This is a genomic window from Streptomyces sp. NPDC041784, from assembly GCF_055591025.1.
This window is the reverse complement of record NZ_JBVJAB010000008.1, coordinates 184532-239951: the sequence shown is the minus strand read 5'-3', so window position 1 is coordinate 239951 and position 55420 is coordinate 184532. Positions and strand designations below refer to the sequence as shown.

52 protein-coding genes, 6 tRNA genes and 5 pseudogenes (1 of these 63 only partly in view) are annotated in these 55420 nt (G+C 71.7%); 42 read left to right on the top strand and 21 right to left on the bottom strand.

Annotated features, from left to right (window positions below):
* Window positions 1–25, bottom strand: partial view of a helix-turn-helix domain-containing protein gene (locus ACZ6D7_RS19725; RefSeq protein ID WP_469491959.1) — the 5' end (the start) only. Its footprint begins 875 nt before the window's first position; the window shows 25 of its 900 coding nt (coding positions 1–25); its start codon is at window positions 23–25; its stop codon lies off the left edge, out of view.
* A 304-nt stretch (window positions 26–329) separates the two neighbouring features.
* Between ACZ6D7_RS19725 and ACZ6D7_RS19720 the strand changes: the two genes are divergently transcribed.
* The 6 genes from ACZ6D7_RS19720 to ACZ6D7_RS19695 all read left to right on the top strand — a co-directional run bounded on the left by ACZ6D7_RS19720 (window position 330) and on the right by ACZ6D7_RS19695 (window position 7596).
* Complete coding sequence (locus ACZ6D7_RS19720) at window positions 330–1454, top strand: saccharopine dehydrogenase family protein (RefSeq protein ID WP_469491957.1); 1125 nt, start codon at window positions 330–332, stop codon at window positions 1452–1454.
* Window positions 1451–2677, top strand: coding sequence for a thiolase family protein (locus tag ACZ6D7_RS19715; protein ID WP_469491955.1), 1227 nt, complete (start codon window positions 1451–1453; stop codon window positions 2675–2677). The genes ACZ6D7_RS19720 and ACZ6D7_RS19715 overlap by 4 nt, the downstream gene beginning before the upstream one ends.
* A 31-nt stretch (window positions 2678–2708) precedes the next feature.
* Window positions 2709–3539, top strand: a complete 831-nt coding sequence (locus ACZ6D7_RS19710) for an enoyl-CoA hydratase/isomerase family protein (protein ID WP_469491953.1) — start codon at window positions 2709–2711, stop codon at window positions 3537–3539.
* A gap of 40 nt (window positions 3540–3579) precedes the next feature.
* The gene (locus ACZ6D7_RS19705; RefSeq protein WP_469491951.1) at window positions 3580–4878 is read left to right on the top strand and encodes an acyl-CoA dehydrogenase family protein; all 1299 of its coding nucleotides are present in this window, start codon (window positions 3580–3582) and stop codon (window positions 4876–4878) included.
* A gap of 225 nt (window positions 4879–5103) precedes the next feature.
* Window positions 5104–6675, top strand: coding sequence for an AMP-binding protein (locus ACZ6D7_RS19700; RefSeq protein WP_469491949.1), 1572 nt, complete (start codon window positions 5104–5106; stop codon window positions 6673–6675).
* Between the two features lie 36 nt (window positions 6676–6711).
* Window positions 6712–7596, top strand: a complete 885-nt coding sequence (locus ACZ6D7_RS19695; protein ID WP_180293070.1) for an SDR family NAD(P)-dependent oxidoreductase — start codon at window positions 6712–6714, stop codon at window positions 7594–7596.
* 12 nt (window positions 7597–7608) lie between these two features.
* On the opposite strand, the pseudogene ACZ6D7_RS19690 reads toward ACZ6D7_RS19695, so the two are convergent.
* Window positions 7609–7857: pseudogene (locus ACZ6D7_RS19690) on the bottom strand (ATP-binding protein); the annotation flags it as partial.
* A 388-nt stretch (window positions 7858–8245) separates the two neighbouring features.
* On the opposite strand from ACZ6D7_RS19690, the pseudogene ACZ6D7_RS19685 reads away from it, so the two are divergent.
* The 4 genes and pseudogenes from ACZ6D7_RS19685 to ACZ6D7_RS19670 form a co-directional block, all read left to right on the top strand.
* A pseudogene (locus tag ACZ6D7_RS19685) lies at window positions 8246–8455 on the top strand (hypothetical protein); the annotation flags it as partial.
* Between the two features lie 25 nt (window positions 8456–8480).
* Window positions 8481–9494, top strand: a complete 1014-nt coding sequence (locus ACZ6D7_RS19680; RefSeq protein WP_469491947.1) for a zinc-binding dehydrogenase — start codon at window positions 8481–8483, stop codon at window positions 9492–9494.
* 409 nt (window positions 9495–9903) lie between these two features.
* Window positions 9904–10035 (top strand): hypothetical protein, encoded by a 132-nt coding sequence (locus tag ACZ6D7_RS19675; RefSeq protein ID WP_469491946.1) that lies wholly within the window; start codon window positions 9904–9906, stop codon window positions 10033–10035.
* Between the two features lie 42 nt (window positions 10036–10077).
* Window positions 10078–10359, top strand: a pseudogene (locus tag ACZ6D7_RS19670) (thiolase family protein); the annotation flags it as partial.
* Between the two features lie 246 nt (window positions 10360–10605).
* Here the strand turns inward: ACZ6D7_RS19670 and ACZ6D7_RS19665 are convergent.
* A pseudogene (locus ACZ6D7_RS19665) lies at window positions 10606–10662 on the bottom strand (hypothetical protein); the annotation flags it as partial.
* 131 nt (window positions 10663–10793) lie between these two features.
* A pseudogene (locus ACZ6D7_RS19660) lies at window positions 10794–10916 on the bottom strand (thiolase family protein); the annotation flags it as partial.
* Between the two features lie 282 nt (window positions 10917–11198).
* Here ACZ6D7_RS19660 and argC point away from each other — a divergent pair.
* The 5 genes from argC to ACZ6D7_RS19635 are packed head-to-tail and all read left to right on the top strand — an operon-like array spanning window position 11199 to window position 16056.
* The gene (gene argC / locus ACZ6D7_RS19655) at window positions 11199–12227 is read left to right on the top strand and encodes an N-acetyl-gamma-glutamyl-phosphate reductase (RefSeq protein ID WP_469491944.1); all 1029 of its coding nucleotides are present in this window, start codon (window positions 11199–11201) and stop codon (window positions 12225–12227) included.
* Window positions 12224–13375, top strand: a complete 1152-nt coding sequence (gene argJ / locus ACZ6D7_RS19650; RefSeq protein ID WP_469491940.1) for a bifunctional glutamate N-acetyltransferase/amino-acid acetyltransferase ArgJ — start codon at window positions 12224–12226, stop codon at window positions 13373–13375. Before argC ends, argJ begins: the two co-directional genes overlap by 4 nt.
* Window positions 13372–14310 carry an acetylglutamate kinase gene (gene argB, locus ACZ6D7_RS19645; protein WP_469491938.1) on the top strand — a complete coding sequence of 313 codons (939 nt, stop codon included), beginning with the start codon at window positions 13372–13374 and terminating at the stop codon, window positions 14308–14310. The genes argJ and argB overlap by 4 nt, the downstream gene beginning before the upstream one ends.
* Window positions 14307–15503, top strand: coding sequence for an acetylornithine transaminase (locus tag ACZ6D7_RS19640; protein WP_469491936.1), 1197 nt, complete (start codon window positions 14307–14309; stop codon window positions 15501–15503). The genes argB and ACZ6D7_RS19640 overlap by 4 nt, the downstream gene beginning before the upstream one ends.
* Window positions 15504–15510: 7 nt before the next feature.
* Complete coding sequence (locus tag ACZ6D7_RS19635; protein WP_469491934.1) at window positions 15511–16056, top strand: arginine repressor; 546 nt, start codon at window positions 15511–15513, stop codon at window positions 16054–16056.
* Window positions 16057–16252: 196 nt separating this feature from the next.
* Here the strand turns inward: ACZ6D7_RS19635 and ACZ6D7_RS19630 are convergent, their stop codons facing one another.
* The 5 genes from ACZ6D7_RS19630 to ACZ6D7_RS19610 all read right to left on the bottom strand — a co-directional run bounded on the left by ACZ6D7_RS19630 (window position 16253) and on the right by ACZ6D7_RS19610 (window position 21349).
* Complete coding sequence (locus ACZ6D7_RS19630) at window positions 16253–16993, bottom strand: FAD:protein FMN transferase (protein WP_469492212.1); 741 nt, start codon at window positions 16991–16993, stop codon at window positions 16253–16255.
* A gap of 55 nt (window positions 16994–17048) precedes the next feature.
* Window positions 17049–18185, bottom strand: a complete 1137-nt coding sequence (locus ACZ6D7_RS19625) for an FMN-binding protein (RefSeq protein WP_469491932.1) — start codon at window positions 18183–18185, stop codon at window positions 17049–17051.
* A gap of 60 nt (window positions 18186–18245) precedes the next feature.
* Complete coding sequence (locus ACZ6D7_RS19620) at window positions 18246–19628, bottom strand: ferredoxin reductase family protein (protein ID WP_469491930.1); 1383 nt, start codon at window positions 19626–19628, stop codon at window positions 18246–18248.
* Window positions 19629–19750: 122 nt separating this feature from the next.
* Entirely contained in the window at window positions 19751–20338 is a 588-nt protein-coding gene (locus tag ACZ6D7_RS19615; protein ID WP_469491928.1) for a pyridoxamine 5'-phosphate oxidase family protein, read from the bottom strand.
* Between the two features lie 108 nt (window positions 20339–20446).
* On the bottom strand, window positions 20447–21349 hold the full coding sequence (locus tag ACZ6D7_RS19610; RefSeq protein ID WP_469491926.1) for a hypothetical protein: 903 nt from the start codon (window positions 21347–21349) through the stop codon (window positions 20447–20449).
* 233 nt (window positions 21350–21582) lie between these two features.
* Here ACZ6D7_RS19610 and argH point away from each other — a divergent pair, with 233 nt between their 5' ends.
* From argH to ACZ6D7_RS19585, 5 genes are all read left to right on the top strand, one after another.
* Entirely contained in the window at window positions 21583–23013 is a 1431-nt protein-coding gene (argH, locus tag ACZ6D7_RS19605) for an argininosuccinate lyase (RefSeq protein WP_469491924.1), read from the top strand.
* A gap of 56 nt (window positions 23014–23069) precedes the next feature.
* Window positions 23070–23909, top strand: coding sequence for a hypothetical protein (locus ACZ6D7_RS19600; protein WP_469491923.1), 840 nt, complete (start codon window positions 23070–23072; stop codon window positions 23907–23909).
* A gap of 91 nt (window positions 23910–24000) precedes the next feature.
* Entirely contained in the window at window positions 24001–24972 is a 972-nt protein-coding gene (locus ACZ6D7_RS19595) for an aldo/keto reductase (RefSeq protein WP_469491920.1), read from the top strand.
* Between the two features lie 100 nt (window positions 24973–25072).
* Window positions 25073–25651: a TetR/AcrR family transcriptional regulator gene (locus ACZ6D7_RS19590; RefSeq protein WP_469491918.1), complete on the top strand. Its 579-nt coding sequence runs from the start codon at window positions 25073–25075 to the stop codon at window positions 25649–25651.
* Complete coding sequence (locus tag ACZ6D7_RS19585) at window positions 25648–27168, top strand: MFS transporter (RefSeq protein ID WP_469491917.1); 1521 nt, start codon at window positions 25648–25650, stop codon at window positions 27166–27168. The genes ACZ6D7_RS19590 and ACZ6D7_RS19585 overlap by 4 nt, the downstream gene beginning before the upstream one ends.
* Before the next feature lie 130 nt (window positions 27169–27298).
* Here the strand turns inward: ACZ6D7_RS19585 and ACZ6D7_RS19580 are convergent, their stop codons facing one another.
* On the bottom strand, window positions 27299–27970 hold the full coding sequence (locus tag ACZ6D7_RS19580; protein ID WP_469491915.1) for a lysophospholipid acyltransferase family protein: 672 nt from the start codon (window positions 27968–27970) through the stop codon (window positions 27299–27301).
* A gap of 373 nt (window positions 27971–28343) precedes the next feature.
* Here ACZ6D7_RS19580 and ACZ6D7_RS19575 point away from each other — a divergent pair, with 373 nt between their 5' ends.
* The 3 genes from ACZ6D7_RS19575 to ACZ6D7_RS19565 all read left to right on the top strand — a co-directional run bounded on the left by ACZ6D7_RS19575 (window position 28344) and on the right by ACZ6D7_RS19565 (window position 30645).
* The gene (locus ACZ6D7_RS19575) at window positions 28344–29528 is read left to right on the top strand and encodes a glycerophosphodiester phosphodiesterase (protein ID WP_469491913.1); all 1185 of its coding nucleotides are present in this window, start codon (window positions 28344–28346) and stop codon (window positions 29526–29528) included.
* 67 nt (window positions 29529–29595) lie between these two features.
* Window positions 29596–30102: an RNA polymerase sigma factor gene (locus ACZ6D7_RS19570; RefSeq protein ID WP_469491911.1), complete on the top strand. Its 507-nt coding sequence runs from the start codon at window positions 29596–29598 to the stop codon at window positions 30100–30102.
* A gap of 45 nt (window positions 30103–30147) precedes the next feature.
* Window positions 30148–30645 carry a GNAT family N-acetyltransferase gene (locus ACZ6D7_RS19565; protein ID WP_469492210.1) on the top strand — a complete coding sequence of 166 codons (498 nt, stop codon included), beginning with the start codon at window positions 30148–30150 and terminating at the stop codon, window positions 30643–30645.
* On the opposite strand, the gene ACZ6D7_RS19560 is transcribed toward ACZ6D7_RS19565, so the two are convergent.
* Both ACZ6D7_RS19560 and ACZ6D7_RS19555 read right to left on the bottom strand, forming a co-directional pair.
* Window positions 30635–31051, bottom strand: a complete 417-nt coding sequence (locus ACZ6D7_RS19560; protein ID WP_469491907.1) for a hypothetical protein — start codon at window positions 31049–31051, stop codon at window positions 30635–30637. The two genes, ACZ6D7_RS19565 and ACZ6D7_RS19560, sit on opposite strands and share 11 nt — an antisense overlap.
* A 1-nt stretch (window position 31052) precedes the next feature.
* Window positions 31053–31412 carry a hypothetical protein gene (locus ACZ6D7_RS19555; RefSeq protein WP_469491904.1) on the bottom strand — a complete coding sequence of 120 codons (360 nt, stop codon included), beginning with the start codon at window positions 31410–31412 and terminating at the stop codon, window positions 31053–31055.
* A 570-nt stretch (window positions 31413–31982) separates the two neighbouring features.
* Here ACZ6D7_RS19555 and ACZ6D7_RS19550 point away from each other — a divergent pair.
* The 8 genes from ACZ6D7_RS19550 to ACZ6D7_RS19515 all read left to right on the top strand — a co-directional run bounded on the left by ACZ6D7_RS19550 (window position 31983) and on the right by ACZ6D7_RS19515 (window position 43661).
* On the top strand, window positions 31983–33023 hold the full coding sequence (locus tag ACZ6D7_RS19550) for a methionine ABC transporter ATP-binding protein (RefSeq protein ID WP_469491899.1): 1041 nt from the start codon (window positions 31983–31985) through the stop codon (window positions 33021–33023).
* Complete coding sequence (locus ACZ6D7_RS19545) at window positions 33020–33745, top strand: methionine ABC transporter permease (protein ID WP_469491898.1); 726 nt, start codon at window positions 33020–33022, stop codon at window positions 33743–33745. The genes ACZ6D7_RS19550 and ACZ6D7_RS19545 overlap by 4 nt, the downstream gene beginning before the upstream one ends.
* Window positions 33746–33811: 66 nt before the next feature.
* Complete coding sequence (locus ACZ6D7_RS19540; RefSeq protein WP_469491895.1) at window positions 33812–34648, top strand: MetQ/NlpA family ABC transporter substrate-binding protein; 837 nt, start codon at window positions 33812–33814, stop codon at window positions 34646–34648.
* A 161-nt stretch (window positions 34649–34809) separates the two neighbouring features.
* On the top strand, window positions 34810–35448 hold the full coding sequence (locus ACZ6D7_RS19535) for a GNAT family N-acetyltransferase (protein WP_469491893.1): 639 nt from the start codon (window positions 34810–34812) through the stop codon (window positions 35446–35448).
* 96 nt (window positions 35449–35544) lie between these two features.
* Window positions 35545–36756 carry a precorrin-6y C5,15-methyltransferase (decarboxylating) subunit CbiE gene (gene cbiE, locus ACZ6D7_RS19530; protein ID WP_469491891.1) on the top strand — a complete coding sequence of 404 codons (1212 nt, stop codon included), beginning with the start codon at window positions 35545–35547 and terminating at the stop codon, window positions 36754–36756.
* Window positions 36757–37122: 366 nt separating this feature from the next.
* Window positions 37123–41406: a nicotinate-nucleotide--dimethylbenzimidazole phosphoribosyltransferase gene (cobT, locus tag ACZ6D7_RS19525; RefSeq protein ID WP_469491890.1), complete on the top strand. Its 4284-nt coding sequence runs from the start codon at window positions 37123–37125 to the stop codon at window positions 41404–41406.
* Between the two features lie 139 nt (window positions 41407–41545).
* Entirely contained in the window at window positions 41546–42778 is a 1233-nt protein-coding gene (cobA, locus tag ACZ6D7_RS19520; RefSeq protein ID WP_469491887.1) for a uroporphyrinogen-III C-methyltransferase, read from the top strand.
* A gap of 64 nt (window positions 42779–42842) precedes the next feature.
* On the top strand, window positions 42843–43661 hold the full coding sequence (locus ACZ6D7_RS19515) for a TrmH family RNA methyltransferase (RefSeq protein ID WP_469491885.1): 819 nt from the start codon (window positions 42843–42845) through the stop codon (window positions 43659–43661).
* A 129-nt stretch (window positions 43662–43790) separates the two neighbouring features.
* Here ACZ6D7_RS19515 and ACZ6D7_RS19510 read toward each other — a convergent pair whose 3' ends face one another.
* A complete protein-coding gene (locus ACZ6D7_RS19510; RefSeq protein WP_469492208.1) occupies window positions 43791–45218 on the bottom strand; it encodes a serine/threonine-protein kinase in 1428 nt (475 codons plus the stop codon).
* Window positions 45219–45414: 196 nt separating this feature from the next.
* Here ACZ6D7_RS19510 and ACZ6D7_RS19505 point away from each other — a divergent pair, with 196 nt between their 5' ends.
* The 4 genes from ACZ6D7_RS19505 (at window position 45415) to ACZ6D7_RS19490 (ending at window position 47629) form a co-directional block, all read left to right on the top strand.
* Window positions 45415–45621: a hypothetical protein gene (locus ACZ6D7_RS19505; RefSeq protein ID WP_469491883.1), complete on the top strand. Its 207-nt coding sequence runs from the start codon at window positions 45415–45417 to the stop codon at window positions 45619–45621.
* Between the two features lie 196 nt (window positions 45622–45817).
* Window positions 45818–46015: a hypothetical protein gene (locus tag ACZ6D7_RS19500; protein WP_469491879.1), complete on the top strand. Its 198-nt coding sequence runs from the start codon at window positions 45818–45820 to the stop codon at window positions 46013–46015.
* A gap of 288 nt (window positions 46016–46303) precedes the next feature.
* Window positions 46304–47245, top strand: a complete 942-nt coding sequence (locus tag ACZ6D7_RS19495) for a phosphotransferase family protein (RefSeq protein WP_469491877.1) — start codon at window positions 46304–46306, stop codon at window positions 47243–47245.
* Window positions 47246–47326: 81 nt separating this feature from the next.
* Window positions 47327–47629 carry a TFIIB-type zinc ribbon-containing protein gene (locus ACZ6D7_RS19490; RefSeq protein WP_469491875.1) on the top strand — a complete coding sequence of 101 codons (303 nt, stop codon included), beginning with the start codon at window positions 47327–47329 and terminating at the stop codon, window positions 47627–47629.
* A gap of 53 nt (window positions 47630–47682) precedes the next feature.
* Here the strand turns inward: ACZ6D7_RS19490 and ACZ6D7_RS19485 are convergent.
* From ACZ6D7_RS19485 to ACZ6D7_RS19465, 5 genes are all read right to left on the bottom strand, one after another.
* A tRNA-Val gene (locus tag ACZ6D7_RS19485) sits at window positions 47683–47754 on the bottom strand.
* 34 nt (window positions 47755–47788) lie between these two features.
* A tRNA-Val gene (locus tag ACZ6D7_RS19480) sits at window positions 47789–47860 on the bottom strand.
* Between the two features lie 24 nt (window positions 47861–47884).
* A tRNA-Val gene (locus ACZ6D7_RS19475) sits at window positions 47885–47956 on the bottom strand.
* A gap of 1 nt (window position 47957) precedes the next feature.
* Window positions 47958–48031 (bottom strand) — tRNA-Cys (locus tag ACZ6D7_RS19470).
* Window positions 48032–48069: 38 nt separating this feature from the next.
* Window positions 48070–48142 (bottom strand) — tRNA-Gly (locus tag ACZ6D7_RS19465).
* A gap of 200 nt (window positions 48143–48342) precedes the next feature.
* Between ACZ6D7_RS19465 and ACZ6D7_RS19460 the strand changes: the two genes are divergently transcribed.
* The 3 genes from ACZ6D7_RS19460 to ACZ6D7_RS19450 all read left to right on the top strand — a co-directional run bounded on the left by ACZ6D7_RS19460 (window position 48343) and on the right by ACZ6D7_RS19450 (window position 51260).
* A complete protein-coding gene (locus ACZ6D7_RS19460; protein WP_469491873.1) occupies window positions 48343–49485 on the top strand; it encodes a chorismate-binding protein in 1143 nt (380 codons plus the stop codon).
* An 11-nt stretch (window positions 49486–49496) separates the two neighbouring features.
* Window positions 49497–50318, top strand: coding sequence for an aminotransferase class IV (locus ACZ6D7_RS19455; protein WP_469491870.1), 822 nt, complete (start codon window positions 49497–49499; stop codon window positions 50316–50318).
* Window positions 50319–50435: 117 nt separating this feature from the next.
* Window positions 50436–51260 (top strand): GNAT family N-acetyltransferase, encoded by an 825-nt coding sequence (locus ACZ6D7_RS19450; protein WP_469491867.1) that lies wholly within the window; start codon window positions 50436–50438, stop codon window positions 51258–51260.
* Between the two features lie 7 nt (window positions 51261–51267).
* Here the strand turns inward: ACZ6D7_RS19450 and ACZ6D7_RS19445 are convergent, their stop codons facing one another.
* A complete protein-coding gene (locus ACZ6D7_RS19445; protein WP_469491864.1) occupies window positions 51268–51849 on the bottom strand; it encodes a DsbA family protein in 582 nt (193 codons plus the stop codon).
* Window positions 51850–52085: 236 nt separating this feature from the next.
* Here ACZ6D7_RS19445 and ACZ6D7_RS19440 point away from each other — a divergent pair, with 236 nt between their 5' ends.
* Both ACZ6D7_RS19440 and ACZ6D7_RS19435 read left to right on the top strand, forming a co-directional pair.
* Window positions 52086–52532, top strand: coding sequence for a hypothetical protein (locus ACZ6D7_RS19440; RefSeq protein ID WP_469492206.1), 447 nt, complete (start codon window positions 52086–52088; stop codon window positions 52530–52532).
* A 154-nt stretch (window positions 52533–52686) separates the two neighbouring features.
* Window positions 52687–52839, top strand: a complete 153-nt coding sequence (locus ACZ6D7_RS19435) for a hypothetical protein (RefSeq protein ID WP_020138043.1) — start codon at window positions 52687–52689, stop codon at window positions 52837–52839.
* A gap of 85 nt (window positions 52840–52924) precedes the next feature.
* Here the strand turns inward: ACZ6D7_RS19435 and ACZ6D7_RS19430 are convergent, their stop codons facing one another.
* Entirely contained in the window at window positions 52925–53485 is a 561-nt protein-coding gene (locus ACZ6D7_RS19430; protein WP_469491861.1) for a CGNR zinc finger domain-containing protein, read from the bottom strand.
* Between the two features lie 368 nt (window positions 53486–53853).
* Window positions 53854–54267, bottom strand: coding sequence for an SsgA family sporulation/cell division regulator (locus ACZ6D7_RS19425; protein ID WP_004002642.1), 414 nt, complete (start codon window positions 54265–54267; stop codon window positions 53854–53856).
* A 191-nt stretch (window positions 54268–54458) separates the two neighbouring features.
* Here ACZ6D7_RS19425 and ACZ6D7_RS19420 point away from each other — a divergent pair, with 191 nt between their 5' ends.
* Together ACZ6D7_RS19420 and ACZ6D7_RS19415 are read left to right on the top strand one after the other, a co-directional pair.
* Complete coding sequence (locus tag ACZ6D7_RS19420) at window positions 54459–54917, top strand: TIGR02611 family protein (RefSeq protein WP_469491859.1); 459 nt, start codon at window positions 54459–54461, stop codon at window positions 54915–54917.
* 78 nt (window positions 54918–54995) lie between these two features.
* Window positions 54996–55067: transfer RNA gene (locus ACZ6D7_RS19415), tRNA-Val, on the top strand.
* The last annotated feature ends 353 nt before the right edge of the window (window positions 55068–55420 follow it).

Below are 55420 nucleotides of genomic sequence, written 5' to 3'. Positions count from 1 at the left end.
CCCAGCCCAGGTGCAGCTGGGACATCTTGCTGCTCCAGGCGTCCGGGACGTGATCTTGTGGGGACCCGTGGGTTGACCAGGTCAGGGCTGCTGTCATGCGCCATCACCTTCGTCGGCGTATGCATCGAGTGAAACCCGTTCCGCCGGGTCGTGACAAGCGCCCGTGCCGTCTGACGGACCAGCCGTCGGGCGCGGGATGCACGAATGCGGAACCCGGAGTGCGCTCTCACGGAAGCACGGTGGCCGGATGTTGCCCAGAGTTTGCCGCAACGTAAAAAGCGTAGAGCCGCGGCGCCAGCGCCTCGACTCATCACGGAAGGGAAGCAGCCGTGAGCGATCGCCGACCGGTTGTCATCTATGGAGCCAGTGGCTACACCGGCCGCCTGGTGGCCGAATACCTGCGCGAGTACAGCATTCCGTTCGTGGCAGCCGGCCGGAACAAGGCCAGGCTGCAGGAGATCATGAACGCCGTCCCGGGCATCGAGACGGCCGACTACGAGATCGCCGAGGTCGACGGCTCCGTCGAGTCCCTGGCCGCGCTCTTCGAAGGCAGGAAGGTCGTCTGCAACACGGTCGGCCCCTTCCTGCGGCACGCGCCCGCAGTACTCGAGGCCGCGCTGCGCGCGGGCTGTCACTATCTCGACACCGCCGGTGAGCAGTCCCACCAGCTCGCGGTCCTGGACGAGTGGGGCCCGAAGTACGCAGCAGCCGGACTTGCCGTGTCCACCGCCGTCTCCATGCAGTACGCGGTTCCCGACATCGTCGCCCGCATCGTCCTGGAGACCCCCGGCATCGACACGCTTGAGATCGGCCAGTACACCCGGAACATCCCGACGGTCGGATCGACGCAGTCGATGTTCGACGTGATCCGCAAGGACGCCTACTACCTGGAAGACAACGTCCTCAAGAAGTACGACGGCATCGTCCAGCAGGACATGGTCGTGCCCGGCACCACCCTGGTGGTCCCCGGCCTGAACTGGGGCGGCACCGCCATGCCGGTGTTCTTCCGGGACGACCGCCGCGTACGCACCTGCCGCATGTTCGTGGCGATGCAGAACGAGAAGGGTGACATCCCCCAGCGGGTACGCGAAGCGGAGCGCATGTTCAAGGTCCTCTTCCAGTGGCTGCCCGAGGAGGAGCTCTACCCGGCGCTCGACAAGGTGGCTGCCACCATGACGCCGGATACACCGGCCCGTGAGAACCGGCAGGTGAATCGTTCGGTCGACTGGTGCACGGGCCGCGGCAACAACGTCACGGCACGGGCGGTCATCCACGGCACGTCCGGATACCAGATCACCGGCCTGGTCCAGGCCTACGCCGCGATGCGGCTGCTGGGCAACACCTTCAACGGGGTCGGGTTCCGCTCGCCCGCGCAGCTGGTGGGACACCGTGAGCTCATGGGGGCTCTGGAGGCGTACGGGCTGGCGCGTGTGACCGAGGAGAGCGCGGCGTGACCAGCAGCTCACAGGTGTGGGTCGCCGGGGTCGGCATGACCCGGTTCGGGGTCCGGCCGGAGGCCTCGGTCAAGGACCTGACCCGGGAAGCGGTGACCGAGGCGCTGGCCGACGCCGGTGCCGAGCTCGGCGCCGTGCAGGCCGCGTACTTCGGCAACACCTGCCAGGACGTGCTCGAGGGGCAGGTCGTGGTCGCCGGCCAGATGGCGCTGCGCTCGATGGGCTTCGAGCGCATCCCGGTGGTCAATGTCGAGAACGCGTGCGCCACCGGCGCCACCGCGCTGCACCAGGCGATCATGCATGTGCGCTCCGGCGCGGCCGATGTCGTGCTCGCGGTCGGCGCCGAGAAGCTGAGCATCGGCGACAAGCGCAAGGCACTCGGAGTGTTCGACGGCGGCATGGACGTCTCGGACCCCGAGGGCGTGCGCGCCCTACTGACCGAACTCGGCGGCGAGCTTCCCGACGACGGCAAGCCGCGCAGCGTGTTCATGGACTACTACGCGGCACTCGCCCAGGCGCACATGGACGCCTTCGGCACGACCCAGAAGCAGCTCGCGGTCATCTCCGAGAAGAACCACGCGCACGCGGTGCACAACCCGCTCGCGCACTTCCGCGAGGAGATGTCGGCGGCGGACATCCTCGCGGCCCGGCCCGTCGTGGGGCCGCTCACGGTTCCGATGTGTGCGCCGCTCACCGACGGCGCGGCGGCGGCCATCGTCTGCAACGCCGCAGGCCTGCGACGGCTGGGCGCTCAGCACCCGATCCGGGTACTGGCCGCGGTGCTGGGCACCGGAACGGTGCGCCCGCTGTCGGCCTGGGACCGCTCGGCCACCCGGCTCGCCGCCCTGCAGGCCTACGAGGAGGCAGGCGTGGGGCCGGAGGACGTGTCGGTGGCAGAGGTCCACGATGCGTCGGCGTTCGGTGAACTCCTGCAGACCGAGCTGGTGGGGTTCTGCGAGATCGGTTCGGGCGGTGAGTTCGCGGAGTCCGGCGCCAGCCGGCTCGGCGGCCGCCTTCCCGTCAACCCGTCCGGAGGGCTGGAGTCCAAGGGCCACCCCATGGGCGCCTCCGGCCTCGCGCAGATCTACGAGCTCGTCCACCAGCTCCGCGGTACCTGCGGAGCCCGCCAGGTCCCCGACGCCCGCATCGCCCTCGCGGAGAACGGCGGCGGCCTGTACGCCGGCGAGGAAGCCGCCGCCGCGATCACCATCCTCAGCCCCTGACCGTCCGCCTGCACCAACCGAGGAGTCAGCGATGACCTATCAGACACTCAACGTCCGGCGTGACGGCCGGATCCTCTACGTCGACTTCAACCATCCGCCGGTCAACCTGATGACCTTCCAGATGGCCGGGGAACTTTTCGACCTCGGCGGGTCACTCGTCACCGACCGGGAGACGGCGGTGGTGGTCTTCGGCAGCGCCAACCCGGAGTTCTTCATCGCCCACTTCGACCTGGGCGACATCCTCCGGATGGACAGCGACCCGTCGGTTCCGCAGAGCCGCTACGACGACATCAACGCCCTGCAGGCCCTGACGACCATGTGGCAGAACCTGCCCCAGGTGACCATCAGCGTGGTCGACGGGATCTGCCGCGGCGCCGGACTGGAGTTCCTGCTCGCGACGGACCTGCGGTTCGCCACGCCGGAGAGCCGGTTCGCCCTGCCCGAGACGAGCGGCGGCATCCTGCCCGCCGGCGGCGGTACGACACGACTGGCGATGCAGATCGGCCCGGCCCGCGCCCGCGAGGTGATCCTTTCGGCCCGTGACTTCACCGGTGAGGAGGCCGCGGCCTACGGCATCGTCAGCCGCGCGCTCCCGCGCGAGGAGTTGAACGCCTACACCGACACCCTGGCGCGCGACATCGCCAAGCGCCCGGCGAGCACGGTCGCCGCGGTGAACGAGGTGTTCAAGGACGTCTACGGCGCCCTGGTCGACGCCCAGTTCGCCGGCTTCGCCGCGGAGAACACCGCGCTGCGGAACCTGCTCGAGGTTCCCGGCACCAAGGAGGCCCTGCAGCTGATGACCGGCCTGCAGGACCTGGAGCACGAACGGGACCTGCCCGCGGCGATCGCCGCCGCGCAGTAGCGCCAGCCGCCCACAGGAACGCGAAGAGGACGACACAGTCATGACACAGCAAGGCAAGGGCGCGGCATCGGTACGGCCCGGGCTGCCGTTCGTGGAACAGAGCGGTTTCGAGATCCTCGGCGAGGAGGAGCGCGCCGTCCAGCAGGCGATGCACAAGTTCGCGCGCGAGGTGATGCGCCCGGCGGGTATCGCCATCGACAAGCTGAGCGCCGATGAAGTGATCGCACAGGGCTCTCCGTACTGGGAGTTCATGGCGACGGCCGCGGCGTCGGGAATCGAGTTCGACGCGGCCTCGGACGACGTGCCGCCGCAGGAGCTGGCCAAGCTCCAGGCGATCGTCGTCGAGGAGTTCGGCTGGGGTGACGCGGGCCTCGCGGTCTCGCTGGCGGCCGCCGCCTTCCCGAACATGATGGCCAAGCGAGCCGGCAACCAGGAACTGGTCGAGCTGACGGCGGGCAAGATCGGCGCCTGGGTCGCCAGCCAGCCGGACCGCGGTTCGGACGGCACGATGCTCTACCCCGCCGAGCGCCACGCCCTCGCCCCGCAGGGCAACAAGGGCAACCTGACCGCGAAGATCAGCGGCGGCGACATCGTGATCAACGGGCAGAGCTCCGCCTGGGTCTCCAACGGCCCGGTCGCCCAGGTCGCGATCCTGTCCATCGTCGCCGACTACGGCGATGGGTACTTCGACAGCGAGGGCCACCCGCACGGCGTCGAGGTCGTCGTTCCCCTCGACCTGCCCGGGGTGACCCACGGCAAGCCGTTGGAGAAGCTGGGCAAGCGGGCCCTGCCCCAGGGTGAGCTGTTCTTCGACGACGTCAAGGTCCCCGTGCGGTACGCCGTTTCACTCGGCGACGACTACTGGCACGGCCACGCCTCCACCTGGTCCACGGCGGGTGTGGCGATGGGCGAGCTCATGACGGGGCTGGCCCGGGCGGCCCTCGAGTACGCGCTGGAGTACGTCCACGAGCGCCGCCAGGGCGGCGCGCTGCTGGCCGAGCACCAGATGGTGCAGAGCCGTCTCGGCGCCATGGCCCGCAAGGTGGAGACGATGCGCGCACTGGCCCGGCGGGCCGCCGAGTACACCGCGCTGTCGCCGGCCAAGCACCCCTACTACACCGGCGGAACCAAGGTCACCTGCACCGACCTCGCGTTCGAGGTGGCCGATGAGGCCCTGCAGCTGTTCGGCGGCAACGGACTGACCCGCGAGTACCCGATGGAGAAGCTCTTCCGCGACGCCCGGGCGGCCCGTATCGAGGACGGCGAGAACCATCTGCTCAACATGAAGTTCGGCTACCTGAACACGCAGCTGTACAAGGGCGGACGGATCGGGTCCTGACCGCACCAGGCGGGTACCGCCGGCTTCGTCGGTTCCCGCCATCCGGGCCCGGACGGTCCTCGCCATGCCAGGACCGTCCGTTCCCGTGCGCCCCGGCGGGCACTTGGCCGCGGCGCGTCACGGCACGCCGCACCCTACGGCGCGGGGCGCGACAGTCCCACAGACCAGTACGACCGACCGATCCCCGCATCTCGGGGTCGACTCCACAGATAAGGAACCACCAGCATGGCTGTGACCGACTTCTTCGACCGCGGCTGGCGCGCCTACCCGGACCGGGTGGCCTTCATCTCGGGGGAGCAGACGTTCACCTACACCGAGATCGGTGAGCTTTCGTGCCGCGTGGGGAACGCCTTGCTCGCACGTGGCATCGAGCCCGAGACCAAGGGCGCGGTTCTCGCCGCCAACGATCCCCTCGCGTGGGCCTGTGTTCTTGGCATGTGGAGGGCGGGGATGGCCTGGGTCCCGGTCAACCCCGCATACCCCAAGGAGGAGATCCAGCGGATGCTGGACACCTTCGACTGCGAGGTGCTGTTCTGCCACGAGCAGTTCCTGCCGGTCGTGGAGCAGCTCCGCCCAGAACTGAAGCAACTGAAGACCGTGATCGCGCTGAGCGGGGACGCGCAAGCCCTGTCGGCGGCGGACGCGGTTCTGCTCGAGTCGTTCACCGAGGGAGCGTCCAGCGAGCTTCCCGACTACATCCCGGATGCGGACGTGGTGGCCGGGATCATGCCGACCGGCGGGACCACCGGGGCGCCGAAGGGTGCGATGAACACGCACCGGAGCCTTACCGTCAGCGCACTGCACCACATGTTCGCCGCGCCGTACTCCTCGGACGAGCCGATCGTGAACCTGGTCGCCGCGCCGATGACCCACGCCGCGGGCACCCTCACGCTGCCGGTCACGGCCCGCGGCGGCACGATCGTGGTGATGCACCGCCCCGACCCGCTCGAACTGCTCGACCTCCTGGAGAAGCACCGCGTCACGGAGCTGTACCTGCCGCCCACCGTCATCTACCGGATACTGGAGATACCGGGCATCGAGCAGCGGGACTTCTCCTCGCTGAAGTACTTCACCTACGGTGCGGCCCCCATGTCCACCGAGAAGCTGCGTCGCGCGATCGACGTCTTCGGCCCGGTGATGTTCCAGGGGTACGGTCAGGCGGAGGCCCCCACGGCGATCGCCTTCCTGCGCCCCGAGGAGCACTTCCGCAACGGTGAGATCGCCGACGACGCCAGGCTGTCGGCGACGGGGCGGCCCGCACCGCTGGTGCGCGTCGAGATCCTCGACGAGAACGGCACCATCCTGCCCACCGGGGAGACCGGCGAAATCTGCGTGCGCGGCGACTTGTTGATGAAGGGGTACTACAACGCCCCGGAGAAGACCGCGGAGACCATCGTCGACGGGTGGCTGCACACCGGCGACGTCGGCTACCTCGACCACGAGGGCTTCCTGCACATCACCGACCGCAAGAAGGACATGATCATCTCGGGTGGCTTCAATGTCTACCCGAGCGAGGTGGAGCAGGTCATCTGGACGCATCCGGCAGTGCAGGACTGCGCCGTGATCGGCACCCCGCACGCAGACTGGGGCGAGGCGGTCACCGCCGTGGTCGAACTGAACGACGCTGCGCAGCTGACGGAGGAGGAGCTGGTGGCCTTCTGCCGGCCGAAGCTCGGCGGCATCAAGACACCGAAGAAGATCGTGTTCGTCGACGCCCTACCCCGCAGCGCCAACGGGAAGGTGCTCAAGAAGGACATCCGCGAGCCCTTCTGGCGCGGGCACGAGCGGAAGATCTGACCGGCCATGGCGGACCCGACAGGCAAGGATCAACGGATGGCCCAACCTGTGGCGGTGATCACGGGCGCGGCCAGTGGAATCGGCCTCGCTGTGACGCGGCGGTTGGCGCGCACGCACCGGGTCGCGCTGCTGGACATCGACGGTGACGCGGTTCGGCAGGCCGCAAGGGATCTGGGAGGTACGGCTCTCGCGCTTCGGTGCGACATCACCGACCCGGAGTCGGTCGAGGCCGCCGTGCGAGCCGTGGTCGAGGAGTTCGGGGCCATCGATGTCGCCGTGTCCAATGCGGGTATCGGTCCGGTGGGCACGGCACGGCACCTCGATCCGTCGGTGCTCGCCACGGTGCTCGACGTCAACGTGACCGGCAACTGGCGGTTCATCCGGGAATGCCTGCCCCACCTCATCGCCAGCCGAGGGTACGTACTCGGCGTGGCCTCGGCCGCATCGATCTTCGCCCCGCCCGGCGAGGGCATGTACGCGGCGAGCAAGGCGGGACTGGAGGCTCTGCTGGACGTGTTCCGGGTCGAGGTGGCTCACCTCGGCGTCGGCGTAGGCGTCGCCTACCCGATGTTCATCGACACGCCGATGGTGCGCGACGCCGACCACGAGCACGCGGACTTCGCCCGGACGCGGGCGCGGCTGCCCGGGGCTGCCGGCAAGACCTTCCCGGTGTCGCTGGCCGCCGACCGCATCGTGCGGGGCATCCAGCGAAGGCAGCGCCGGGTGTTCATCCCGGGTTCACTGCGTCTGCAATACCTGCTGCGCGGCTTCCTTTCCGCTTTGCTGGACCGGAAACTGCAGCCGATCGCCGTCGAGGTGGATCAGCTCACCGAACAGAAGGTTGCCGGTAGAGGTGCTGCCGCGGGCGGCTGGAGCGAGGCCGTGCTGAGATCACAGAAATCTCAGCCGGGAGGAGACTGAACGGACCTGAACTCAGGGAATGGACTGTTCGGCCCAGATGGTCTTGCCTGTGAGGGTGTTGCGGGTGCCCCATCGTCGCGTGAGCTCGGCGACAAGGAAAGGGCCGCGACCGCCCTCGTCGAAGACGCGTGCGCGGCGCAGGTGGGGGCTGGTGTTGCTGGCGTCGGAGACCTCGCAGATCAGGGTCTGTTCCTTGATGAGGCGAAGCCTGATCGGCTCCGTGGCATACCGGATCGCGTTGGTGACCAATTCGCTCCGCACTGATCCGCCGGCACGAGGCGGGCCGAGCGCGGCTGCCCGGTCATGACGTCGCCGCGGACTCTCGTCGCGGCGACGTTGCGTTGTCCTGCGCCTGCTGGCTGTGGTCGTCGTCACGCGGCTCACCGCTGCCACCCGGTCGGTACCGCCCCTGTGCCGTGGTCCGAGGCGCGGGTGGGACACGGAGGCCGGAACGTGTGCTGCACAGCGGCACACGCGCTATGGCCGGACGCCCCCTCGGGGCGAACGTGGCCCCGTGCTTGCCGCAACCGCCATCTCCCAGAGCGCCATCGACCCTCTGTCAGGGCTGGTGCTGCGCGACGTACCGGAGCCTCGCCCGAAGCCCGGGTGGTCCCGGGTCCGTGTCGTGGCCTCCTCACTGAACATGCACGACCTGGTGCGCCCGCTCCGGGACCGCCCGGTGCAGGTCGACCGCGAGACGCTCACCCTCGGCTACGGTGGCGTCTACTCCTCCTTCCTGCGCCACGCCGAGGTGGCGGCCGAGCGTTACGGCGTCGACGCGCGCACGCTGCTGCTGGAGGTCGGACGCCGGGTGCTGTCCTCGGCCGTGCGCTCGAAACCGGCACCGCAAAGACAATGACGACTGTTGCGACGGAGAACATTCCATGGAGCTCATGCGAGCTGCTCGCTTGCACTTCCCCACCCACACGCTGACCGTCGAGGATGTTCCCAAGCCTGTCCCGGGCCCGGGACAGGTGCTGATCAAGGTAGCCGCGGCCGGGGTGTGCATGTCCGACGTGCACCTCATCGACGGCACCCTCGGCCTCCCGCCGCACCTCAAGGGTGACACCGTCACCCTCGGGCACGAGGTCTCCGGCACCATCGTCGAGCTGGGCCCCGAGGTGACCGCCTGCCAGGTCGGTCAGCGCGTGGTCCTGCAGGGCGGGGACATCAAGGACGGCCAGATGCACACGCGCGGGGTCGACTTCGACGGTGGGTGGGCCGAGTACGCCCTGGTGAGCGCGGGGGGCGTCGTCCCCTTGCCCGACTCGATCCCGTTCGAGCAGGCGGCGATCATCCCCGATGCCGTGTCGACTCCTTGGGACGCCATCGTCCGCACCGCGGACATCCGGCCGGGCGAGGCAGCGGGTGTGTGGGGGGTCGGAGGTCTGGGCATCCACGCGGTGCAGCTGCTGCGGGCTGTCGGCGCCTTCCCGATCGTGGCGGCCGACCCGGCCCCGGCGGCGCGTGAGCGCGCCCGGCGGATGGGGGCAGACCTCGTTGTCGACTCCGCCGACCCCACCTTCCGGGAGCAGGTGCTCGACATCACCAAGGGCAGCGGACTGAACGCCGCCTTCGACTTCGCCGGTGTCTCGGCGGTGCACGAGCAGGCGCTGACCGTTCTGGGGCCGGGGGGCCGCCTCGTCCTGGTCGGGCTGTCCGGGCGTCCCCTCGCCTTCAGCGACAGCACCACCTTCAGCTACCTGAAGCACCAGGTCAGGGGGCACTTCGGCACGGAACTCGACTCGGTGCTGCGGCTCGTGGACCTGGTGGCAGGCGGGCGCCTCGACTTCTCCGCTTCCGTCACGGAGGTGCTGCCCCTGGAGCAGGCGAACGTGGCCGTGCAGCGCTTGCACACCAAGGAAGGCAATCCGATCAGGCTGGTCCTTCAGCCCTGACCTGCACATGACGGTCGGACGCGTCTGACCTTTTGCACGGCGCAAGCTTCGGTGCCCCTGGGAAGGGCACCGAAGCTTGCGTCGTCATACCTGTCTGGTGGCTGTCCGGGGCTGTGCTGCGCCCGGGCGAGGAATCAGCTGTCGCCCTCTCCTTCGAGCTGGTGGAAGGGTCAGGTGTCGGCCGGGGACTTCGTGCGCTATCCGGGCGACCGTCCGCACGTCTGGCGTGCGAGATGTTGACGTGGTACCAGTCGGAGGCGAACGCGTCGCAGAGCCGGCGCGAACCGGGCGGGCTCGAAGCGGCGGTCGGCGCTCGCGACGGAGAAGGCGGCCACGGGTCGCCCGGCCGACGCGGGCCAGAACCTCGGGCTCGGGGTCGATCCTGCCGATCAGGTCCAACTTCCTCGACATGACCGACGACCTGCTCGCCGAGCCGCTTCCAGGCCAAAGAGTGCCGATCTGGCCGTCGATCTGGTTGCCCATCACCACATCGACGCCCAGGCCCTCGCACTGGTGGACGACGCGCTGCCGGGTGCGCTGACCTTCAGGTGGAGGTGGGCGGGGCGCCACGCGTGCCAGCTGGCACGCCGAGCTGTACTCCACCCCCCTCGGCTGGCGCATGGTCAACCCGAGGATGGACCCGCAGTGGACCATCCCCCTGGGCGAGTCCGCCGAGCTCATCGCCGACAAGCACAAGATCAGCCGCGAGCAGCAGGACGAGTTCGCCCTGCACAGCCACCGCAAGGCCGCCGCAGCTCAGCGACAGGGCCTGTTCGACGCCGAGATCGTCCCCGTCACCATCCCGCAACGCAAGGGCGACCCGGTCTCGCATCCGGATCAGCGCCGGGCGCCGCCGTGCGTCCGCGCCACGCTGACACCGCCAGTGCCGGGCTGCACGCGCGGCACGCACGACCTCGTCGGCCCGCTGCACGGTCATCACCTGCTCCCGATCGGCCACCAGCCGGGTGACCGGATCGTGCCGTTCTCGGTGCGGAAGGACGGCTTGAGCTTGGCCATCGCCTCCAGCGAGGCGCCCGGCCGGACGCCCTCGTCGCGGTCGCCATTCCGGTAGGCCCGGCGCGAACTGCGCGTACAGGCCATCGGCGTCGGCCTGCCAGATGTCGACCAGGGCGCCGGGCAGCGGGGTGCCGTCGGCGCTGCGCACCTGGCCCTGGAAGAGGAGGGGGGTACCGCTCTCGCCCTCGCGCATGGGCAGGGTGGCGTCCGCGCGGTGTGGGTCATCACCACGATCACTTGGCGGGCGCCGTGGACCAGGTCCATCGCCCCGCCGATTCGGCCGGGAAGGGGCCGGTCGGACTTGGGCAGCACGTAGGGCGCGCGGGTCATGGACTCCACCCCGCCCACCACGATGACGCTCGCGTCTCCGAGCGCGATCGCCCGGTAGCCCTGGATGACGGCCTGGGTCACATCCCCGAGTTGGACCCGGCCGCCATAGGCGACGTGTATTTCGGCAACGCCAACGGTGCCGGTGGGCGAGCTGGTGGGCGACGGTGACGGTGAGGCGGGCTCCAGAGGTGCCGAGGGGGTGGCCGAGGGCGATGGCGCCGCCAGGAGCCGCAGTGAAACGCCGCCCTCTGCTGCATCACCGGGTGCTCGGTCCCAGCGTGCTCATCCGCCAACTATGAAGAGATTGCATAAACGTGCAGGGAAACGTATAGTCATGCCGTCCAGAAGGAGGAGACCATGGCGGTACGTGCGGCAGTGGCCGGAGCGAGCGGGTACGCGGGCGGCGAGGTGCTGCGCCTGCTCCTCGCGCACCCCGAGGTCGAGATCGGCGCGCTGACCGGCCATTCCAACGCCGGCCAGAAGCTGGGCCCGCTCCAGCCGCACCTGTTCCCGCTGGCCGACCGCGTCCTTCAGGAGACCACCGCCGAGGCGCTCTCCGGACACGACGTCGTCTTCCTCGCCCTCCCGCACGGCCAGTCCGCCGCCGTCGCCGAACAGCTCGGCCCGGACGTCCTCGTCGTCGACATGGGCGCCGACTTCCGGCTGAAGGACCCGGCCGACTGGGAGCGGTTCTACGGCTCGCCGCACGCCGGGACCTGGCCCTACGGGCTCCCCGAACTGCCGGGCGGCCGCACCGCGCTGGAGGGGTCCAAGCGCATCGCGGTCCCCGGCTGCTACCCCACGGCCGTCTCCCTCGCGCTCTACCCGGCGTACGCGGCGGGACTGGCCGAGCACGAGGCCGTGATCGTCGCCGCCTCCGGCACCTCCGGCGCCGGCAAGGCGCCCAAGCCTCATCTGCTGGGCTCGGAGGTCATGGGCTCCATGTCGCCGTACGGCGTCGGCGGCGGCCACCGGCACACGCCCGAGATGATCCAGAACCTCAGCGCGGCGGCGGGGGAGCGGGTCGCGGTCTCCTTCACGCCGACCCTGGCGCCGATGCCCCGCGGGATCCTCGCCACGTGCAGCGCCGCCGCGAAGCCGGGAGTCACGGCCGAGTCCCTGCGCGCCGCCTACGAGAAGGCCTACGCCGACGAGCCGTTCGTCCGGCTGCTCCCCGAGGGGCAGTGGCCCGCCACGGCCTCCGTCCACGGTTCCAACACCGTTCAGGTGCAGGTCGCGTACGACGAGTCGGTCGGCCGGATCATCGTCATCAGCGCCATCGACAATCTGACCAAGGGCACCGCGGGCGGTGCCGTCCAGAGCATGAACATCGCCCTCGGACTCCCCGAGGAGCTGGGTCTTCCCACGATCGGAGTCGCACCGTGAGCGTCACGGCAGCCAAGGGATTCACGGCGGCGGGCATCGCCGCCGGGATCAAGGAGAACGGCAACCCGGACCTGGCCCTCGTGGTCAACACCGGTCCGCGCCGCGCCGCCGCGGGCGTCTTCACCTCCAACCGCGTGAAGGCCGCGCCGGTCCAGTGGTCCGAGCAGGTCCTCAAGAGCGGCCAGGTCTCCGCCGTCGTCCTCAACTCCGGCGGCGCCAACGCCTGTACGGGACCGAAGGGCTTCCAGGACACCCACGCGACCGCCGAGAAGGTCGCCGAGGTCCTCGGCCGCGGCGCCATCGAGGTCGCCGTCTGCTCCACCGGCCTCATCGGTGTGCTGCTGCCCATGGACAAGCTGCTGCCGGGCGTCGAGACCGCCGCGGCCGCGCTGAGCGAGCACGGCGGCGAGAAGGCCGCCATCGCCATCAAGACCACCGACACCGTCCACAAGACGTCCGTGGTCCAGGGCGACGGCTGGACGGTCGGCGGCATGGCCAAGGGCGCCGGCATGCTCGCCCCCGGCCTCGCCACCATGCTCGTCGTGCTCACCACCGACGCCGACCTCGACGGCGCGGTCCTGGACAAGGCGCTGCGCGCCGCCACCAAGGTGACCTTCGACCGGGTCGACTCAGACGGCTGCATGTCCACCAACGACACCGTGCTCCTGCTCGCCTCCGGCGCCGCCGGGGTCACCCCGGAGTACGAGGAGTTCGCGGCCGCCGTACGGGCCGTCTGCGACGACCTCGGCCAGCAGCTGATCCGGGACGCCGAGGGCGCCAGCAAGGACATCAAGGTCGAGGTGATCAACGCCGCGACCGAGGACGACGCCGTCGAGGTGGGCCGCTCCGTCGCCCGCAACAACCTCCTCAAGTGCGCCATCCACGGCGAGGACCCCAACTGGGGCCGGGTGCTCTCCGCGATCGGCACCACCGGGGCCGCCTTCGAGCCGGACCGGCTCAACGTCGCCATCAACGGCGTCTGGGTCTGCAAGAACGGAGGAGTCGGCGAGGACCGCGACAAGGTCGACATGCGCTACCGCGAGGTGCACATCGTCGCCGACCTGGCCGCGGGCACCGAGTCGGCCACGATCTGGACCAACGACCTGACCGCCGACTACGTCCACGAGAACAGCGCCTACTCGTCATGAGCAACACACCCGCGCGGAAGCACACCGCCCTTCCCAAGGCCCAGATCCTCATCGAGGCGCTGCCCTGGCTGGTCCGGCACAACGGCAAGACCGTCGTCATCAAGTTCGGCGGCAACGCCATGATCGACGAGGAGCTGAAGGCCGCCTTCGCCCAGGACGTCGTCTTCCTGCACCACGCCGGCCTCAAGCCGGTCGTCGTGCACGGCGGCGGCCCGCAGATCAGCGCCGCCCTCGACCGGGCCGGCATCGTCAGCGAGTTCAAGGCCGGCCTGCGCGTCACCACCGAGGACGCCATGGACGTCGTACGGATGGTGCTCGCCGGGCAGGTCCAGCGCGAGCTGGTCGGACTGCTCAACCAACACGGGCCGCTCGCCGTCGGACTGACCGGCGAGGACGCGCACACCATCACCGCCACCAAGCACCAGCCCGAGATCGACGGCGAATTGGTCGACATCGGACGGGTGGGCGAGATCACCGCGATCGACACGGGCGCGATCGAGGCCCTGCTCGCCGACGGCCGCATCCCGGTCGTCTCGTCGATCGCCCGCTCCGAGGACGACGGACATGTCTACAACGTCAATGCTGATACGGCGGCTGCGGCACTGGCTGCCGCGCTGGGTGCCGAGACCCTCATGGTCCTCACCGACGTCGAGGGCCTCTACGAGGACTGGCCGAACAGCGACGAGGTGATCAGCCGCCTCACCGCCTCCCAGCTGGAGAAGCTGCTGCCGGAGCTGAGCGCCGGCATGGTCCCGAAGATGGAGGGCTGTCTGCACGCCGTGCGCGGCGGCGTCACCACCGCCCGGGTCATCGACGGGCGGGTCCAGCACTCGATCCTGCTGGAGATCTTCACCGACGAGGGCATCGGCACGATGGTCGTGGCCGACGAGGCCGTGTCCGACGAGAAAGACGAGAAAGAGGGGGAGTCGTCATGAGCAACCAGGAACTGACCGAGCGGTGGCAGGGCTCGCTCATGAACAACTACGGCACCCCGAGGATCCCGCTCGTCCGCGGCGAGGGCGCCCGGCTCTGGGACGCCGACGGCACGGAGTACCTCGACTTCGTCGGCGGCATCGCGGTCAACGCGCTCGGACACGCCCACCCGGCGATCGTGGCGGCCGTCAGCACCCAGATCGCGTCCCTCGGCCATGTCTCCAACCTGTTCATCGCCGAACCGCCCGTCGCCCTCGCCGAACGGCTCCTGCGCCACTTCGGCCGGGACGGCAAGGTCTACTTCTGCAACTCCGGCGCCGAGGCCAACGAGGGCGCCTTCAAGATCGGCCGGCTCACCGGGCGGACCCACATGGTGGCCACCCAGGGCGGCTTCCACGGCCGCACCATGGGAGCGCTGGCGCTCACCGGTCAGCCGGCCAAGCAGGAGCCGTTCCTGCCGCTGCCCGGGGACGTCACGCATGTCCCCTACGGCGACGCGCAGGCGCTGGCCGCCGCGGTCACCGAGGAGACGGCCCTCGTCGTCATCGAGCCGATCCAGGGCGAGAACGGCGTCGTCGTGCCCCCGGCGGGCTATCTGAAGGCGGCCCGGGCGATCACCGCCGCCACCGGATCGCTGCTGGTCCTCGACGAGGTGCAGACCGGCGTCGGCCGGACCGGGCAGTGGTTCGAGTACCAGGCCCACGAGGGCGTCCTGCCCGATGTCGTGACCCTGGCCAAGGGCCTCGGCGGCGGGCTGCCGCTCGGCGCGACCGTCGCCTTCGGGCGGGCCGCCGACCTGCTGCGGCCCGGCCACCACGGCACGACCTTCGGCGGCAACCCGGTCGCCTGCGCCGCCGGCCTCGCCGTTCTCGACACCATCGAGAACGACGGGTTGCTGGAGAATGTCAAGCGGCAGAGCGAGAAGTTGCGGGACGGAATCGAGGGTCTCGGTCACCCGTTGATCGATTATGTCCGGGGAGCGGGCCTTCTCCTGGGTATCGTGCTCACCGAGCCGCTCGCGCCCCAGGTGCAGCAGGCGGCTCAGGAGGCCGGATTCCTCGTGAACGCGCCCGCCCCCGACGTCGTCCGGCTGATGCCGCCGCTGAACCTCGACGATGACGCGGTGGAGGCGTTCCTCGGGGCGCTGCCCGGCATCCTCCAGGCAGTGGGCGGGGACGGACGATCCGGGGAATGAGACGACGATGAGCCAGGCGCAGGACCATGAGCAGCCGGGGGCCAACGGGCCCGCCGTGCCGCAGACCCGCACCGCCCGGCACCGCCGGATCGTGGACATCCTCAACCGGCAGCCGGTGCGCTCGCAGAGCCAGCTGGCGAAGCTGCTCGCCGACGACGGGCTGAGCGTGACGCAGGCGACGCTGTCGCGGGACCTGGACGAGCTGAACGCGGTGAAGATCCGCAACAACGACGGCGACCTGATCTACGCGGTGCCGAGTGAGGGGGGTTTCCGGACCCCCCGCGCTCCGCTGGGCGAGTCGGCGAAGGAGGAGCGGATGCGGCGGCTCTCCCAGGAGCTGCTGATCTCCGCGGAGGCCTCGGCCAACCTCGTGGTGCTGCGCACTCCGCCGGGTGCGGCCCAGTTCCTCGCCTCGGCCATCGACCAGGCCGAGCTGCACGACATCCTCGGGACGATCGCCGGTGACGACACGTTGCTGCTGATCAGCCGTGAGCCTACGGGGGGGCAGGCGTTGGCCGACCACCTGCTGCGGTTGGCTCAGAACGGCCACTGAGAGGGGTGGTCGGGGTGGTGTGCCGACCGCGGGTGCGTGGGGGCTGGTCGCACAGTTCCCCGCGCCCCCGGGGCGTTGCGGCCACAGGTGCTGCTCAGCCACCGCTCGCGATCCGCGGGCCGTCGTGCCGCACGGGTGGGCGCGGCGGCACCCCGGCAGCGCCGGGCTGAGCGACCCACCCCTGCCCGGCCCCGGCTCAGCCCAGCCTTCTGGCCAGCCCGCCCGTGCACCGCACCTCGTCGCCCGCCGTGATCAGCAGCGCCTCCACGTCCGGCAGGGACTCCAGCCAGGCCAGCGCCTCCCGCGACCCCATCGCGAACGCGGCCGTGGCCCAGCAGTCCGCCCAGGTCAGCCGCGGTGTCACCACGGTCACGGCGACCAGGTCCGTCACCGCGGAGCGCCCCGTGCGGGGATCCACGATGTGCGCACCCCGCTCCGCCGTACCGGACGTGGCGACCGCCAGCTCGTCCGCGCCCGCCGCCGACACCACCGCCGCCAGCCCGCCGGGCCGCAACGGATCCGACACCCCGACGCGCCACGGCCGCTCCGGACCGGGCACGCCCAGCAGCTGCACATCGCCGCCGCCGTTGACGCTGACCCCGCTCACCCCGGCCACGCCGCCGATCAGCCGCGCCGCGCGCTCCGCCGCCCAGCCCTTGACGATCCCGGTCGGGTCCAGGCGGCCCTCGTAGCGCATGCTGAACCAGCCGTCGCTCGACCGCTCCGCCTCGGCGCCCAGTTCCAGCACCTCGGCCACCTCGGGATCGCACTGCTCGACGGTCAGCTCGCCGCGCTGCATCCGGGAGACCTGGCTGTCCTCGCGGTACGTGCTGAACACCTCGTTGACCCGGTGCAGGGAGGCGACCGCCTCGTCCAGCGCCGCGCGCACCGCCGCGGGGTCCCCGCCGCGGACGTCGAAGGAGAAGACGGTCCCCATGACCTCCTCCGCGTGACGCACCGCGGCGGGAGCTGCTGCCGACTCGGCCACCGTCTCAGGCACCGGCCTGGTCCAGCGCCGACTGGAGGGATTCCTTGTACCCGCCGCTGGTGTACGTCGCCCCGGACACCGCGTCGATGTCCGCGCTGCCGGCCGCCACGGCCGCCTGGTTCAGCTTGGGCACGGCGTTGCCGTTGATCTGGTCGCTCTGCCCGCCCTTGGGCTGCTGGAGCGCCTCCGCCTTGGTGATCTTGCCGTTGGCGACGGTGATCCGGACCTGGACGGGGCCGTAGTCCGTCTGGACGGTCTCACCCGTGAAGGTGCCCGACGCCTGGGCGCTCCCGCCGCCGGAGTCCTGCGACCCGGCGTCCTGCGACCCCGGGTCCTGCGCCCCGGCCTCCGGCGACTGCGACGCCTGGCCCCCGGCCTCCTGGGCGGACCCGGCGCTGGCGTTCGCCTTGTCGATGGCGGACTGGAGGGACTTCTTGTAGCCCTCGCTGGTGTAGGTCGCGCCGGACACCGTGTCGATGGCCGGGCTCTGCTTGGTGACGACGTCCTGGTTGAGCTTGGGGACGGCGTTGCCGGTGATCTGGTCGCTCTGGCCGCCCTTGGGCTGCTGGACCGTCTCCGACTTGGTGATCTGGTTGTCCTTGACGGTGATCCGGACCTGGATCGCCCCGTACTGGGTGTCCGCCGCGTCGCCGGTGAAGACACCGGTGACCGGGGCGGCCTGGCCGGACCCCTGGGAGGCGCCCGCGCCGGCGTTCGCCTTGTCGATCGCGGACTGGAGGGACTTCTTGTAGCCCTCGGTGGTGTAGGTCGCGCCGGACACCGTGTCGATGTTGGACCCGTTCGCGGCGACCGCGGCCTGGTTGAGCTTGGGGACGGCGTTCGCGTTGATCTGGTCGCTCTGGCCGCCCTTGGGCTGCTGGACCGCCTCCGCCTGGGTGATCTTGCCGGCGGCGAGGGTGACCCGCACCTGGACGGCCCCGTACTGGGTGTCCACCGCGTCACCGGTGTAGGTGCCCGACGCGGCAGCCGCGGCACCGGCCTGGGCGGCGCCCTGCTGTGCCGCGCCCGCCGCCTGCGAGTCCGGGTCGGATCCCGGCTTCAACGTCAGCAGCAGCACGATCCCGGACACGGTCGCGGCGGTGGCGAGCATGACGCGCCGAAGGGGGTGGCTCTTCCTCATCTTTTCCAGAACTCCTGATTCCCGCTGATGGCTTGGGGGTTGCCGTGGTGTTCCCGTCGCTCACATCTCGAACGACTCGTGATGGATGCGGCGGGCCGGTACCCCGGCGCCGCGCAGTGCCTCGTACACGCCCTGGGCGAAGCCGTTCGGCCCGCACATGAAGACGTCGTGGTCGTCGATGTCGGGGATCTTGCGCTGGAGGGACTCCGCCGAGATGTCGGGCCGCTCCCCGTCGGGGCTGTTGACCGCGTACATCAGCCGTGCCCCGCGCTCGTCGGCGATCTTCGCCAGCTCGTCCCACAGCGCCAGGTCCTGGGTGCTGTTGGCCCGGTAGAGGAGCGTGATGTCACCGGGCGAGCCCGGCAGCGTCTCGAACAGCGTCCGCATCGGGGTGATGCCCACACCGCCGGCCACCAGCAGCACCTTGCCGCGGCTGCGCCGGGACGCGGTCATCGCGCCGTAGGGACCCTCGGCCCACACCTTCGTGCCGGGCCGCAGTTCGCGCAGCGCCGCGGTGTGGTCGCCGATCGCCTTGACCGTGATCCGCAGCAGCTCGGGGCGGGGGTTCGCCGACAGCGAGTACGGGTGGGAGCTGAAGCGCATCCCCGGCGCCAGGAACCGCCACCGGAAGAACTGCCCGGCCTCCGCGCCGATCCGGTGCAGCTTGCGGCCGCCGATCAGCACCGACACGATGCCGGGCGTCTCCTCGATGACCGCCTCGACGTACAGACGGTGGCGCAGGTTCAGCCGGATCGGGGTCAGGACGCGGTACCAGATCACGACCGCGGTGACCGAGCCGTAGAGCGCGTACCAGAAGGTCTTCGCGCTCGGCTCCACCGCGAACTCGTTGCCGGTGGTGATCTGGTGCCAGAACGTCAGGTACACCGCCGCGTACGTCATCAGGTGCACGTGGTACCAGGTGTCGTACGGTATCCGGCGCCGGACCGGGCCGATCGACACCAGCCCGATGACCAGCAGCAGACCGGTGCCGATCGCCGCCTTGCCCATGTCGGGCAGCTGGTTCACGGAGTCGATCGTCTGCTGGACGATGTCTCCGAGCGACTTGCCGGCCTGGAGCGCGTATCCCCACATGATGAGGAAGACGTGCGCGAAGGTCAGACAGAGCGTGTAGCGTCCGGACATGGCGTGCCAGCGGGCGACCCGGTCGGAACCGACCCGCCGCTCCAGCGCGGGCACCCGCGCCATCTGGAGGACCACGAGCGCCATCAGATAGCCGGCGAGCAGACCGGTGATCCGTCCCGCCTGGAGGATCCTGCCGTTGTTGTCCGAGATGGCCGGGGTGTTCGCCCACCACAGCCACAGCACGCCCGCCGCGCCCGCCCATACGGCGAGCAACAACGGGACGGCCGGGGATCGGCGCGGGCGGATGCGGCGCATCGTCTGGCGGCGGGCGGCACGTCCGCCTGCGATCGTGGTGGTCACTGTTCCTCCGTGGGGACTTGACCCATCGCCCACAGGTACGTGGCTCGACCGCCGAGTGTTCAGCTTCCCGTCGAGTCCGATGGGAAGTCGGTGACCGGACGCCCCTGCCCGTGATCAGGTGCTCAGGCCACGGACGGCGGCAACGGCAGCGGCAGCCCCGGCAGGCCGTCGATGCTGGTCGCCACGTGTTCCTTCTTCGTGAAGTACGCGTCCAGCGACACGTCGTCCTCGCGCCCGAAGCGCTGGGCGTGCAGCGAGCGGTCCTCGTCGTACGTCATGAAGGGCACCGCGTATCCGCAGGTGTCCCGGACGAGTTCGGCGTGCACGACGATGATCGCGCGCAGTCCGTGCGGGGTGGGATCGAAGCCGGGGAAGCGGGCCAGAAGGGCGGTGAAGCGGGGGTCGTCGCGGAAGACGGGCTCGCCGCGGCCGTGCACCCGCACGATGTTCGGCGGACCCTGGAACGCGCACCACATCAGCGTGATCCGGCCGTTCTCGCGCAGATGCGCGATGGTCTCCGCGTTGGAGCCGGCGAAGTCGAGATAGGCCACGGTGTGTTCGTCGAGCACGGCGAACGAACCCTTGAGGCCCTTGGGGGAGAGGTTGACCGTGCCGTCGCCGGACAGGGGCGCGGTCGCGGTGAAGAAGAGGGGCTGCTCCTCGATGAACGTACGGAGCCTGCCGTCGATGCGCTCATAAGTCTTTCCCATGTCTAACGATTATCCGGGAAAGTTTTTCGCGCGTCTGAGGAAATACGCGCACACGGCAGCGGCCGCCCCGGCCGGTGCTTCCTCGGGGCGGCCACCGCACCTGTCACGTCACTGGTTCAACGTGCAGGTGGCCAGGGCCTCCAGACCCTGCGGCTTGGTGCCGGCGCGGCCGATGGAGATGGCGATGCGGTCGATCGTCGACACGCGCTTGCCCGCCAGCGGGCCGAGGATCGCGTTCTGCACGAAGTTCGGGCCGCCCTGGCCGACGGTGTTCTGCAGACGCGTGTTGGCCTCGTCGATCTGCGTCTGGAGGAGGGTGAGGTTGCGGTCGACCTCGGCCTGCGCGGTCGCGGGGATCTCGGGGAGCTGCGAGGCGACGTCCGGGCAGGTGATCGTGCCCGCGGCGCCCGCCTCGGCACCCGCGTCCTCGCCCGTCTCCGCCGCGCCGTCCTCGGCGCCTTCGGCGGGGGTCTCCGTGGCTTCGGCGCCCGCCTCGGCTCCGGCGTCCGCCTCGTCCTCGGCGCCCGCCTCCGCACCGGCCTCCTCGCCGGTGTCCGCCACGCCGCCCGCGTTCAGCTCGCAGGGCGCGGCCGCCTCGAGGCCCTCGGGCTTCTCGGCCGCGCGGCCGATGGCGGTCTCGATGCGGTTGAGCGTGGCGATCCGCTTGTTCTCCAGGGGGCCGAGGATCGCGTTCTGCACGAAGTTCGGCCCGCCCTGGCCCACGGTGTCGATCAGCCGCTGGTTGGCCTCGTCGATCTGCGTCTGGAGGAGGGCGAGATTGCGGTCGACCTCGGCCTGCGCGGAGGCCGGGATCGCCGGGAGCTGCGAGGTGACGTCCGGGCAGGAGATCGTGCCGGGGCTGGCCAGCGTGTTGGCGTTGGTCGTGCCGCTCTTGGACGACTCCCCGGCAAGGGCCGTGTTCACGACGACCGCACCGGTCAGAGCCACGGCGGCGGCGCCGCCGATGATCGCGACGCGACGCTTGTTGTACTTCGGAAGAGCCCTGGACATGCGGATGCCTCACTTGGGTCAGGAGTGGGTTTACAAACGCGGCGCCGGCGTTCAGCGGTAAGTACGGGAAAGCGGTTGCCGTTGTTCAAGGAGGCTTCAAAATCTCTTCAGGACTCTTCTGGGACGGCGACCCCCGTCGCCGCCCCGCCCCTCTGAATTGACGAATCATGCATAGCTCTGCATACTCATGCATGAACGTGTGACGTTGAGTGCAGCGGTGAGGAGCAACGCAAGTGAGCAGCAACAGCGGTGACGTCCGGCTCTGGGGCGGTCGTTTCGCCGACGGTCCCGCCGAGGCCCTGGCCAAGCTGTCCGCGTCCGTCCACTTCGACTGGCGGCTGGCGCCCTACGACATCGCCGGTTCGCGTGCCCACGCGCGCGTGCTGCACAAGGCGGGCCTGCTCACCGAGGACGAGCTGACCCGGATGACCGCCGGGCTCGACCGGCTCGAGGCGGACGTGGCCGACGGCTCCTTCGTGGGCACGATCGCCGACGAGGACGTCCACACCGCGCTGGAGCGGGGTCTGCTGGAGCGCCTCGGCCCCGACCTCGGCGGCAAGCTGCGGGCGGGCCGCTCCCGCAACGACCAGGTCGCCACCCTCTTCCGCATGTACCTGCGCGACCACGCGCGGATCATCGGCGGCCTGATCGCCGAGCTGCAGGACGCCCTGATCGGCCTGGCGGAGGCCCACCCGGACGTGGCGATGCCCGGCCGCACCCACCTCCAGCACGCCCAGCCGGTCCTCTTCGCCCACCACGTCCTCGCGCACGTCCAGTCCCTCTCCCGGGACGCCGAGCGGCTGCGCCAGTGGGACGAGCGCACGGCGGTCTCCCCGTACGGCTCCGGCGCCCTGGCCGGTTCCTCCCTCGGCCTGGACCCGGAGGCCGTCGCCGCGGACCTCGGCTTCGAGCACGGCAGCGTCGGCAACTCCATCGACGGCACGGCCTCCCGCGACTTCGTCGCCGAGTTCGCCTTCGTCACCGCGATGATCGGGGTGAACCTCTCCCGGATCTCCGAGGAGATCATCATCTGGAACACGAAGGAGTTCTCCTTCGTGACCCTGCACGACGCGTTCTCCACCGGCTCGTCGATCATGCCGCAGAAGAAGAACCCGGACATCGCGGAGCTGGCGCGGGGCAAGAGCGGCCGTCTCATCGGCAACCTCACCGGTCTCATGGCCACCCTCAAGGCCCTGCCCCTCGCCTACAACCGCGACCTCCAGGAGGACAAGGAGCCGGTCTTCGACTCCTGCGACCAGCTCGAGGTCCTGCTGCCCGCCTTCACCGGCATGATCGCCACGCTCACCGTCCACCGCGAGCGCATGGAGGAACTGGCCCCGGCCGGCTTCTCCCTCGCCACCGACATCGCCGAGTGGCTGGTCAAGCAGGGCGTGCCGTTCCGGGTGGCGCACGAGGTGGCCGGCGAGTGCGTGAAGGCCGCCGAGGCCGAGGGCAAGGAGCTGGACGAGCTGACCGACGAGCAGTTCGCGAAGATCTCCGCCCATCTGACTCCCGAGGTGCGGACCGTCCTCAACGTCCCGGGCGCCCTGGCCTCGCGCGACGGCCGGGGAGGTACGGCACCCAGCGCGGTGGCCGTCCAGCTGGCGGAGGTCAAGACGGACGTGGCGGCGCAGCACGCGTGGGCGGACGCCAAGAAGCGGTAACCGCCGGGTGCGTGAACCCCCGCCTCCCCGGGCAGACAGGGAGGCGGGGGGAAACCATGGAGGACACCGCACCGGGAAGCCGTCGGCTGCTGAGCCGGTTCCGTGCCGCGCTCGCACTCTGCGTCCTGCTCGCGGGGCTGAGCCTGGCGCTCGTGTCCAACGGCCGTGACGGCTTCGGGTGGGCGATGCTCAACGAGCTGGCCCTGTTCGCGGCAGCGGGCGTCGCCGTGCCCTTCTATTACGACTTCTTCCTGCGGGATGCCGAACGGCAGCGGTTCCTGGAGGAGATGGGGCACGTCATCGACGCGCGAATGGCCGCCGGAGCCGGCGGCCGCGGCCTGACCGTCCATGCCCAGGGCCGGCCCTCTCCTTCCGAGAAGGCCCAGTTCCTCGACGGGGCGCGTGCGGAGATCATCGAGGTCGGCATCGCGCTGCGCAGTCTGACGAGCCTGTTCGTCTCGCGTCCCGAGCGGGACTTCACCGCTCCGGTGCGCGAGCTGCTGGCCCGGGGCGTGCAGATCACCTACATCGTGGCCGATCCCGACTCGAGCCTGATGGCCGAGTACGCCCGGAGCATCGGTGAGCCCGACCTGCCGGTGCGGGCGGCCGACTCGGCCCGCCAGCTGTTGCGGGTGGCCCGCGACTTCGAGGCCGAGGGCCACCCCGGGCGGATGGCGGTGCGCTTCACCCGGCAACTGCCCACCTGCTACGTGTCCCTCGTCGATCCCGGCGCCGAAACGGGTCGCTGCCGTACCTCGCACTACCTGGCAGGCGTACGGAGAGCCGACGCGCCGGTGCTCGACATCGCCCGGACGGCCCAACCCGAGCTGTTCGAGCGCTACACGGCGTACGTGCGGAACGTGCTGGCGGACACCAGGCCGGCGGACCTCGTCTAGGGCCTGTCCCTGGGGGCGGGCTCACGTTTCGTCCCCGGCGGGCGGGTTAGGTTGGGGACAGCCTCAAGGAGCCGACCGAACGGAGCCCGCGATGCCCTTCGCCCGACTGGCCTCGGCGACCACCCCCACCTGCCACCTCGGACTGGGCCTCGCCGCCGTCGGCCGCCCCGGCTACATCAACCTCGGGCGCGACCAGGACCTCGGCACCGACCGGGGCGTCGACGCCCTCCGCGCCCGCACCCACGAACTCCTCGACGCCGCCTACGCCCAGGGCGTCCGCTACTTCGACGTGGCCCGCTCCTACGGCCGCTCCGAGGAGTTCCTCGCGGACTGGCTGAAGGTCCGCTCCGACATCGACGACATCGTCGTGGGCAGCAAGTGGGGCTACACCTACACCGCCGACTGGACCACCGACGCCGAGCGGCACGAGGTCAAGGACCACAGCGTGCGGACCTACGAGCGGCAGCGCGCCGAGACCGCCGAGCTGCTCGGTGACCGGCTCGACCTCTACCAGATCCACTCCGTGACCCCGGACAGCCCGGCCCTCACCGACAAGGAACTCCACGGCAGGCTGGCGGAGGCGGCCGCCGGGGGCCTCACCGTCGGCTTCTCCACCAGCGGACCCGCCCAGGCCGAGGCGATCCGGGCCGCCCTCGCCGTGACCGTCGAGGGCGAGCCCCTCTTCCGTACCGTCCAGTCGACGTACAACGCCCTGGAGACCTCGGCCGGCCCCGCCCTCGCCGAGGCCCACGACGCCGGCCTCACGGTGATCGTGAAGGAGGGCATGGCCAACGGACGCCTCGCCGACCCGTACGCACCGGACGCCCTGAAGGCGGTGGCGGCGGAGGCCGGGCTCGGCTGCGACGCCGTCGCCCTCGCGCTGATCCTGCGGCAGCCCTGGGCCGGCGTCGTCCTCTCCGGCGCCGCGACGACCGCCCAGCTCGCCTCCAACCTGCACGCGGCGGTCGTCGACCTGGACGAGGACCAGCTGGCCCGGCTGGCCGCGCTGACGGAGGACCCGCAGGCGTACTGGGACCAGCGCGGCCGCCTGCCCTGGCACTGACCGGCACCGAACCGGGCGGGAACCCGGCTCCCACCAGCAGAAGTGAGCCATACGCGCCCTGGATGAGACATTGATGTCTCACATGGGCTAATCTTGTCTCATGGCTGTCGATCGTGACCACGTCCTGCGCAGCGCCGCCGCGCTGCTCACCCGCCGATCCACCGCGACCATGGACGAGGTCGCCAAGGCCGCCGGGATCAGCCGCGCGACCCTGCACCGGCACTTCGCGGGCCGCGACGCGCTGGTCCGCGCGCTGGAGGCGCTCGGCATCGCGGAGTGCGAGGCCGCCCTGGACGCGGCCCGGCTGGACGAGGACCCGGCGCGGGACGCCGTACGACGGCTCGTCGAGGAGATCGAACCGGCCGCCGGACTGCTCGCCTTCCTCTACACCGAGAACCAGCTGTTCGAGGGCGAGGAGCAGCACGAGGGCTGGACCCGGATCGACGACCGCATCGCGACCCTGTTCCGGCGCGGCCAGTCGAGCGGCGAGTTCCGCATCGACCTCACCCCGGCCTGGCTCACCGAGGCGCTCTACGGCCTGCTGGCCTCCGGCGCCTGGGCGGTCACGGAGGGCCGGGTCGCCCGCAAGGACTTCAGCCACATGATCGTCGAGCTGCTGCTCGGCGGCGCACTGAGGCATCACACACCACAGCAAGCACCACAGAGAGAGGAATCATGACCAGCACCCTGCCGGCGACCACGTCCGAGGCGGTGAAGCGCCCCGGCCGCTGGCTCGCGCTCGCCGTCCTCGTGCTCGCCGTGCTGCTGGTGGCCGTCGACGCGACCGTCCTCGGCCTGGCGACGCCCTACATCAGCGAGGATCTCGAGCCCTCCGGCACCCAGCTGCTCTGGATCGGCGACGTCTACTCCTTCGTGATCGCCGGTCTGCTCGTCTCGATGGGCAGCCTCGGCGACCGCATCGGCCGCAAGCGGATCCTGCTCCTCGGCGCCACGGCCTTCGGACTCATATCGGTCCTCAACGCCTACGCCACGACACCGGAGATGATGATCGCGGCCCGCGCCCTGCTCGGCGTGGCCGGCGCGACCCTCATGCCCGCGACCCTCGCCCTCATCCGCAACCTCTTCCACGACCCGCGCGAGCGCAGCCTCGCGGTGGGCATCTGGGGCGCGACGGCCTCCGCCGGTACGGCCGTGGGTCCCATCGCCGGCGGCTTCCTGCTGGAGCACTTCTGGTGGGGCTCGGTCTTCCTCATCAACCTGCCCGTGATGATCGTGCTCGTCGTCGTCGGCCTGAAGACGCTGCCCGAGTCCAGGAACCCGAACCCGGGCCCCTGGGACCTGATCAGCGTGGCGCTGTCCCTGGTCGGCATGATCGCCGTCGTCTACGCGGTCAAGGAACTCGCGAGCCACGGTCCGACCTGGGAGCCGCTGGCGGCAGGCATGTTCGGTGCCGCCGCGCTCCACGGCTTCGTCCGCCGCCAGCTCACGCTCCCCACGCCGCTGCTGGACATGCGTCTGTTCCGCCGGCGCGGCTTCAGCGGAGCCGTACTGGCCGACATGCTGACCGTCCTCGGCATGTCCGGACTGGTCTTCTTCCTCTCCCAGTACCTGCAGCTGGTCCAGGGCCGGCGCCCCCTGGAGGCCGGCCTCGCGGAACTGCCCGCCGCCGTCGGCGCGGTGGTGGCCGGTCTGCTGGCCGGCCGTGTCGCCCGCCGCTACTCGGTACGGGCCGTGGTCTCCGGCGGCCTCGCCGCGATCGGCCTGGCCCTGGCCCTGCTGACGACGATCGGCCAGTCCACCGGCTACCCGGTGCTGGGCGCCGCCCTGCTGGCGGTCGGCGTGGGCGCCGGCTTCTCCTTCACGGTGACCTCGGACGTCATCCTCTCCTCCGTCCCCAAGGAGCAGGCGGGAGCGGCGTCCGCGGTCTCCGAGACGGCGTACGAACTCGGCGCGGCCCTCGGCATCGCCGTACTCGGGTCGATCGTGACGGGCGTCTACCGAGGCTTCCCGTCCCCGACGGGCACCCCGGAAGGGGCGCACGAGTCACTGGGCGGCGCGGTGGAGGCGGCGGGGCACATGCCGGCGGAGCCGGCCGCGCACATGCTGTCGTCGGCACGGGAGGCGTTCGTCGACGGCCTGAGCGTGGCGTCGGGAGTGGGCGCGGCGGTCCTGCTGGCGACGGCGGTGGCGGCGTGGTTCATGCTCAGGGGGCAGCGCCTGGAGAACGCCGGGTGAGGGGCGCACCGTAAGGGGCGCGGGGCCGCGCCGATGTACGGCTCGGGCGCGGGTGCGTGAGCAAACCCCACGCACCCGCGCCCGAGTCGATACGCGCACCCGCCCGACGAACGGCCGACCGTCGCGGTCGCTACGCGGCCTTGGCCTTCGTGGCGTACATGTCCACGTACTCCTGCCCGGACAGCCGCATCACCTCGGCCATCACGGAATCCGTCACGGCCCGCAGCACGTACCGGTCCCGGTCCATCCCCTCGTACCGGGAGAACTCCATCGCCTCGCCGAAGCGGACGGTGACCCGTCCGGGGCGAGGCATCCCCGCCCCGCCCGGCTGCAGCTTGTCCGTCCCGATCATCGCGAACGGCACGACCGGCGCCCCGGTCATCAGGGTCAGCCGGGCGATACCGGTCCGCCCCCGGTACAGGCGGCCGTCGGGCGAGCGGGTCCCCTCGGGGTAGATCCCGAAGACCTTGCCCTCCTCCAGGACCCGCCGCCCGGTCATCAGCGCGGCCACGCCCCCGCGCCCGCCGTCGCGGTCCACCGGGATCATGCCGACGCCGATGAAGAACCAGGCCATCAGCCGGCCCTTGAGGCTTTTGCCGGTGACGTACTCGTCCTTGCCGATGAAGAAGACCTGCCGGTCGCAGACGAGCGGCAGGATCATCGAGTCGATGAACGTCAGGTGGTTTCCGGCCAGGATGACCGGTCCGTCGCCGGGAATGTGCTCCGCGCCCTCGACCCGGGGGCGGAACATCAGGCGCATGACCGGTCCGAGCACTGCCTTGATGAGCGCGAAGCGGGACAACGGGCCCTCCGATGGCCAAGGGGAAACGGTATGAGTCTGTGCAGGTGAGGACGATACTCGCGGCCCCGGGGCTGACGCACATCGGGTTCACCGAGGCCTTACGCACTATTGACGTACGTGCACCTGTACGGCCGTACCGCGCCTCGCCCGTCATCTGGGTGGAACGGGGGGAACGACGAGGTGAAACCCGGGACGCGAGGGCCGGTGTTCCACGCCTTCCCGCTTCCGCCGCGGCCAATCCGACACCCCGTCACCATGGGGTACGGGACACGCCATCCAGCGTCACCCGCGTGTTCGGACCGAGGTCTCCCGACGGTCATGTCCACGACCCTACGATCGGGCCGCACGGACGAGGCGACGGCAGGAGGCCCCCATGGGAGCGCAGGACACACAGGAGTCGAACCAGCAGGCGAGCGCGAGCGGCACCGGACGACGGGCGCTGCTCGGCGCGGCCGTGCTCGGCGCCACCGGAGGTGTCCTCGGCCTGTCGGGCACCGCGAGAGCCGCCGAGGCGCGGTCCGGCGGACGCGGCGGCCTGAAGAGCCTCCCGGTCCCGACGATCATCGGGCACCGCGGCGCCAGCGGCTACCGCCCCGAGCACACCCTCGGCTCCTACCAGCTCGCCCTCGACCTGGGCGCCGACATCGTCGAGGCCGGCGACCTGGTCCCCACCAAGGACGGCCACATCGTCTGCCGTCACGAGCCGGAGATCGGCGGGACGACGGACGTCGCCGACCATCCCGAGTTCGCCGGCCGCAGGACCACCAAGGTGCTCGACGGCGTCTCCGTCACCGGCTGGTTCACCGAGGACTTCACGCTCGCCGAGCTGAAGACGCTGCGCGCCATCGAGCGCATCCCGGCCAACCGCCCGCACAACACCCTCTACAACGGCCGCTGGGAGATCCCCACCTTCGAGGAAGTCCTGAAGTGGCAGGACGAGCAGACCCGTAAGCGCGGCAAGCAGGTCTGGATCTACCCCGAGACCAAGCACCCCACCTACTTCCGCAAGCTGGGCCTCGGCCTGGAGGAGCGGGTGGCCAAGCTGCTGCACAAGTACGGCAAGGACAAGAAGAACTCGCCGGTCATCCTCCAGTCCTTCGAGCCGTCCAGCATCCAGCGCCTGAACAAGCTGGTCGACAACCCGCTCGTGGTGCTGCTGTCCTCGGCGGCCTCCCGCCCCTGGGACTTCGTCGAGACGGGCGACCCGCGCACGGTCGCCGACCTGGTCACCCGGGCCGGCCTGCGGGAGATCGCCGGCTACGCCCAGGGCATCGGCCCGACCCTCGACCTGGTCATCCCGAAGGACGCCGGCGGCAACCTCACCACCCCGACCACCCTGGTGCGCGACGCCCACGCGGTCGGCCTGGTCCTGCACCCGTACACCATGCGCAACGAGAACCCCTTCCTGCCCGCGAACTTCCGCAAGGGCACCGACGTGGACGCGTACGGCGACGTCTTCGGCGCCTACCGCGCCTACTTCGCCACCGGCATCGACGGCGTCTTCACCGACAACCCGGACACGGGTCTGCTGGCCCGCGCGGACTTCGTCAAGGGCTGATTCCCCGTTGGAGTGACAGTCGGCCGCCCGGGCAACCGACAGCCCGGGCGGCCGCATCGTGTGGCACATGACGCACGACCTGCTCACCGATCTGCGCCCGCTGCTCACCGCCGAGGCCTCCGCCGAGGCACATGCCACCGGAGCCGAACCCGGCGATCTGGAACAGGCGGTCTGGCTCCGCCTCCTGGAGCACCTCGCCACCGACGGCCCGCCGCACGACCCGCCCGGCTGGCTGCGCCGCGCCGTCCGCGCCGAGGTCCGCCGCACCCGCCGTACGACCCGCCGTGAGCGACCGTACGAGACCGATCCCGTCGACGACTGCGACCACGGACCCGAGCAGGCCGCGCTCACCACCGCCCGCCACCGCGCCCTGCGCGAGGCCGTCCACCGTCTGCCCGTCCGGTGCTCCCGTCTCCTCCAGGCGCTCCTCTCGCCCGAGGACCTCACCTACCGCGAGATCGCGGGTGAGTTGGGTATCTCACAGGGCAGTCTCGGACCGGAACGTTCCAGATGTCTGGGATGTCTGCGTCGTTTGCTGACGCCGGAGGTTGCGGCCCGCCAAGTGCGGGGATAGGAGTGAAGGACCACAGGCGATCAGGTGAGCGGGAGGCGTGCGCACATGGGCATGAGCGTGACCATCTCGGTGGCGACCGAGCAGGATGCCGAGCAGATCTTCAGGCTGCAGTACCTCTGCTTCCAGAGCGAGGCCGCGCTGTACGGCAACTACCGCATCGCCCCGCTGGTCCAGACTCTCGACTCGGTCAAGCAGGAACTCGCCGCCGACTGTGTCTTCGTGGCGCGGCTCGGCGAGGAGGTGGTCGGCTCGGTGCGCGGCACCCTCACCGAGGACGGCGCCGCCGCCATCGGCAAGCTCTGCGTCCACCCGCGCCTCCAGGGCCACGGCATCGGCGCGCGGCTGCTGCGCGCGGCCGAGGCGGCCCTGGCCGAGGAGCGTGGCGCCAAGAAGTTCCGCCTCTTCACCGGTCACCGCAGCGAGGGCAACCTCCGCCTCTACCGCCGCGTCGGCTACCAGGCCGTCGGCACCTCCCAGGGCACGGACGGCGTTCCGATGATCGTCCTGGAGAAGGTGGCCGGGGAGTACGCGGCTACGGCGTAGGCGTAGGGGACTTCCGCAGCCAGTACAGGGCCGACAGCGGCAGCAGTACGGGGATGAACACGTACCCCATGCCGTACTCGGACCAGACCGTCGAGTCGTGGAAGGCCGACGGCTCGATCAGGGTCCACGTCCCCACGATCAGGACGCCCGCGAGTTCGGCGGCGCAGCAGACCTGCGCCGCCCTGCGGGCCGTCTCGCCGCCGCGGACCAGCGAGTACGTGATGAACCCGTACACGACCCCCGCCACCGCCGACAGCGTGTACGACAGCGGCGCCCGGTCGAAGTCCGTCGCGATCTGGTACGCAGAGCGCGACACCGCCCCGACCACCATCACGCCGTAGAACCAGACCAGCAGCATGCCGGGCCCGCTGATCAGCCGGGCCGGCTTCTCCTGAACGGCCGTCATCTCAGCCTCCCCAGATGTCATAGAGCCGCACCTCGAGAACGGCGAGGACGACCGCGCCGGCCGCGGCCGTCACCGAACCCCACCGGGTCCGCTCGGCCAGCGACATGAACCCCGCCGCCGGGACGCACGCGAACGCGCCCAGCAGATACGCCACGAAGATCGTCGTGCCCTGCTCCGGCTTCTCGCCCCGTGCCAGCTGCACGATCCCGATCACCAGCTGGACCACGGCCAGCAGCGAGACCACGGCCATCCCGATGAAGTGCCAGTCCTTCGTCGGCTGGTCACGGTGGGCCGCCCAGCCGCACCAGGCGGCGAGCAGCAACGCGGCGACGCCGGTCACCAGCGTCAGGGCATCAAGCATGCAGCGACCTTATTACGCCGTAATCGGCTCCCCGCGGCTGGGCCCGTGCCCTCACGTGGCGTTGGCCACAACCCGCCGGACCGAGGGGCCGGACGCCGACGTCGTGGTCGAGAACCTGTCCGGCTTGTCCGCACGGGCCACCGGCGGGGAAGCGGCGATCTCCGGGCGCGGCCGAGCGGCGCCCCGGCCGTCTCCACGTGTCCATGGATGTCCAGCATGCGGACAATCCTGGCTCTGTCAGCACCATGGGTCTGCTTTACTGATGCACATGACCACGACGAGCAACCGCACCCTTGCGACCGAGGCGACCCTGACGCCCGGTGCTCGTTGTCTGTGTCGAATGTGCGCCTTCTAGAGGGCCCCCGCACCACTCACCGAGCCTCGCGCCCCGAAGCGAGACGCCGTGGCATGTCCGTACGCCGCCCGAGAGCCGTACCGGACGAAAGCCCAGCGCGCACATGGTCTCCCCGGTTCCCCGCCACCCCGAGCACCGTGTCGCGTTCCTGACAGCCTGCATCCGTGCGCCCGGGCACACCCACGCCCGCGCACTCGACAGTGACGGAAACCCACGTGATCACCACCACGGGCCTGACCAAGGTCTACCGCTCGCGCGGCCGTGAGGTCACCGCCTTGGACGGCGTCGACCTGCACGTCCGCGAAGGCGAGGTGTACGGCGTCATCGGCCAGTCCGGCGCCGGCAAGTCCTCGCTGATCCGCTGCGTCAACCTCCTGGAGCGCCCCACCGCAGGCACGGTCACCGTCGCCGGACAGGACCTCACCGCGCTCGCCGGGAACGGACCGCGCGCCGGAAAGCGGCTGCGCGAGGCGCGCAGCCGGATCGGCATGGTCTTCCAGCACTTCAACCTGCTGTCCTCGCGGACCGTGCAGGACAACGTCGAACTCCCGCTGGAGATCCTCGGCATCGCCGGGAAGGAACGATCCCGCAAGGCGCTGGAGCTGCTCGACCTGGTCGGACTCGCCGACAAGGCGAAGTCCTACCCGGCCCAGCTCTCCGGCGGCCAGAAGCAGCGCGTCGGCATCGCCCGCGCCCTCGCCGGCGACCCCAAGGTGCTCCTCTCCGACGAGGCCACCAGCGCCCTGGACCCCGAGACCACCCGCTCCATCCTCCAGCTGCTGCGCGACCTGAACCGGCAGCTGGGCCTCACCGTCCTGCTCATCACCCACGAGATGGACGTGGTGAAGTCGATCTGCGACTCCGCCGCGCTGATGGAGCGCGGCCGCATCGTGGAGTCCGGCACGGTCAGCGAGCTGCTCGCCACCCCCGGCTCCGAGCTGGCCGCCGCGCTCTTCCCGGTCGGCGGCGAGGCCACCGGCGCCGACCGCACCGTCGTCGACGTCACCTTCCACGGCGAGGCCGCCACCCAGCCCGTCATCTCCCAGCTCTCGCGCACCTACAACATCGACATCTCGATCCTCGGCGCCGCCATCGACACCGTCGGCGGCCTCCAGATCGGCCGGATGCGCATCGAACTGCCCGGCCGCTACGAGGACAACGTCGTACCGATCGGCTTCCTGCGCGAACAGGGCCTCCAGATCGACGTCGTGGGCCAGGAGCCCGCATCCGTGCTGGTGAAGGAAGGTGCAAGGTGACCTGGTCCGAGATGCAGCCCCTGCTGTCGCAGGCGTGTTGGGACACCCTCTACATGGTCGGCTGGTCCACCCTGATCGCCGTCGCCGGCGGCCTGCCGCTCGGCATCCTGCTGGTCCTCACCGACCGCGGCGGCCTGCTCCAGAACGTCGTCGCCAACAAGGTGATCGGGCAGATCGTGAACATCGCCCGCTCGATGCCGTTCATCATCCTGATCGTCGCGCTCCTGGGCTTCACCCGCGCGATCACCGGGACGACCATCGGCCGTGAGGCCGCCATCGTGCCGCTCGCCGTCGGCGCCATCCCCTTCTTCGCCCGGCTGGTCGAGACGGCCGTCCGCGAAGTGGACGGCGGACTCGTCGAGGCCGTGCAGGCGATGGGCGGCAACACCTGGACCGTCGTACGCAAGGTCCTCGTCCCCGAGTCGCTGCCCTCGCTCATCGCCAGCACCACCACCACGATCGTCGCCCTCATCGGCTACTCCGCGATGGCCGGCACGGTCGGCGCCGGCGGCCTCGGCGACATCGCCATCCGCTACGGCTACCAGCGCTTCGAGACCGAGCTGATGTGGATCACCGTCGCGATCCTCGCCGTCGTCATCTCGCTCATCCAGTTCGTCGGCGACTACGCGGCCCGCTCCCTGCACCGCCGCGGCGGGCAGTCCGGCAGCGCGCCGAAGCTGCGGCTGCTCAAGGCCGCCACGGCCACCAGCAAGACCGTCTGAGCCGCCCCCAAGAACTCCCCGCACACCCATCGCGGGGTCGCACCACCCCTAGGAAAGGCACTTTTCGTGCGTAACACCGCCAAGATCACCACCGCCGTCCTCGCCGCCGGAGCCCTCACCCTCGGACTCAGCGCCTGCGGCTCGGACAAGGACTCCGGCAGCACCGACGCGAACGCCACGCTGACCGTCGCCGCCACCCCCACCCCGCAGGGCGAGATCCTCACCTACATCAAGGACAACCTCGCCAAGAAGGCCGGCCTCGATCTGGAGGTCAAGGAGTTCACCGACTACGTGACCCCCAACACGGCCGTCCAGCAGGGCGAGGTCGACGCCAACTACTTCCAGCACCAGCCCTACCTCGACGACTTCAACGACAAGAACGGCACCGACATCGTCGCCGTGCCGAACGCGAACGTGCACCTGGAGCCGCTCGGCCTGTACTCCCAGGACGTCAAGAAGCTCGACGACCTGAAGAAGGGCGCCACCGTCGCCCTGCCGAACGACACCACCAACGAGGCCCGCGCGCTGAAGCTGCTCGAGGCCAACGGCCTGATCGAGCTGAAGTCCGGCGTCGGCTACGACGCGACCCCCAAGGACGTCACCTCCAACCCGAAGAACCTCGAGTTCAAGGAGCTGGAGGCGGCCCAGCTGCCGCGCTCCCTCGCCGACGTCGACGCCGCGGTGATCAACGGCAACTACGCCCTGGAGGCCGACCTCAGCCCGGCGAAGGACGCCCTCGTCGCCGAGTCCGCGCAGGACAACCCGTACGCCAACTTCCTCGCCGTGAAGAAGGGCAACGAGGACGACCCGCGGATCGAGAAGCTCGCCAAGCTGCTGACCTCGGCCGAGGTGAAGAAGTTCATCGAGGACAAGTACGACGGCGCGGTCGTCGCCGCGTTCTGATCCCGGTCCCGCCGGTCACCACCGTACGCACGGGGTTCATTCCGCTCGGGGTGGACCCCGTGGTGCGGTCCGGTGCTTTCATGCTGCATGCTGGGCAGTTCAACGGGCCTGACGGTCCAGCAGGTCGGGCCCGGACGGTTTCGAAGGCTACGGAGCGCTTCATGACGAGCACCTTCCCCAGCATCTCCATCAGCACGGAGCGGTTGGTGCTGCGTCCCCTCGACGAGGACGACGTGCCCGCCCTGGCCGACATGATGAACGACGAGCAGACCGTCGCCTGGACGTCCGTCCCGCAGCCCTTCACCGAGGACGCCGCGCGCCACTGGATCACCGAGTACGCGCCCACCGAACGCACCGCCGGACGCGGCGTCGACTTGGCCGTCACCGAGTTCCTCACCCAGCGGCTGGTCGGCGTCATCCAGCTCGGCAAGACCAACTGGCACGTGCGCTCCACCGAGCTGTCGTACATCGTCGCCCCCTGGGCGCGCGGCGAGGGCTACGCCTCCGAGGCGGCACTGGCCACCGCGCAGTGGCTGTTCACGGATCAGAAGTTCGAGCGGATCGAGCTGCGCACGGCCGCCGACAACACCGCCTCCCAGCAGGTCGCCCAGAAGATCGGCTGTATCAGCGAGGGCGTTCTGCGAGGTGCCTGCATAGCGCGCGCCCGCACCGAGGACGGCACCTGGACCGAGGTGCGCACCGACTTCATCGTCTGGAGCCTGCTCCCGGAGGACCTGGAAGGCGCCGGCGAGACGCTCGCGGAGAGCGGCGGATACTCGTCGTACACCGACTGGAACTGACTCCCGGGCGGGCGGCCGCCCCCTGCCCCGGACCGCGCGACCAGGTACTCTCACGGAGCCCGCTGCCTGCGTGAACCCCCGGGGAGACTGACGACGATGGCCGACCGCGTCACGGTGATCGGCTGGGACGGCTCGCCACTGACCGCCGCGGCCCGCTCCGCTCTGGGCGCCGCCACCCTCGTGGCCGGTGCCGCCCACCACCTGGCGCTGCCCGAGGTGCCGCCCGGCGCCGAGCGTATCCGCCTCGGCAGCGTCGCTCTCGCCGCCCGCCGGATCGCCGGCCACCGCGGCACCGCGGTCGTCCTCGCCGACGGCGACCCCGGCTTCTTCGGTGTCGTACGCACCCTGCGCGCACCCGAGTTCGGCCTGGAGGTCGAGGTCGTCCCGGCCGTCTCCGCCGTCGCCGCCGCCTTCGCCCGCGCCGGGATGCCCTGGGACGACGCCCAGACCGTCGTCGCCCACCGGCGCACCCTGCGCCGCGCGGTCAACGTCTGCCGCGCCCACCCCAAGGTGGCCGTCCTCACCTCGCCCGGCGCCGGCCCCGCCGAGCTGGGCCTGCTGCTGGAGGGCGTGCACCGCACCTTCGTCGTCTGCGAGGAACTGGGCACCGACCGCGAGCGGGTCAGCGTCCTCACCTCCGACAAGGCCGTCGACCACAGCTGGCGCGACCCCAACGTCGTCATCGTCATCGGCGGCCCGGCGAGTGCCGGGGGCGACGGCGACTGGATCGCCGGGCGCGACCCGGCCACCGGCCCGCGCGGCTGGGCCCTGCCCGCCGAGGCGTACGGCGGCGGACTCGGCGAAGGGGAGACGGAGCTGCTGCGCGCCGCCCAACTCGCCCGGCTCGGCCCCCGCGTCGGCGACCTCGTCTGGGACATCGGCTGCGGCAGCGGCGCGTTCGCCACCGAGGCCGCCCGGGCCGGGGCCGCGGTCCTGGCCGTCGACCGCGAGCTGGAGGCGTGCGCCCGCACCGACGCCATCGCGCGCCGCCACGGCGTCCAGCTCCAGATCGTCCGCGGCACCGCCCCGCACGTCCTGGAGAACCTGCCCGAACCGGACGTCGTCCGGGTCGGCGGCGGGGGAGTGGCCGTGGTCTCCGCGGTCGCCGACCGCCGTCCGCAGCGCATCGTCACCCACGCGGCGACCCGCGACGCCGCCGAACTCGTCGGCCGCGACCTGACCGAGCACGGCTACCGCGTCGAGTGCGCCCTCCTGCAGTCCGTCGAACTCGACACGAGGGCCTGGACGGAGACCGAACGGAGTGTCGCGTTCCTGCTCAGCGGGGTTCTGCCCGACCGTCGCCCATGAGCCCGATATCCGTCCCCGTGATCCGGTTGTCGTACCGCGCGCGGTAGGCTGGCCGATCGTCGTACCGCTTCCGTTCGCCCGGCACTTCGTCGGTCAATGTCCGGAAAACGCATCCGTTTTGGGGTGAGTGTGGTACGGCAGAACCGGAGGACGCGCAACGTGGCGCAGTCCACAGCGGAGCGTCGCGGATCAAGCTGTCGCGACGCGGCTACGGCCGGGACAATGCCACTGAATGGCTTTGTCGCCATTTCGGGCGGGTCGTCGTGCCGCTGGGCACGGACGCTCGTTCTTCTCTACGGGGCGGTCGGTGCGCCGTTCCGGGCGAGCTGGTCGTAGGAGCACTAAACCGATGGGCGAGGGGTACGCATGACCGACACCGGCCAGGTCCCGGGCGAGGGGCTGCCGGAGAACGCAGGCATGGTGGAGCAGCCGGGCGCCTCCGCGCACGGTGCGTACACCTACCTCTCCGAGACCACCGCCGAGGACGAAGACCTGTTGCTGCTACCGGGCGCCCAGAGCGCCTGGGGCAACGAGGTGGCGCCGCCCGCGCCCGAGCCGGTCGTGGAGACGGTGCACGAGCCCGGCCCGCACGAGACGGCGGGCCGTGACAGCGGTTCCGTCGACCTCAGCGGCGTCCGGCTGCCGGGCCCCACCCCGCCCCAGGCGGCCCCGCGCCGTCCGCTCCACCTCGGCCCGCCGATCCCGGACGCCTCCGCCAGCCCGGTCCGCTCCCTCGCCGACCGCGGCCCCGCCGGCGCGCCCGCACGCCACCCCGGCGCGCCCGCGTCCGGCCCCGAATACCTCGACGTCCCGCCGCTGCGCGAGATGCCGCCGCAGGGCGCCGTGCCCTGGGGCGCCCCGACGGCGGTCCAGGCCGCCGCCCACTCCGCGACCCACCCCGCCGCTCCCGCGGCCGCCCCGGCCGTCGCTCCGGCCCAGGGGCCGGTCGCGGCCGCGGCGGTGGCCGTGGACGCGGTCGTTCCGGAGGCGGCCGCCCCGGCCACGGCTCCCGCGGCTCCGGCCGGGCAGCAGGCCGAGCCGGTGGGCGCGGCGCAGGCCGTCGTGGCGCGGGTCGCGACGGAGGCGATCGCGGCGACGGCTCCGATGCCGGAGGAGACGCAGGTCGCCGAGGCGGCGCCCGCTCCCGCCCCGGCCCCCGCTCCCATGGAGCCCGTGACGCTCGACGTCGGTCAGGTGCTCGGCGCCGCCATGCTCGCCGAGGCCGCGGAGGCCGAGGCCGAGGCCGACGTGACGGTCGAGCCTGTCGTCGCCGCCGAGCAGGTCGTCGTCCAGAGTGCGGACGTGGTGTCCGCGCCGGTCGCCGAGCAGGTGGAGCCGGTCGACGTGGCACAGGCTCCCGTGCCGGTCGAGGAGCCCGCGCCGACGCCGGCCGAGACGGCCCAGGTCGCCGCAGCGGCCGCGCCCGAGGCCGAGGCCGCCGTCGAGACCGCCGTCGAGACGCCCGCGCCCGAAGTGGTCCAGGTCGTCCCCGAGGTGCCGGTGCCCGCCCCGGCCGCCGAGGCTCCCGCCGTTGACGTGGCACCGACACCCGAGCCCGCGTCCGAACCCGCCGCGTCCGAGCCCGCGCCCGAGGCCGTCGTGGCTGCCGAAGCGCCCGCTGCCACCCCGGAAATCCAGGCCCCCGTCCAGGAGACGCCTGTTCCGGAGAGCGCGGCCGTGGCTCCGGAAGTCCCCGCCCCCACCCTCGACGCGGCCGCAGAGCCGGCCGAACCCGCCGTGCCCACGGACACTCCGGTTCAGCCGGCTCAACCCGCTCAGACCCTCGCCGCCGAGGTCTTCCCGCCCGCCCCCGCCGAGCCGGTCGCGGTCGTCCCCGTCGAGCAGGCTCCCCAGGAACAGCCGGCACCGGAGCAGGCCGCCGAGCCGACCCCCGCCCAGCCGGAAGCGGAAGCGGCAGCGGAGCCCGAGCCCGTGCAGGAGCCCGTCGCCGCCCACATCGTGGACACGGCGTCCCACGCCCCGGAGTGGCCCGCCGCGGCGGCGCCCCACCAGGCGGAACCGGAAGCCACGGTCACGGCCCCGGAGCCGGTTGCCGCCGAACCCGTCACGGAACCGCAGGCCGCGGAGCCGCAGATCGTTGAGCCGCAGCCCGGTGAGCCGCAGGCCGACGAGCCGCAGGCCGACGAGCCGGAGAACGCCGAGCCGGCGGCCGCAGAGACGCCGGTACAGGAGCCGTCCCACGAGGCCGGGCCCACCGAGCCCGAGCCTCAGGAGGCCCAGCCGCCGGCGACCGCCGCCGAGGAGGCACCCGCCGCCCCCACGGCTCCGGCCCCCACAGCTCCGGCCGGCCCCACGGCTCCCGCCGCTCCGGCCCCGCAGCCCGTCGTGGAGCCCGCCGAGCCCGTCCAGCCCGCCGCGGCCGCCGACGCTCCCGCGCCCACCGACCTGGACCAGCAGCCCCCGGCCCAGCCGGACCCGTCGGCCCAGCCTCTGGGCCAGTTCGTCCCGGTCGAGGGCACGGTGCCCACCACCCCGCACCTCGCCCCGACCCCGCCGCACTCCCTGGTGCTCCCGACGGACGACCAGCAGCCGGCCCCCGAGGCCGAGGCCCCGGCCCCGATGACCCCGACGGCGACGGCCCCGACGGCCGAACCCCAGGAATCGCCGATGTCACCGGAGTCACCCGAGCCGCAGGAGTCACCGGAATCGCCGGAGGCGCAGCCGCAGCCGCAGTCCCCCGAACCGCAGGCCGCCACCACCCCGGCCGCCCCGGTTCCCGTAGTCACGGTCCCGGCCCCCCGCGCGGCCGACCCGGCTCCCGTCCCGGCGACCCCGGTCACGGAGCCCGAGAGCGACACCGACCCCGAGGTCGCTCAGAGCCCGGAGGACTTGGACACCAGGGCCGCCGACCAGGAAGAGAGCAGGGCCGCAGTGGAGGAAGTCCGCGAGTCCACCGGTCCCGCCGCGCCCGCGTACGACGACGCCGAGCGCGAGGCCGTCCTGAAGGTGATGCGCGAGCGCCGCGACATCCGCAACGGCTTCCGCAGCGACCCGATCCCGCACGAGGTGCTGCTGCGCGTCCTGGAGGCCGCCCACACCGCGCCCTCCGTCGGCCACTCGCAGCCCTGGGACTTCGTCGTCATCCGCTCCGCCGAGACCCGCAGCGCGATGCACGAGCTGGCGACGCGCCAGCGCGACGCGTACGCCAAGTCGCTGCCCAAGGGCCGGGCCAAGCAGTTCAAGGAACTGAAGATCGAGGCCATCCTCGATACCCCGGTCAACATCGTCGTCACCGCCGACCCGACCCGCGGCGGCCGCCACACGCTGGGCCGGCACACCCAGCCGCAGATGGCGCCGTACTCCGCCGCGCTCGCCGTCGAGAACCTCTGGCTCGCCGCCCGCGCCGAGGGCCTCGGCGTCGGGTGGGTCAGCTTCTTCGACGAGCGAGAGATGGTCCGCGCCCTCGGCCTGCCCGAGCACCTCGAGGTCATCGCCTACCTGTGCGTGGGCTACGTCGACGAGTTCCCGGACGAGCCCGAGCTGATGCAGGCCGGCTGGGCCAAGCGCCGCCCCCTGTCGTGGGTCGTCCACGAGGAGACGTACGGCCGTCGCGCGCTGCCCGGCGAGGACCCGCACGACCTGCTCGCCGAGACCGTCGCCAGCGTCCGCCCGCTGGACGCCAAGGCGCTCGGCGAGGCCTGGGAGCGGCAGAAGCGCATGACCAAGCCGGCCGGCGCGCTCGGCATGCTGGAGATCATCTCCGCCCAGCTCTCCGGCCTGTCCCGCCAGTGCCCGCCGCCGATCCCGGAGCCCGCGGCCGTCGCGATCTTCGCCGGCGACCACGGGGTGCACGCCCAGGGCGTCACGCCCTGGCCGCAGGAGGTGACGGCCCAGATGGTCGCCAACTTCCTCGGCGGGGGAGCGGTGTGCAACGCCTTCGCGAGCCAGGTGGGCGCCGAGGTCTGCATCGTGGACGTCGGTGTCGCCGCCGACCTCCCCGCCACGCCGGGCCTGCTGCCCCGCAAGGTCCGCGCGGGCACGTCCGACATGACGACCGGCCCCGCGATGACCCGCGAGGAGGCCAAGCAGGCCATCGAGGTCGGCATCGAGACGGCCCGCGACCTGGTGGCGGCCGGAAACAAGGCGCTGCTCACCGGTGAGATGGGCATCGCCAACACGACCGCGTCCGCGGCGCTGATCTCCGTCTTCACCGGCGCCGACCCGGCCGAGGTCACCGGCCGCGGCACCGGCATCAACGACGAGACCCTCGCCCGCAAGACCGAGGTCGTCCGCCGCGCCCTGGAACTCCACCAGCCGGACCCCGCCGACCCCCTCGGCGTCCTGGCCGCCGTCGGCGGTTTCGAGCACGCGGCGATGGTCGGCCTCCTGCTGGGCGGCGCGTCCCTGCGGACGCCGGTGATCCTGGACGGCGTCAGCGCCGGCGCCGCCGCCCTGGTGGCCCGCGCGATCGCCCCCGAGGTCCTCGCGGCCTGCATCGCGGGCCACCGCAGCGCCGAGCCCGGCCATGTGGCCGCCCTGAACAAACTCGGACTGCGCCCCCTGGTCGACCTCGACCTCCGCCTCGGCGAAGGCACCGGCGCCCTCCTGGCCCTCCCCCTGGTCCAGAGCACGGCCCGAGCCATGCACGAGGTGGCGACGTTCGACTCGGCCGGGGTGACCGAGAAGTAGGACCCGCTCCGGGCCGGCGGGCACGCTCTCCTGCGTGCCCCCGGACCCGCCGTACGCTGAGCCCACCTCTAAAATCCGCACGTCAGGGCCGCTCCAGAGCCGCAGCGCCCACCCTTGCCTGTACGAGGAGCCGCACCTCATGGCCGAACACCCCGCCTACCCCGTAGGCCTCCGTCTCACCGGCCGCCGGGTCGTCGTCCTCGGCGGCGGCCAGGTCGCCCAGCGCCGCCTCCCCGCGCTGATCGCGGCGGGCGCCGACATCCACCTCGTGTCCCCCGAGGCGACCCCGTCCGTGGAGGCCATGGCGGACACGGGCGAGATCACCTGGACACGGCGCCCCTACGCCGAGGGCGACCTCGCGGACGCCTGGTACGCCCTCATCGCCACCAGCGACCCCGAGGCGAACGCCCTGGCCTCGGCCGAGGCGGAGCGCCACCGCGTCTGGTGCGTGCGCTCCGACGACGCCGACCGGGCGACCGCCTGGACCCCGGCCACCGGCCACAGCGAGGGCGTCACCATCGCCGTACTGACCACGGACGCCAAGGGCCGCGACCCCCGCCACACCGCCGCCATCCGTGACGCGGTCGTCGAGGGCCTGCGCGACGGCACCCTCGTCGCCCCCCACCACCGCACCCGCACCCCGGGCGTCGCCCTGGTCGGCGGCGGCCCCGGCGACCCGGACCTGATCACGGTCCGCGGCCGCCGCCTGCTCGCCGAGGCGGACGTCGTCATCGCCGACCGCCTCGGCCCGCGCGACCTCCTCGCCGAACTCCCGCCGCACGTCGAAGTGATCGACGCGGCGAAGATCCCGTACGGCAGGTTCATGGCCCAGGAGGCCATCAACAACGCGCTGATCGAGCACGCCCGGCAGGGCAGGTCGGTCGTCCGGCTGAAGGGCGGCGACCCGTACGTCTTCGGCCGCGGCATGGAGGAGCTCCAGGCGCTCGCGGAGGCCGGCATCCCCTGCACGGTCGTCCCGGGCATCTCCAGCTCGATCTCGGTCCCCGGCGCGGCCGGTATCCCGGTCACCCACCGCGGTGTCGCCCACGAGTTCACGGTCGTCAGCGGTCATGTGGCCCCCGACGACGAGCGCTCGCTGGTCGACTGGCCGTCGCTGGCGAAGCTCACCGGCACGCTGGTGATCCTGATGGGCGTCGACAAGATCGGGAAGATCGCCGAGACGCTGATCGCGCACGGCAAGCCGGCCGACACCCCCGTCGCCCTGGTGCAGGAGGGCACCACCGCCGCGCAGCGCCGCGTCGACGCGACCCTCGCGACGGTCGCCGAGACCGTCCGCGCCGAGGAGGTCCGGCCGCCCGCGGTCATCGTCATCGGCGACGTCGTGGACGTGGGCCCGCGCCCCTCCGAGTAACCGCGGGTAACGCAACCCGTCCCCAGCCGTTGGCACCGCACCCAGGACAAGGCAGTATCACCCTGTGGCCGATCTCATCACCGTTGAGAACCCCGATGACCCCCGCCTGCGCGACTACACGGGCCTGACCGACGTCGAACTGCGCCGCAGGCGTGAGCCGGCCGAGGGCCTGTTCATCGCGGAGGGCGAGAAGGTCATCCGCCGGGCCAAGGACGCCGGGTACGAGATGCGTTCCATGCTGCTGTCCGCGAAGTGGGTCGACGTCATGCGGGACGTCATCGACGAACTCCCGGCCCCGGTGTACGCGGTCAGCCCGGACCTGGCCGAGCGGGTCACCGGCTACCACGTGCACCGCGGCGCGCTCGCGTCGATGCAGCGCAAGCCGCTGCCGACGGCCGCCGAACTCCTCCAGACCGCCCGCCGCGTCGTGATCATGGAGTCGGTCAACGACCACACGAACATCGGCGCGATCTTCCGCTCGGCGGCGGCCCTCGGCATGGATGCCGTCCTGCTCTCCCCGGACTGCGCCGACCCCCTCTACCGCCGCAGCGTGAAGGTCTCGATGGGCGCGGTCTTCTCGGTTCCGTACGCCCGCCTCGACACCTGGCCCAAGGGCCTGGACTCGGTCCGCGAGGCCGGCTTCACGCTCCTCGCCCTCACCCCCGACGAGAAGGCGCGCTCCCTCGACGAGGCGGCCCCGCACACCATGGACCGGGTCGCCCTGATGCTCGGCGCGGAGGGCGACGGCCTCTCCACCCAGGCCCTGGTCGCCGCCGACGAATGGGTCCGCATCCCCATGTCCCACGGCGTCGATTCCCTCAACGTGGGTGCGGCGGCCGCGGTCGCCTTCTACGCGGTGGCCACGGGCCGCCCCCTGGCGTAACCGTCTGCACTCCTGCGACCACCCCGGGCGAAACCGTTCTCACGCGGGAACCACCCCGGGCGAAACCGTCCTCACGCCGGGAACCACCCCGGGCGCAACCGGCCCCGGCCGCCCCTCCGCCCGGTCCCCTCAGAGCGCTGCCCGCAGGCCGCCCGGAGCACTGCCCGGCTCCGGCCGTACGTATTCCTGCCCGTGCCGCTGCTCCCGTACGACCCCGTTGTCGCCGCCGAGCCCCCGGGCCGGCCCCTGGCAGCCCTGGACGACGGCGATGCCGAGCGCCACGAGCAGCGTCACGACGACGAAGACGAACAGCCGCTGCCGCAGCAGCCGCGGATTGGCGGGGCGCCGCCCGGTTCCCGTGGTCCTCGGCCCCGGCCGACCGGCCCCGCTGCGCGGCGCGGGACGGCTGCCACTGCCCGAACGGGTGGCGCGGCCCGAGGGCGTCGGCCGGCTCCCGGACCGCGACGACGGATTGCCGCCGCCACCTCTGGAGGCACTGCCACCCCGAGAGGCACTGCCGCCCCGCGAAGCGCTGCCGCCACGGGAGGGAACCCCACCCCGAGAGGGAGCCGCGCCGCGCGAGGACGGCACGCCGTTGCGCGGCGGGGGAGTGCCCGGCCCGCCCGGCTGGCGCAGCGTGCGCTCAGGGTGGCCGGGTTCGCCGAGCCGCCCCGTCGGCCGGTCCGCCTCGCTCGCCCGCGGCACGGGCGGCCGGGCGTCGGCCATCCCCTGGGCCTCGCGGGCCGCGATCTCCTTCAGCCGCAGCGAGAGGTCGAGGGTGCTCGGCCGCTCCTCGGGGTCCTTGGCCAGACAGGCCCGGATCAGCGGGGCGAGCGCGTCGGGCACGCCGTGCAGCTGAGGCTCCTCGTGCACCACGCGGTACAGCATCACCTCGGAACTGCCGTGCCCGAAGGGCGAGTCGGCCGTCGAGGCGTACGCCAGCGTGGCACCGAGCGAGAACACGTCCGTGGCCGGGGTGACCAAGGCGCCCCGCACCTGCTCCGGCGCGAGGAACCCGGGGGAGCCGACCGCGGTGCCCACATGCGTCAGCGTCGAGGCGCCCGTGGCCCAGGCGATGCCGAAGTCGATGATCCGCGGCCCCTTGGGGGACAGCAGGATGTTGGACGGCTTCAGGTCCCGGTGCACGACCCCGGCCTCGTGGACGGCGACGAGTCCCTCCGAGAGCGCGGCCCCGATGGAGGCCAGCTCGGCGGCCCCGAGCGGCCCCTCGTCGTTGACCTTGTCGTGCAGGGACGGGCCGGGCACGTACTGCGTGGCGAACCACGGCCGGTCGGCGTCCAGGTCCGCCGCCACCAGGCGCGCCGTGCACCCGCCACGGATCCGCCGGGCGGCCGACACCTCGCGCGCGAAGCGCGACCGGAACTCCTGGTCCTCCGCCAGATCGGGCCGGATCACCTTCAGCGCGACCCGCTGCCCCTTCTTGTCCGAGCCCAGGTAGACGACGCCCATTCCGCCCGCGCCGAGCCGTCGGTGAAGCCTGAACGAGCCGACGACGCGCGGGTCCTCGCGCCTCAGGCGCATCATCGCCATGTTCATCCCCGCTGCCCGGTCCGTGTGACGTGGCACAGCTTACGTTTCCACGGCCGCTCGCGCGCAGAGGCCGCGCCCTCTCGTCCCGATCGATTGTCGGTGCCGGGCGGGAGACTTGAAGAGTGGTCAGAGAGGTTGAGAACAGAGGCCCCTTGGCGACGCCGGGACATCAACCACCTGTCAGGGAAGGGGGATTGAATCGGTGCGGGGTGACCGGGTGGTGACGGTCGTGTACGCCGGCGACACGACACGGACGTACCGGGTGGTGGCCGGCAGGGCGGGCCGCGGGGTGGGGACGGCGGTCCGCCGGGAGACGGTGGAAGTGAGCGAAGTCACGCTCGGATCCCCCGCGCCCCCGGGCAGTGGGGGAGGGGCCGGTCACCCCCTCCGGGAAGACCCCGAGACCTAGGACCCCGTCTCCACCCAGGGGAGTACGCCGCAGGTCATGGCTCATCCTCCGGGAGGCCCGGCAATCGGTACGAGGGCATGACGCCCGGCGCCCGCCGCGCGCCTAGATTTGAGGTCAAGCGGCGGGTGCAGCACTCGTCCCCCGAGGTCAGGCACCCGCCGCTGCCAACGACAACTGAACGGTCAGGAGAGGGACCATGGCCCACACGGCACCGCGGACGATCGTCCGCACCCAGGAGCGCAGAGCGCTCCGCAGTCGCCACACGGGCCGTCGCCACCCCTTGGTGGCGACGATCATGGCCCTTCCCCTGGCGGTCCTGCTCCTCGTCGTCTTCGACGGCTGGGAGACAGTGGCCACACAGGCGTCGTCCGTGGGCGAGATGCTGGGGCGCTGAGCGGCGACCCCAGGCCCGGAAGAGCGGTCCGGGCGGGGACATCCACCCATGAAACCCCGTGGGGACGGGGGTGCGGCGGACGGCACAAATGCCGGCGCAGCTGGGGAGCTGCGCCGGCATTGCTCTGCCCGAAAACAGGCACGCGACGATCTTCGCCCCACCCGCCGTCCACGGCACCGTCCATGGCACCCGGCCGCGCATCCCACGCCCGACCCCGGACACCAGGCACTCCCGGCGACCTCACCTCCGTACCCTCACCCAGGACGACCCGCCGCCCGAGGGAGCCCCGTGACCACCACCCCCCTGCTCACCGAGCTGGCCGCCCGCGCTCGAGCCCGGGCCCACACCGGCGGCACCCCCTGCCCCTGCGGCGCGGCCACCCTCGCCGACCGCCCCGACGCCACCGTCGTACGCCACGCGGACACCGTCGCGAAGGCCCACGCCCCGAACACACCCCCGGCCGACCTCACCCCCCGCCTCACCGCCGCCGCCCGGCTCCCCGACGTCCTCCTCCCTCCGCTCGGCCCGACGCCGGTGACCCTGCACGGCCGCCTGGTCACGTTCTGGCCGTACGGCACGCCCGTCGACCCGGACGACCCGGACGCGGCCCCTTGGGAGGAGGCCGCCTGCCTCCTCGCCCGCCTCCACCGCACCCCCCTCGTCGGACCACCCCTGCCGCCGATGCGCGGCCCCGCCAAGGCGGCCCAGGCCATGGCCCGCCTCCGGGCGGCCGCCGCACACCATCCCGCCACCGCGCCCGTGGTCCGCGCCTGGCACACCCTCCCCGCCTGGGCCCGTGCCGAGGCCCCCATGCCCGACACCACCACCCTCTGCCACGGCGACCTCCATCTCGGCCAGCTCGTCCGCCACCCCGCCCCCGACGGTCCCTGGCGTCTCATAGACGTCGACGACCTCGGTGTGGGCGTCCCGGCCTGGGACCTCGCCCGCCCCGCCGCCTGGTACGCCTGCGGCCTGCTCCCGCCCGACGAGTGGACCCGCTTCCTGGACGCCTACCGCGCCGCCGGCGGCCCGGCCGTCCCCGTGGACGGCGACCCCTGGCCGGCCCTCGACGTCCCGGCCCGCGCCCTCACGGTCCAGACCGCCGCCCGGGCCACGGCGAAGGCGGTCGCCCAGGACCGCCCCCTGGACGAGGTCGAGCAGGCCTTGGTGGACGCCTGCTCCCGAATCGGTTCGGTCCCCCCACAGTTGGCACGAACCTCCACGACGTAGGGTGCAACCGACCGCAGCCGGACAGAGTCTGTCCTGGCGGTACGCGAAACAGGACCGACCGGCGAGGAGTTGACCCGAATCATGCAGTGCCCGAAGTGTCACGCCCCGATGCACACCTACAACCGCAACGGCGTCCAGATCGAACAGTGCAGCAACTGCCGGGGGATCTTCCTCGACTACGGCGAGCTGGAGGCGCTGACCCGCCTGGAGTCCCAGTGGTCGCAGCCCGCGCCCCCGGCACCGCCCGCCCCGCAGGCGTACCCGGCCGCGCCCGCCGCACCCGCCTGGGGCGCCCCGCAGGCCGGCCACGGCGGTCACCACGGTGGGCACTACGGCGGCCACCACCGCCAGAAGAGCTTCGGTCGCATGCTGTTCTCCAGCTGACCGGACCACGAGGAAGCCCCCGGCCGTACGAGACGGCCGGGGGCTCCGGTGTGTGGACGATACTGGGATTGAACCAGTGACCTCTTCCGTGTCAGGGAAGCGCTCTCCCGCTGAGCTAATCGTCCTCGGGACCACGATCCGAAGATCATGGGCACTGCGTGCGCGATACTGGGATTGAACCAGTGACCTCTTCCGTGTCAGGGAAGCGCTCTCCCGCTGAGCTAATCGCGCGGGTTCGAAGCCGCAGGGCTTCAGTGGACGATACTGGGATTGAACCAGTGACCTCTTCCGTGTCAGGGAAGCGCTCTCCCGCTGAGCTAATCGTCCTTGGAGGTGGAGACGGGATTTGAACCCGTGTAGACGGCTTTGCAGGCCGTTGCCTCGCCTCTCGGCCACTCCACCAGGAGTGCGGGGTTCGGGAAGATCCCCTAGTTCCTTCGAGCGGACGACGAGGCTCGAACTCGCGACCTCAACCTTGGCAAGGTTGCGCTCTACCAACTGAGCTACGTCCGCCTGTCGTTTCGGTTCGCTCTCGCGTCCCGGCGACGAGTTGAACTCTAGCGGATTCCTGGGCCAGCACAAAAACGCGTTTGTGCAGCGTGCTGCCCTGCACCCCCGCCCGCAGCCGCGGCGCGGCCACAGCGGACCTGCTCAGGGCCCCGCGACGGACATGCCCGGGCCACCCCGCGGACACCCGCCATAGACTCGACAGTGTGCTCGACCTCCCACCTCTCGCCCGTTTCGGCACCCGCGCGGCCACCGGCCTCCTCGATGTCACCAGCGATCCCGCGGCGCTGGACTCCACCGGTTTCTGGGCCGTCGCCGCGGACTTCGAGGGCGGCCTGGTCTGCGCCCGCTTCGCCGACGTCCGTGAGGAGCCGGTTCCCGCGCCCGTGCCGGGGGAGTGGCGGGGCCCGGCGGCCGGTGACTGGACGTCGTCCCTCGACCGCGCCACGTACACGGCCGGGGTGCGCCGGATCCGCGAGCACATCGCCGCCGGCGAGGTCTACCAGGCCAACCTCTGCCGCGTCCTGACCGCGCCCCTCGGCCCCGGCGCCGACGTGGACGCCCTGACCGCCCTGCTGGCGCGCGGCAACCCGGCACCCTATGCAGGAACGATCCGCCTCCCCGGATGCGGCGTCGAGATCGCCACCGCCTCCCCCGAACTGTTCCTGCGCCGCGCCGGCCGGGTCGTCGAGTCCGGGCCGATCAAGGGCACCGGGCGCACCGAGGCGGACCTCCTCGACAAGGACTACGCCGAGAACGTGATGATCGTGGACCTGGTCCGCAACGACATCGGACGCGTCTGCGCCACGGGCAGCGTGACCGTCCCCGACCTGTGCGCCGTCGAGAAGCACCCGGGCCTGGTCCACCTCGTCTCGACCGTCCGCGGCGAACTGCGCGCCGGTGTCGGCTGGCCCGAACTGCTCGACGCCGCCTTCCCGCCCGGCTCGGTCACCGGCGCCCCCAAGTCCAGCGCACTCAGGATCATCGAGGCCCTGGAGACCGCGCCGCGCGGCCCCTACTGCGGAGGCATCGGCTGGGTCGACGCCGACCGGGGCACGGCCGAGCTGGCCGTCGGCATCCGCACCTTCTGGATCGACCGGACCGTCGCGGGCGCGGCCGTGCTCCGCTTCGGCACCGGCGCCGGCATCACCTGGGGATCCGACCCCGAGGCGGAGTGGGCGGAGACCGAGCTGAAGGCCTCCCGGCTGCTCGCGGTAGCGTCGGGGGCGTACGAGGTGAACGAACAGCCCCTCGGGTGCGATGCCGGCCCGGGGGACGCCGAGTCCGAGAACGCCTCCAGCGCGCGCCGCACCCCCGGCCGACGCGACGCCCCCGGTACGGACAGGTGAGGGAGAGACCAGTGAAGCTTTGGCTCGACGGCGGACTGCAGGACATCGAGTCCGCCCGCGTCTCCGTCTTCGACCACGGACTGACCGTGGGCGACGGCGTCTTCGAAACGGTGAAGGCGGTGGACGGCAGGACGTTCGCGCTCACCCGCCACCTCGCCCGGCTGGCCCGCTCCGCGCACGGCCTCGGCCTGCCCGACCCCGACCTCGACGAGGTCCGCCGCGCCTGCGCCGCCGTCCTCGAGGCCAACCCGGTGCCGCTCGGCCGGCTGCGGATCACCTACACCGGCGGCCACGGCCCGCTCGGCTCGGACCGCGGAGACCAGGGCCCGACCCTCGTCGTCGCCCTCGGCGGGATCACCCGCCGCCCCGACTCCACGGCCGTCGTCACCGTCCCCTGGACCCGCAACGAGCACGGCGCCCTCACCGGCCTGAAGACCACCTCGTACGCCGAGAACGTCGTCGCCCTGGCCCGCGCCCACCAACACGGCGCCACCGAGGCGCTGTTCCCCAACACGGCCGGGCGGCTCTGCGAGGGCACCGGGTCGAACGTCTTCGTCGTCCTGGACGGCGAGATCCACACCCCGCCGATCGCCTCCGGCTGCCTCGCGGGCATCACCCGTGAGCTGACCGTCGAGTGGACCGGCGCCAAGGAGACCGACCTGCCGCTGGACGTGCTGGAGCGGGCCGACGAGGTCTTCCTCACCTCCACGCTGCGGGACGTCCAGGCCGCGCACCGCGTCGACGCCCGCGAACTGCCCGGCACCCCGGGCCCGGTGACCGCCAAGGCGATGCGGATCTTCGACGAACGCGCGGGCGACGACCTCGACCCCTAAATCCCGGGTAGGCCAGAACCCCGGCCGGCCAGATCCCCGGCCGGTTCCCCGGGCGGGCGGGCGGCCGACGGGGAAAACAGGCTGACTTCGGTGCCCACGGCGGGTAGAAACCCCCTGATGACCACGACTCTGCGGCCCACCGAGCCGCTTCAGCGTGCCGCCGGCGGAGCGCTGTCGCGCCACTACCAGGTGTGCGTGAACAGCCGTCCCGTCGGCGCGATACGCCTCTCGACCCACCCCGACTTCGGGCCGGCCGTCGCCCGGATCGACGACCTGCGCATCGAGGAACCGGACCGCGGCCGGGGCCGGGGCACGGTGGCCGCGCTCGCCGCCGAGGAGGTGGCGCGCGGCTGGGGCTGCCGCACGATCGAGATCCGGGTCCCCGCCGACGCGGCGCACGCCCTGCGCCTCGCCACGGCCCTCGGGTACGTCCACCGCAGCCGCGGCATGTTGAAGGCCCTGGCCACGGTCGCGCCCGAACTGCCCCCGGGCAGCCGGGCCAGACCTCTGACCGAGGCCGAGTACGGGCCGTGGCGGCAGCACGGCATCGAGGAGTACGCCCAGAGCTGGATCACCCGCGGTGTCCCCGAGGCCGAGGCCCGTACCAAGGCCGCACAGGACACCGAAAAGATCCTGCCCGACGGCCTCGCCACCGAGCACATGCTGATCAGCGTCCTGGAACACGAGGACACCCGGGTCGGCACCCTCTGGCTGGGCGTCGAGGGGGAGCGGGCCTATGTGTACGACGTCGAGGCCGACGCGACCCATCGGGGCCGGGGGCACGGCCGCTCCCTGATGCTGCTGGCCGAGGCCCAGGCCGTCGCCGCCGGCATGCGCGTGATCGGCCTGAACGTCTTCACGGACAACGCGCCGGCCGAGCGGCTCTACGCGTCGCTGGGGTACGTGCCGGTCAGCTACACGATGTACAAGAACCTGCTCTGAACCCGGCTCAGCCCTGTTCGGCCAGCAGCCGGTCGGCGATCTCCTCGACGCGCTCGCGCAGCCCTTCCTGGCTCTTGCCGCCGTCGAGGCGCTCGCCGCCGATGACGTACGTCGGGGTTCCGGTGACCCCGATCGCCTTGCCCTCCGCCTGGTCGGCGTCCACGATCAGGATGTGCCGGCCGTCGATCAGCGCGGTGTCGAACTCCTCGGCGTCGAGCCCGAGTTCGCCGGCCACCTCGACCAGGAAGGGTTCGCCCTTACGGTCCAGCTCCTCGACCCGGCCCAGCACGGCCTCGACGTACGGCCACCCCTTGCCCTGCTCCAGGGCTTCCTCGGCGGCCTGCGCGCCGGCGAAGGAGTGCTTGTGCTTCTCCAGCGGGAAGTGCCGCAGCCGCAGCTCCAGCCGGTCGCCGTAGCGCTCGCGCAGCGCGCGCAGGTCGTCCAGGGCATGGCGGCAGTCCGGGCACTGGAGCTCGCACCAGACGTCCAGGACGACGGCGGGGCGGGCGGACGCCGGATCGGACGCGGCGTCGGGGGTGGGGGCGGACGTGGCGTCGGAGGCGGCGGACGCCGGGGAGGACTCACTCATGCTCCCAGTCTCCCAGCATGCGGGACGGCCCGTACCCCGAGGCGACCCCGACCCGGGCCGCCCGGTCCGCGGTGACCGGCACCTGCGGAGGAGGTGACCCGGAGATGTCCCTGATGTCCGGCCGGAGCATGGCCCGGGAGCGGGGTGGGGGTGCAGGATGGAAGGGACGAGGCGCCCGCCCGCCGGAGCGCCGAGCCGCCTGGCCACCACCCGTACGTGCCCGCCTGGAGGACCGGATGATTGCCGAGACCGTCTGTTCCGCCGCCGCCGCGGCAGGCCTGGGCATCGCGGCGGTCACCGCGTACCGCAAGCGCTACCTCTCGGCCGCCCGGATCGCGGCCTACTCCCTGGTGCCCCTCGGCCTGGTCATGACCGGGGTCGTCGAATGGCTCGCCGACACGGCCTTCAGCCCCACCGCCTGGGCCGGCTTCGGTGTGCTCGGCGCGGCCTGGGCCCTCTTCGCGACCACGCGCGCGGTGGAGCGCCGTCGCGGCGTCACCCGCAAGGACCGCAAGGAGGCGGCACGCGCCGCGCGCTCCGGCGAGGTGGCCCCGACCTCTTCGGCACCCTCCCTGGGCCAGGGCTCCCGCCCGGCGGCCCGCCCCGCCGCCGCGCCGCGCACGCAGGGCGGCTCCGACGACTTCAGCGACATCGAGGCCATCCTCAAGAAGCACGGCATATGACGCCCGCGACGCGGTTGAAACGACACAGTCGACCCCCGCGCGCGCGGAAGTGATCATCGCCTGAAACCGACATCACGGAATTCGGCGAACTCCCGCTCATTCCGGGCGTGTTGATCGCGCGGGGTGCCTGGCCTGCGTCATCATCGCCCGCGAGATGCTGGACACGACACAGAGCGACGCCGCGCCACCTCAGGACGAGCCGCGCGGATGCCTCTTCGCCCTTTCCCAGCCACCGCTGATGATCTTTCTTGCGGTGATCGGGTGTCTGCTGCTCATGGCTGCGCTGCACGATCTGCTGCTGCTCTGAGCCGTACCCGCGGTCCCCGGCGTCACCCGCCGGGGCCGCGTCGGCATCGAGCGGCGGAGAGGGGCCGGGACCCCTGTGGCGGGCCTCAGCCCGCGGCCTCCTTGCGGCGCGCCCGGTAGGCGGCCACATGGAGACGGTTGCCGCAGGTGCGGCTGTCGCAGTACCGGCGCGAACGGTTGCGGGAGAGGTCGACGAAGGCACGCCGGCAGTCCGGGGCCTCACAGCGCCGCAGGCGCTCCTGCTCCCCGGCCACCACGAAGAAGGCCAGCGCCATCCCGCAGTCGGCCGCCAGGTGGTCCGCGATGGAGGCGCCGGGCGCGAAGTAGTGCACATGCCAGTCGTAGCCGTCGTGATCGGTGAGCCGGGGCGTGGTGCCCGCGGCGGCGACCAGCTCGTTGATCAGCCCGGCCGCGGTCCGGGGGTCCGACGCCGCGAAGATCCCGGCGAACCGTCCCCGGATCTTGCGCACGGCGGACAGGTCGAACTCGGAGAGCACGCCCACGTCACTGATGTCGTGCTTTCGTACGAACTCCGCGAGGGTGGCGACATCCGGCAGCGCGTCCGGGGTCGTCTCGTCCTCCGGCGCGGTGTTCACCAGATCCACCACGGCATCGAGCGCACACCGGGTGTCGTGGGTGATCAGCACGTTTCGCTCCCTGGCCTGGGGGGTCGGGCGGGCGCCCGCCGATGCTGGCCGATGGTAGCCGCCCCGAGCCCGCAAGCCACGGGGGCAGCCGTTGCCCGGAGCCCGCACGCGGCTGCCGCCTTCATGACCGGCCACCGGGGGGAGGCTCCGTACCCCCAGCATGCCAAGCCGACCCGGCTCCGTGCACCCAGCTCGGCGACCTGCCCGCTTCACCCGCCTCCTCGGGCGGCCCCCGCCGGGCCCCACGCACGCCGACGCCGCACCACGGTGGTCCGTGGTGCGGCGTCGGCGCATACCGTATGCGGTTGTCGTGGCCCGAGCCGTCTCCCCGAGTGGACGGCGCCGGGCGGCTCGTGGTGAGCCTCGCCCTAGCTTTCCGCCAGGATGTGCGAGAGCTCTTGATCGAGATCGAAATGCCGGTGTTCCGTGCCGGGAGGCACGGCAGCGTCCGTCCGCTTCAGGAAGGACTCCAGGGCCCGCGCCGGGGCCTCGAGCAGGGCCTCGCCCTCGGGAGAACTCAGGGCGATGCAGACGACGCCCTGACCGTGGCTGCGCGACGGCCAGACGCGGACGTCGCCGGTTCCCGTGGGCCGGTGCAGGCCCTCCGCGAGGAGGTCACGGGCGAACACCCACTCGACGGTTTCCTCGGCTCCGGTGTGGAAGGTGGCGTGCACGGCGTAGGGGTCGGCCGTGTCGTACCGCAGGCCTGCGGGGACAGGCAGGGAGGACTCGCTCGACACAACGAGGCGCAGGTGCAGCTCGCAGCTGACCGTGGTGTTCATAAGCGCCAGGGCCTTTCGCTCAGTGTGCGCTCGGGGATTCGCACGTCGGCGAAATCGACATGCCACCTACGGTGCCGTTGTAAACCCCTCTGAGTGTTTTGCGTGTCTTTACGTAACTCTTCCGGCCGAGGGCACGTTCGCGAAGTACCACCATTCCGGTGATCGGAATCTCTCGGGTAAGGTCTGGCTGTATGAATACGGGGAGTAACGAGCCTGGCGAGGTAGCCATGGTGGACAGGACGGACACGGGCGGAGCGGCGGAGAAACGGTCCGAGCAGGGGCTCGGCTCGTGGGCGCCGGAGTTCGTCAAGGCACGCCGCGTGCTGCATCTGAGCTGGCAGGTCGGCGTCTTCGTGATCGGCCTCGCGGTGGTGGGCGCCGGCATCGTCATGCTGCCGCTGCCGGGACCCGGCTGGGTCGTGATCTTCGGCGGTATGGCGATCTGGGCGACCGAGTTCGTCTGGGCCCAGCTGGTGCTGCGCTGGACCAAGCGCAAGGTCACCGAGGCGGCCCAGCGCGCCCTCGACCCGAAGGTGCGTCGGCGCAACATCATCCTGACCTCGATCGGTCTGGTGATCATCGGCGCGCTGCTGGGGTTCTACCTGTGGAAGTTCGGGCTGGAGATGCCCTGGAACATCAAGGACCAGTGATCCGCGACGGGGGTGCCGGGGCCGTCCGGTGATGGTCACAGGCACCCCCTGACATGGGGTAATGTTCTCCGTGCGCCCGGGCGATTAGCTCAGTGGGAGAGCGCTTCGTTCACACCGAAGAGGTCACTGGTTCGAACCCAGTATCGCCCACCCCGGGATGATGGCCCGTCTGCGACATCGCAGACGGGCCATCGTCGTATGCGGCCCTCTTCGGAGGTTACTGACCGTCGCCGTGTGCGCGGCAGACGGCGACGCCGAAGCCGCAGCTGACCTCGGCATCCGCACCAGCGCGCACGTCGAGGTCGACGCCCAGACCGGCGCCGACGCCGACGTCTAGGCCGGCGCCGACGCCGACGTCCAGACCGGCGCCGACGTCCAGGCCGGCGCCGAGACCGACGCTACGCCGCAGCCCCGCTCACCCCCGGCGCCCGCAGCCCCGCTCACCCCGGCGCTCACAGCCGGGCCCGCGCCTCACCCGCACCTTCGCGCCCAGCCCGCGCCCT

Bases quoted from the DNA above. Each gene is read 5' to 3' on its own strand.
- ACZ6D7_RS19710 (WP_469491953.1), top strand. From the start codon at position 2,709: ATGACCTATCAGACACTCAACGTCCGGCGTGACGGCCGGATCCTCTAC.
- ACZ6D7_RS19705 (WP_469491951.1), top strand. From the start codon at position 3,580: ATGACACAGCAAGGCAAGGGCGCGGCATCGGTACGGCCCGGGCTGCCG.
- ACZ6D7_RS19700 (WP_469491949.1), top strand. From the start codon at position 5,104: ATGGCTGTGACCGACTTCTTCGACCGCGGCTGGCGCGCCTACCCGGAC.
- ACZ6D7_RS19695 (WP_180293070.1), top strand. From the start codon at position 6,712: ATGGCCCAACCTGTGGCGGTGATCACGGGCGCGGCCAGTGGAATCGGC.
- ACZ6D7_RS19680 (WP_469491947.1), top strand. From the start codon at position 8,481: ATGGAGCTCATGCGAGCTGCTCGCTTGCACTTCCCCACCCACACGCTG.
- ACZ6D7_RS19675 (WP_469491946.1), top strand. From the start codon at position 9,904: ATGACCGACGACCTGCTCGCCGAGCCGCTTCCAGGCCAAAGAGTGCCG.
- argC (WP_469491944.1), top strand. From the start codon at position 11,199: ATGGCGGTACGTGCGGCAGTGGCCGGAGCGAGCGGGTACGCGGGCGGC.
- argB (WP_469491938.1), top strand. From the start codon at position 13,372: ATGAGCAACACACCCGCGCGGAAGCACACCGCCCTTCCCAAGGCCCAG.
- ACZ6D7_RS19640 (WP_469491936.1), top strand. From the start codon at position 14,307: ATGAGCAACCAGGAACTGACCGAGCGGTGGCAGGGCTCGCTCATGAAC.
- ACZ6D7_RS19635 (WP_469491934.1), top strand. From the start codon at position 15,511: ATGAGCCAGGCGCAGGACCATGAGCAGCCGGGGGCCAACGGGCCCGCC.
- ACZ6D7_RS19630 (WP_469492212.1), bottom strand. From the start codon at position 16,993: ATGGGGACCGTCTTCTCCTTCGACGTCCGCGGCGGGGACCCCGCGGCG.
- ACZ6D7_RS19625 (WP_469491932.1), bottom strand. From the start codon at position 18,185: ATGAGGAAGAGCCACCCCCTTCGGCGCGTCATGCTCGCCACCGCCGCG.
- ACZ6D7_RS19615 (WP_469491928.1), bottom strand. From the start codon at position 20,338: ATGGGAAAGACTTATGAGCGCATCGACGGCAGGCTCCGTACGTTCATC.
- ACZ6D7_RS19610 (WP_469491926.1), bottom strand. From the start codon at position 21,349: ATGTCCAGGGCTCTTCCGAAGTACAACAAGCGTCGCGTCGCGATCATC.
- ACZ6D7_RS19600 (WP_469491923.1), top strand. From the start codon at position 23,070: ATGGAGGACACCGCACCGGGAAGCCGTCGGCTGCTGAGCCGGTTCCGT.
- ACZ6D7_RS19595 (WP_469491920.1), top strand. From the start codon at position 24,001: ATGCCCTTCGCCCGACTGGCCTCGGCGACCACCCCCACCTGCCACCTC.
- ACZ6D7_RS19590 (WP_469491918.1), top strand. From the start codon at position 25,073: ATGGCTGTCGATCGTGACCACGTCCTGCGCAGCGCCGCCGCGCTGCTC.
- ACZ6D7_RS19585 (WP_469491917.1), top strand. From the start codon at position 25,648: ATGACCAGCACCCTGCCGGCGACCACGTCCGAGGCGGTGAAGCGCCCC.
- ACZ6D7_RS19575 (WP_469491913.1), top strand. From the start codon at position 28,344: ATGGGAGCGCAGGACACACAGGAGTCGAACCAGCAGGCGAGCGCGAGC.
- ACZ6D7_RS19570 (WP_469491911.1), top strand. From the start codon at position 29,596: ATGACGCACGACCTGCTCACCGATCTGCGCCCGCTGCTCACCGCCGAG.
- ACZ6D7_RS19565 (WP_469492210.1), top strand. From the start codon at position 30,148: ATGGGCATGAGCGTGACCATCTCGGTGGCGACCGAGCAGGATGCCGAG.
- ACZ6D7_RS19560 (WP_469491907.1), bottom strand. From the start codon at position 31,051: ATGACGGCCGTTCAGGAGAAGCCGGCCCGGCTGATCAGCGGGCCCGGC.
- ACZ6D7_RS19555 (WP_469491904.1), bottom strand. From the start codon at position 31,412: ATGCTTGATGCCCTGACGCTGGTGACCGGCGTCGCCGCGTTGCTGCTC.
- ACZ6D7_RS19535 (WP_469491893.1), top strand. From the start codon at position 34,810: ATGACGAGCACCTTCCCCAGCATCTCCATCAGCACGGAGCGGTTGGTG.
- cbiE (WP_469491891.1), top strand. From the start codon at position 35,545: ATGGCCGACCGCGTCACGGTGATCGGCTGGGACGGCTCGCCACTGACC.
- cobT (WP_469491890.1), top strand. From the start codon at position 37,123: ATGACCGACACCGGCCAGGTCCCGGGCGAGGGGCTGCCGGAGAACGCA.
- cobA (WP_469491887.1), top strand. From the start codon at position 41,546: ATGGCCGAACACCCCGCCTACCCCGTAGGCCTCCGTCTCACCGGCCGC.
- ACZ6D7_RS19510 (WP_469492208.1), bottom strand. From the start codon at position 45,218: ATGAACATGGCGATGATGCGCCTGAGGCGCGAGGACCCGCGCGTCGTC.
- ACZ6D7_RS19500 (WP_469491879.1), top strand. From the start codon at position 45,818: ATGGCCCACACGGCACCGCGGACGATCGTCCGCACCCAGGAGCGCAGA.
- ACZ6D7_RS19490 (WP_469491875.1), top strand. From the start codon at position 47,327: ATGCAGTGCCCGAAGTGTCACGCCCCGATGCACACCTACAACCGCAAC.
- ACZ6D7_RS19450 (WP_469491867.1), top strand. From the start codon at position 50,436: ATGACCACGACTCTGCGGCCCACCGAGCCGCTTCAGCGTGCCGCCGGC.
- ACZ6D7_RS19445 (WP_469491864.1), bottom strand. From the start codon at position 51,849: ATGAGTGAGTCCTCCCCGGCGTCCGCCGCCTCCGACGCCACGTCCGCC.
- ACZ6D7_RS19440 (WP_469492206.1), top strand. From the start codon at position 52,086: ATGATTGCCGAGACCGTCTGTTCCGCCGCCGCCGCGGCAGGCCTGGGC.
- ACZ6D7_RS19435 (WP_020138043.1), top strand. From the start codon at position 52,687: ATGCTGGACACGACACAGAGCGACGCCGCGCCACCTCAGGACGAGCCG.
- ACZ6D7_RS19425 (WP_004002642.1), bottom strand. From the start codon at position 54,267: ATGAACACCACGGTCAGCTGCGAGCTGCACCTGCGCCTCGTTGTGTCG.
- ACZ6D7_RS19420 (WP_469491859.1), top strand. From the start codon at position 54,459: ATGAATACGGGGAGTAACGAGCCTGGCGAGGTAGCCATGGTGGACAGG.